This is a genomic window from Devosia sp. (assembly GCF_014860165.1).
GTDB lineage: Bacteria > Pseudomonadota > Alphaproteobacteria > Rhizobiales > Devosiaceae > Devosia.
The window spans coordinates 114,613-168,610 of record NZ_JACZKG010000071.1 but is presented as its reverse complement, the minus strand read 5'-3'; the positions used below and the strand labels follow the sequence as shown (position 1 = coordinate 168,610).

Here is a 53,998-nt window from a genome sequence, read left to right as displayed (position 1 = left end):
TCCAGGCACCAGGCTTCTACGAAAAGCTCGGCTATACCGAATTCGGCACGCTTGCCGACTATCCCCCGGGATTCACCCGACATTACCTCCACAAACAGTTGAGTTAACCATGGTCCAGCGCGTTTCCACCGGCTCGCCCTTCGAGGCGACCTTCGGCTATTCCCGTGCCGTCCGGCACGAGGACACCGTCTATGTCTCGGGCACGACCGGCTATGATTATGCCACCATGACCATGCCCGACGATGTCGGCCAGCAGGCGGCCAATGCGCTCAACACGATCGACAAGGCGCTCAGGGAAGCCGGCTCGTCGATCCAGGACACGGTCCGCGTGGTCTATTATGTCGGCGACCGCAATGACGTGAACGCCGTGGTGGCCGCGGTCGGCCCGGTCTTTGGGGATATCCGTCCCGCCGCATCCATGCTGATCGTGCAGATGATCGAGCCGGGCATGAAGATCGAGATCGAGGTCACCGCCCGTATCGGCGCCGCCAATTCCTGATCATTGGGCGGCACGGGAGCCGCGCCGGCGCTCGCCGGGCGGCAGTGTTGCCGTGAGCGGGGGCGAGGGCGCGGCAGGTCCGGCGACGCAGACACTGTCGCGCCCGCCTTTCTTGGCCTCGTAGAGTGCCGCATCGGCGCGGCGCAGCAGGTCCGACAGGCTGTCGCCGGCAGTCAGCCGGGCGACGCCGAAGCTGGCACTGATCGGCCTGTCGGGCCGCACGCCGGCAATGGAAAGGCTCGAAAAGGCGGTGCGCACCCCCTCGGCATAGAGCCGGGCGCTGGCCAGGTCGGCGCCGGGGATGAAGGCGACGAATTCTTCGCCGCCGATCCGACCGATCACCGCGCGTGGATCGGCCAATGTCCGCAGCACATCGGCAAAGGCCGTGATGACCCGGTCGCCGGCCTCGTGGCCATGGCTGTCATTGATGGCCTTGAAGTGATCGAGATCGGCCACCACCAGGGAGGCCGGCACGCCGGCCCGCAGCGCCGTGGCCAACAGGCGGTCGGCCCGGTCCTCGAAGCCACGCCGGTTGAGCAGGCTCGACAGGGTATCGGTTTCCGAGCGCGCGGTTATCTCGGCCATGGCGTCGCGCACGATGATCAGCAGCATCAGCAGGCCATTGGCGATCAGCAGCATGGCCCCGACGCTCTGCGAGATGGCGGCATAGGTCGAGCCGATATAGTCCCTGGCGCTGGCGCCCGAGCCAAGCCATGCCGCCAAAGCCGGCTTGGACAGGAATTGCAGCCCGCTGGCGGCAAACAGCACCAGCAGCGCCACATCGAGCGCCTTGCGGTGGCGATAGCGCAGGATCATGGCCACGCCCACCACCTGCAGGATGAAATAGGGCGCCTGGTAGAGTATGCCGCGCAGCAGGGAGCTGCGTGGCATGTCGACGATCAGGACATTGACCACGAGCGAAGCCACGACGATGACGCCAAGCGTGCGCCAGGGCGGCTGCAGCCGATAGTGCCGCGTCAGGCCCACCACGCAGAGGCTGAGCGCGAAGAGGAACACGGCAAAGATCGCCACCTGCACCGGCCGTGGATCGGCCTGGCCGGGCAGCAGGAATTCGAGGATCGGATTGACGATGCCCAGGCCATAGGCCAGCGCCAGCCAGCGGGCGCCAATGGCCGAACGGGCATAGGCGGCCACGATGCCGAAGGCGGTGGCGAAGATGGCGGCGACAAACAGATTGATCGCCAGAACGAATGCTGCAGCGCTCATGGCACGATCCGAAGCGTAACTGCATGCAGGGTATCCCGCGCGCCGAAATGGACGGTTAACGGCAACCGGATTTCGGGGCGGGGCGCCTGGGCGCGATGTCGCAGGTCAGCCCCTCGGCTCCAGCCCGAACGCCTCGGCAATCAGGGCATAGCTGCGCCGCCGCAATTCATAGCTATGCACTGTGGTGGTGATCATCACCTCGTCGGCGGCGCAGCTCTCGGCCTTTTCGGCAATGGCGTCGCGCACCGTCTGGGGCGAGCCTGTTATCCACAGCGTCGACTGGTGATCGATGACGGACTGCTGCTGGGGCGTCAGCACGCGGGCATGCGCCTCCTCGGGCGCCATCAGCTTGCGCTGCTCGCCTGATGTGAACAGGGCCCAACTCACCGCCTGCGAGCGGCTCAGGTATTGCGCTTCCTCATCCGTTGGCGCGCAGATGGCCGAGACGCAGAGCATGGTCCTGGGCTTGGGGAAGGCTTCGGTGGCCTTGAAGCCATAGCGATAGGCTTCGAAAGCAGGGGCAGGGGGCGTGTGGCTGAAATGGGCGGCAAAGGCATAGCCGATGCCCAGCTGTCCCGCCGCCGAGGCGCTGGCGCCGGACGAGCCGAGCAGCCACATCGGCGGCAGGCGGATACCGCCGGGGGAGACCGGCACGCGCGAAAATGGGTGATCGGGCGGAAAGCCGTCTTCGTCGAAGGCCATGAGTTCGGCCAGATAGGCGGAAAATTCCTCGCCGCCGCCGCTGCGCAGGGCGCGCATGGCATAGCCGTCGCCGCCCGGCGCCCGACCGATACCGAGGTCAATGCGGCCGGGAAACAGGCCCTCGAGCGTGCGATAGGCCTCAGCGATGCGCAGCGGGGCATGATTGAGCAGCATGACCCCGCCGGAGCCGACCCGGATGTTGCTGGTATGGGCCGCGGCGCTGCCGATGAGGATTTCGGGCACCGAGGAGGCGATAGAGGGCATGCCGTGATGCTCGGCATACCAGAGCCTGGTATAGCCCAGCCGGTCGGCCTCCTGCGCCAGGAGGATCGTTTCGGCCATGGCCTGCGGCGTATTGGTGCCTTCGGCAATGGGGGCAAGATCCTGCAGCGAGAGGGCGAAGGGAGGGGTCACGGGCAATATCCTTTGTCGTCAATCCCCGCCTTCTATCGGCAAATTGCGATGAAAGCGAGATGGGTAATCGCGCCATTAGGGACTCGTTCATCGCAATTTTAGTCAAATCTTGCGCATTGGCCCGTGGAGCCGCTCAATCGAAGATTGATGGCCCGGAGCAGTCCTATGCGCAGCATTATCTATCGTCTCGCCCTGCTTGCTGGCCTCCTGCTGCTGGCGGCACCCGCCCAGGCGCAGTTCAACCTGCTGCCGGAAGTTCGTGCCGGCATCGGCGCGCGCGGTATCGATGGCGGCGGCAACCTGCTCGATCCGGTCAGGATCGGCGACGCAAACGTCGAATTGCTGTTTGCCCTGCCCGATCTCAATGCCTGGTCGGTCATCGGCGAGCTTCGTCCGCATCTGGGCGCAACGATGAATTTTCGCGGCCAGGACAGCTATGGTTATGCGGGTCTCAGCTGGACGTTCCAGGCGCCGGTCCTGCCGGTCTTTGTCGAAGCCAGCGCCGGTGGCGTGTTGCGCTCGGGCCTGTTCAACGCGCCGCAGAACGATCCCAGCCGCAATTTCGGCTGTGGCGTCGGGTTGCGCGTCGCCGGCAGCGTCGGCGTCATCCTGCCGCTGGGCACCTCCGTTATCGGCACGGTGGAGCACCTGCCTGATTTCGGCGCCTGTGGCGCGCCGCGGGCCAATACCAATGTGGGTGTCAGGCTGGGGTGGCGGTTTTAGATCATCACCTCTCGACCGCCGGCCGTCACCCTCGGGTCAAGCCCGAGGGTTCTTCACTTACCGCTCGTCCCGCAAGTGCAGAGCCCTCGGGTCAAGCCCGAGGGTGACGATCAAGTTCGTTGAGACGCCGGCAGGCCCTTAAGCCACCTGCCCCGCCGCCCAGCCACTGGCCCAGGCCCATTGGAAATTGTAGCCGCCCAGCCAGCCGGTGACATCGACCACTTCGCCGATGAAGTAGAGGCCCGGCACATCGCGGGCTGCCATGGTCTTGGCGTCGAGATCGCGAGTGTCGACGCCACCCAGCGTGACTTCGGCGGTGCGGTAGCCCTCCGAGCCGACGGGTTTGAGCGTCCAGGCCTTGAGCATGGCTTCCACCAGCGCTAGCTTCTTGTCCGAGAAGTCACCGATCATGCCAGGCATGTCGAGCTCGTCGCCCAGCAACTGGGCAAGCTTCTTGGGCAGGAGCCCCGCAAGCACGGTCTGCACCTGTACCTTGGGCGTCGCCTTGCGGGCGGCGCGCAGCGCTTCACCGGCATTCTGGTGCGGCAGCAGGTCGATCGCAATGGCGTCGCCCTCGCGCCAATAGGATGAAATCTGCAGGATGGCCGGGCCGGAGAGTCCGCGATGGGTGAAGAGCAGCGCTTCCTCGAAGGCGGTCTTGCTGTGGCTGACAATGGCCGGGGTGGCGATGCCGGACAGTTCCTTGAGCTTGTCCAGAGCCCCGGTTTCGAAGGTGAGCGGCACCAAAGCGGGCCGCGTCTCGGTGAGGCGCAGGCCGAACTGGGTGGCGAGCTGGTAGCCCAGGCCCGTGGCGCCCATCTTGGGAATGGACTTGCCGCCGGTGGCGACGACAAGGCTGTCGCATGTGATGGAGGAGGTGCTCAGCTGCAGCGAGAATCCGTCGCTGCCGCGATCCACCGCCTCGACACTGGTTTCGAGCACCAGTGTCACCCCCGCCTTGCGCATTTCGCCCAGCAGCATGGTGTTGATCTGCGTCGCCGGCCCGTCGCAGAAGAGCTGACCCAGAGTCTTTTCGTGGAAGGTGATGCCGTGGTCGCGCACCATGGCGATGAACATGTCCGGGGTGTAGCGGCTGAGGGCCGAGAGGGCGAAGCGCGGATTGTCGCTGAGGAAGCGGTCGCGGCCCTTGTCCGTGGTGGCGTTGATATTGGTGAAGTTGCAGCGCCCGCCGCCGGAAATGCGGATCTTCTCCCCCGCATACTTGGCGTGGTCGACCACCAGCACGCGGCGCCCGCGCTTGCCGGCCTCGATGGCGGCCATCATGCCGGCGGCACCGGCGCCGAGAATCACGACATCATAATGGGGCATGGCTGGTCCTGACCTCGGTAGCCCTCATGGTGAGCCTGTCGAACCACGAGGGCGTGGCAACATGGCTCTACTCGCTCAACCTCGTGGTTCGACGAGCTCACCATGAGGTTTCCGGGAGAAGGGCGTTGCCCGCTCTTAGTCGAAGTGCCACACCGTGCCAATGGTGACCTTGGAGGTGGTGGGTCCGCTGACCCCGGTCAGGCCCGGCGCGCCGTCCATGCGGCCCAGGATCAGGGCTTCGCCGCGCAGGGAGGCCTGGCCCCAGAGGGCATATTCGACGCCGCCACCAAAGGCATAGGCGCCCTTGCCTTCTACCAGCCCCAGCCCGCCAGCGGCATAGGCATGCACGCCCTCCATCGGCACGACGCCGACACGGGCCAGCGCCAGCGCGTCGAGGCCCGCATCGCCAGAGGTGTCGTAATTGACGCCGAGCTGGGCTTCGACACCGACGCGGAACATGTCATTGAGCGCATGGCTATAGCCGGCAAAGCCGCCCATTTCGAAGCGGCTCAGATGCCAGCCCCAGCCATAGTCGTCGAAGAAGTTGAACTGCGGGTCGGTGAGGCCGCCGATATTGATGCCGGCATAAAGGCCGGTGAATTCGGTCACCGGGCCGCTGTTGAACGTGGTCGCGGCCGGCGGGCCATCGAGCTGCCAGATAGCGCCCGAGGTGACGCGCATGGCCGAGACGGCCGGGATATTGTTGCCATTGGGCACAGGGCCGAGCTGGCCGATGCCGGCAGCTTCAAGGCGCAGCGCCATGTTCGGCGTTACCATGACCTCGGCGCCGATACCGGCCTCGAAGGCCCAGCTTTGGCCCATGCGTCCGACGCCGCCCAGCAGGTAGACCAGCGTATTGTCCCCTGCGGCGAAGCCGAGGCGGGCCAGCGCCATCAGCCGCAGATAGGCCGAACCGAAATCGGTGGCGACGGTGCCCTGCAATTCGCCGCCGATGATCACGCCGGGCGCCACAGGTTGGTTCCAGCCAACGACGCCACCAAGTTCGGCGCGGATATCGGCACCGACTGTGTTGAAGTTGTTCTTGCGGGCCGAGATGGGGCCGATCAGCACGCCGGCATACAGGCCATCAAAGGCGCTGGGCGCGGTGAATTCGGCCAGCAGGTCCGGGCTGAAATAGAGCGCATTGTCCTGCGCCATCGAGGCGCCGGACAGCGCCATCGCCAAAGCCAGACCCGCAGCAATCCCAGAACGCATCGATAATTCCCCAACCCGCGCGGCCATTTCATGGCCACAGACGCTAACGCCGCAACAACATACTGCGTTAACATCCTCTTAACAGGCTCTCTGTTGCAATGGCGCATCAATGCGGCCCCGAGAGCACCGATGGCAAGGCAATTGACTATTTCCTATTTGGGCGTATGACTTCGCCTGCTTTTCAACCAAGCAGTCATCCGATGCGCAGCTTTTTCGACATTGCGGGTCTCGCAACCACTCTGGCTCCGGCCGGTGGCATCGCTGCGTCGATGACTAAAACCACCAAAACCGCCTGACGCTTTTCCCCGGGTCGTCTCCCGACGGGGAGAGGCTCAAAGCACTGACCGCGATGGCAAGTCCATCGCGCGGGGGCGGAAACTGGTAAGGGACTGGAGTTCCAAAATGGGTTATCGCGTCGCTGTCGTCGGTGCCACGGGCAATGTGGGCCGTGAAGTTCTCAATATTCTGGCGGAACGCAAGTTTCCCGCCGACGAGGTGATCGCGCTCGCCTCCTCGCGCTCGATCGGCCGCGAAATCTCCTATGGCGACAAGATCCTCAAGGCGAAGAATCTCGACGATTTCGACTTCAAGGGCGTCGATTTCGCCATCATGTCGGCCGGTGGCGCCATTTCCAAGGACTGGGCGCCGCGCATCGCTGCCAGCGGCTGCATCGTCATCGATAATTCGAGCTTCTGGCGCTACGATTCCAACGTGCCGCTGATCGTGCCGGAAGTGAATGCGCATGTGCTCGATGCGTGGCTGGCCAATCCCAACCGGCTCAACATCATCGCCAATCCCAATTGCTCGACAGCCCAGCTCGTCGTGGCGCTCAAGCCCCTGCACGACTTCGCCAAGATCAAGCGCATTGTCGTTTCGACCTACCAGTCGGTCAGCGGCGCCGGCAAGGAGGGCGTCGACGAGCTGTGGAACCAGACCAAGGGCATTTTCGTCAATGACAGCCCGGGGCCGGGCAACAAGTTCCCCAAGCAGATCGCCTTCAACGTCATTCCCCATATCGACGTCTTCATGGAAGACGGCTCGACCAAGGAAGAGTGGAAGGTGATGGCCGAGACCAAGAAGATCCTCGATCCCAAGATCAAGGTGACCTGCACCGCCGTGCGCGTGCCGGTCTTTGTGGGTCACTCCGAGGCCGTCAATATCGAGTTCGAGAACCCGATCTCGCCCGACGAGGCGCGCGACATCCTGCGCGAAGCGCCGGGTATCACGGTCATCGACAAGCGCGAGCCGGGCGGCTACGCGACGCCGGTCGAAAGCGTGGGCGAGTACGACACCTTCGTCAGCCGCATCCGAGAGGACGCCACCATCGAGAATGGCCTCAATATCTGGGTGGTCAGCGACAACCTGCGCAAGGGCGCCGCGCTCAACACCATCCAGATCGCCGAAGAGCTGATCGCCCGCGGCCTGGTGTCGCGCAAGGCGGCCTGAGGCTTTCTGACCTCTCCCCTTGGGGGAGAGGTCGACCCGTCTTCGAGTCGGGTGAGGGGGGCTTTCACAATCTCAGTGCAGGGGGGAAGGCCCCCTCACCCGTCGGCTTCGCCGCCGACCTCTCCCCCAGAGGGAGAGGTGAAGAACCGGAACTTTCCATGCCTCTCCGCGACATAGCCCTGGCCCTTGGTGTCGTCCTCATCTGGGGGATCAATTTCGTCGCCATCAAGTGGGGCGTCGATGAAATCTCGCCCTTCCTGCTGACCGGGCTGCGCTATCTCGGCTGCGCCCTGCCGGCGGTGTTTTTCATCCGCAAGCCCAATGTAGGCTGGCCAATCCTGATCGCCTATGGGTTCACCGTGGGCGTCCTGCAGTTCGGTTTTCTGTTCACGGCGGTCCGCCTGGGCATGCCGGCGGGGCTGGCGAGCCTGGTCATGCAGATGCAGGTGTTCTTCACCATGGCGCTGGCCGTGGCGCTGCTGGGCGACCGGCCGTCGCCACTGCAATTGGGCGGGGCGGCCATTGCGCTTGTGGGCCTCGGGACGATCGGAGCCGAGCATATCGGCGGGGCCGTGCTGGTGCCGCTGCTGCTGACCCTGGTTGCGGCCTGCTTCTGGGCCATTTCCAATATCGTCACCAAGCGGGCCGGCAAGATCGACATGCTCGCCTTCGTGGTGTGGGGGAGCCTGGTGCCGCCGTTGCCCATGCTGGCGCTGTCTTTGCTGCTCGACGGCCCGCAGGCACTGGGTGATCTGATCAGCATCAGTCCGCAGGCGCTGTTTTCGGTGCTGTTCATCGCCTATGGCTCGACGCTGGTGGGCTATGGCGCCTGGGCGGTGCTGCTGGGGCGGCATCCGGCGAGCCTGATCGCGCCGTTTTCGCTGCTGGTGCCGGTGGTGGGCTTTGCCGCCGCCTTCATCTTCCTGGGCGAACAGGTTTCGGCCCTCGAGGTCGCCGGCAGCCTGCTGATCTTTGTCGGCCTCTTGCTCAACGTGTTCGGGCCGCGGCTCGTCGCCCGGCTGCGCGTCGCCTGATGCCGCTGCGCCACGTTCTTCTGGCCCTGCTCGTCGTTGCCATCTGGGGCTTCAATTTCGTCATCATCAAGCTCAGCGTCGAGGCGCTGCCGCCGATCCTGGCGGCCGGCCTGCGTTTCGTCGCGGCGGCCCTGCCGGCGGTGTTCTTCATCCGGCCGCCCAAGGCGCCGTGGTGGCTGGTGGTGGGTTTCGGACTCAGCTTCGGCTTCGCGCTCTATGGCTTCCTCAATCTCTCGATCGCCTGGGGCATGTCGGCAGGGCTGAGTTCGCTGGTGTTGCAGACGCAGGCCTTCTTCACCATGGCTCTGGCCTTTGTGCTGCTGGGCGAACGCCCGAGCCGCTTCCAGATCATCGGCGCCATGATCGCCTTTGCCGGCATCGGCGTCATCGCCTTCGAGCGCATGGCGGCCACGGCGCTGCTGCCGCTGGGCATGACGCTGCTGGCAGCGCTGAGCTGGGGGCTGGCCAATGTGCTGACCAAGAAGGCGGGACGCATCAATGCGCTGGCCTTCACGGTCTGGGGTTCGCTGGCCGCGCCGCTGCCGCTGATCGGGCTGTCGCTGCTGGTGGAGGGCCCTGAAGTGGTGCTGGGGGCGCTCCAGGACTTCGGCTGGCAGGAAGCGGGGCTGATCGCCTTCCTCGCCTATCCGGCGACATTGCTGGGCGGTGGCATCTGGAGCTGGCTGCTCGGGCGCCATCCGGCCTCGACAGTGGCGCCGTTCACCTTGCTGGTGCCGATCACGGGGCTGTTGTCGGGCTATCTGGTGCTGGGCGAAACCATCACGCCGACAGAGATCGGCGGCGCGGTGCTGGTGATTTCGGGGCTGGTGGTCACGGTCTGGCGCGGACGGCCGGTCGAGCCGACCATCCACTAGCGGCCGGCTATTGGGCCGGGGTGGCCGGCAGGGTCGCCGGCTGCAGCGTATTGAGTTCGGTCGCGCTCAGGCCGCCGCTGGCATCGGCGTCGGCGGCGTCGAATTCGGCCTGCTGCAGATCGGTCCAGACCAGCTGCAATTCAGCAAAGCTCAGCTCGCCATTGGCGTCGGTATCGACATCGGCAAAGCTGGTCGGGGCCTGGGCGAAGGCGGCGCCAGCCGACAGGCCGAGAACGGCAAGGCTCAAAGCAAGTTTATGCATCAGATACTCCGGTTATCAGTGGCCGCGTGGCGCGGCCGGAGACAAGAAAAGCCACCCCAGGAGGCATGGGGTGGCTTCTTTGACGCCCGGGGGAGGGCGTTGGTGCTTAGCTGGCCGGAACGGCTGCCGTCGCGGTCAGGGTAGCAAACTCTTCCGCCGACAGCTCGCCATTGGCGTCGAGGTCGGCTGCCGTAAAGGCCTCTTCGGTCAGGTCAGGCAGGGCAACCTGCGCTTCGGCCAGCGACACGCCGCCGCTCGCATCGGCATCGATGGTGGCGAAGTCGGGGGCAGCAGCCTGGGCGAATGCAGCGGTCGAAAGGCCGAGCACGACGAGGGACGACAGGATAATCTTCTTCATGGGAGGGTAGCTCCAATGTTGGGGAGAAAAACGGCGACCGGTTAGCCGGCCTCCGACGAGCCACTCTCCTGCGGCCCGTGGGACAGACAATGGTTTGGCAATGTGTCTGGTGCAGGCCCGAAACTCGGCGCGGATCGGGAGTTTATTGGGCGAAATCCGGGCAGTATCTCAGGTAGGATAGATCAATGTATCTGGCAAGATTTACACGATGTTATCTGTCATTGACTGTAGATCAATTTGGCATCAAGTCTTGTCAGACCTGCGACATTCAGGACAGCAGCAAGTTTGTTGCTGCCAATTTTCTCTCGGTTCGCAGATAACGCGCGCGTGATCGCCTCCGCGAGCACTTCACGGCGGCGTTATCGCAAGTGGATCGGCAGAAAAGATCAGAAATCGGGGCGGACGAAATCGCCGCTTTCGCTGTCCATCACCCAGAGTTCGCCGCTGGAAATGTCGAACCAGGCGCCATGCACGGCCAGTTTGCCCGCCGCTTCGAGCTCGGCGACATAGGGAAAGGTGCGCAGGTTGCGGATGGAGTTGCGAATCGAGATGCGCTCCATGGCCCGCTGCCGCTCGCTGTCGGTCAGCAGCGTGTTCTGTCCGAGCTGGCCGGGCAGGTCGCCCAGCATGCTCATCCATTTGCCGATGAAGTCGCCGGCATCGAGTGGCGAAAACTGCGCATCCAGCGCCGCCTTGATGCCGCCGCAGCGGCCATGGCCCATGATGACGATATTGGTGATGCCCAGCGCCTTGACGGCGAATTCGATGCCCGCCGAGGTGCCGTGCTGGCCGCCATCGGGCTGGTAGGTCGGCACCAGGTTGGCGACGTTGCGGAGCACGAACAATTCGCCCGGGCCCGCATCGAAAATCATTTCGGGGGCGGCGCGGCTGTCGCAGCAGGCAATGATCATGGTGGAGGGGTTCTGGCCCTCGCTGGCAAGGTCCCGAATCCGGTCCTTTTCGCGAGCATAGCGGCCGGCCATGAAATTGGCGTGGCCCTTCAGCAGATGGTCAGGAAACCGATGCATGGGCATTCGATTAGCGGTAAGCTGGGCCAAGATCAACTGCGGCCGCATACGAGCCGCGCATTGGGGCCATGCATGCTTATCTACCGCTTCCTGACCGGCGAGGACGATGCCAGCTTCTGCCACAAGGTGACCAAGGCCCTCAGCGAGGGCTGGCAGCTCTATGGCTCGCCCACCTATGCCTATGACGCTGTGGCCAAGAAGATGAAGGCCGGGCAGGCGGTGACCCGCGTGGCCAAGGACCAGCCCTACGATCCGGACAGGAAGCTGGTGGACTTCTGAGGGGGCACGCCAGCGAAACGCGCGTCGAACTCGATCGTCACCCTCGGGCTTGACCCGAGGGGCCTTCACTCGTTGAGCGCCCGGCAAGTACAGAGCCCTCGGGTCAAGCCCGAGGGTGACGGCCGGTGGCTAGGGTCTAAAACTCCCCCGACACCAGCCGCAATTGCAGCGCCTGCAGCATCATGATGGTCTTGGCGTCCATGATGGTGCCTGAAGCCACCATGGCCAGCGCTTCGTCCAGCCCCAGTTCGAACACCTCGATGTCCTCGCCCTCGTCCACAAGGCCGCCGCCGGTGGCGTGCTGCTGGCCCGGGGTATAGCGCGCCAGGTAGCAGGCGCATTTCTCGGTCAGCGAGCCGCCGCTCATATAGGCGTTGAACAGGAATTCCAGCGCCTGTGGCTCATAGCCGGTTTCCTCGATGGCCTCGCGCCGCGCCGCCACCTCGGGTGCCTCGCCATCGTCGAGCAGCCCGGCCGGCGCCTCGATCAGCCAGGCCGGATCGCCATTGAGATGTGGCGGCAGGCGGAATTGCCGCGTCAGGATCACCATGCGCTCGGTCGGGGCGAACATCAGCACGGCGGCGGCGCTGCCATGGTCATAGACCTCGCGCTGCACAGTCTGCCACCGGCCGTCCTGGCAAAGGTGATCGACCTCATATCGATCCAGCCGCCCCCAGCCACGGGCCAGCGGGGTGATGGACTTGATGGTCACTCGTTCGCTCATGGCGGCTCCTTGGTCGAGCCTGCTATCTGCCCCAAAGCCGTCCAGCCGGCCACAGGCATTTTCGAATGCCAGCTAGGCGTCGCCGCTCAGATGGATGGCGCGCAGGGCCTCCATCTGCGCCTCGATCGCTCCGGGCCCGGCGCGGTCCCGCGCTTCACCGGTTGCCGCCAATGCGGGATCGACGGGCATATAAGCCCGGCTCCAGCGGCTGATCTGGGCGATGATGGGCAAGAGGTCGATGCCCTTTTGCGTCAGCGAATAGATCGCCTTGAGCTTGTGGCCGGGATCCTCGGCCCGGGTGAGTATCCCGGCCGACACCAGCATGGCGAGGCGGTCGGCCAGGATGTTGCTGGAAATTCCTTCATCGGAGGCGAGGAACTCGCGGAAATGGCGTTTGCCGGCAAACATGATGTCGCGGATGACCAGCAGGGTCCATTTGTCCCCGAACACTTCAAGACCGAGATTGATGGGGCAGCCGGAGCGGAATGAAGTTTGCGTCATGGCTTGACTCTAACGCTTATGCTTGCAAAAAGCAATCACTTGTATTTTGCAACCGTAAGGAGGAGGCGATGACCACATTCGTGATTGTGCATGGGGCCTGGGCCGGCGCTTGGGGCTGGGACAAGGTGGCCGAGCGGCTGCGGGAGGCGGGGCATCGCGTGCATGTGCCGACGCTCAGCGGGTTGGGCGAACGCGCGCATCTGGCGTCATTCCCCATTACGCTCACCACCCATATCGAAGACATCGTCAACGAGATGGTCTGGCATGACCTGACCGATGTGGTGCTGGTCGCTCATTCCTATGGCGGGTTTGTCGGCACCGGTGTGGTGGAGCGGGCGGCCGAGCGCATCGCCGCCATCGTCTATCTCGATGCTTTCATTCCCGACGACGGCCAGTCCTTCGAGGACATTATGGGCGGGCCGCTCGAGGGTCCGGTGGTTGCCGTGCCCGAGATCGGTGACAACGAGTATGCCAGCGAGGCCGAGCGCGATCGCGTCGCCGCGCTGGCCACTCCGCAGCCGACCGGAACCTTCACCGAACGGCTCAGGCATGGCGGCGCCTACCTCAAGGTCGCCCGCAAGACCTATATCCTGGCCAGCGGCTGGGAGGGATTCCAGGGTGTCGCGGCGCCGCTGCGCGATGATCCGGCCTGGCAGGTGCTTGAACTGCCCTGCGGCCACGACGTGCCGCTACTCATGCCCGCGGAACTGGCGGCGCTGCTGGAGCAGGCCTGACCAGCGCCATGGCGACGGCATGACTTCCCGCAGGCGTGGTCGATATGCCGTCGCCTCTCGCACACCGTGTGCGCTATACGAACAAAGTGCGGAATGCGCCAAAAGTCGCATGCCTCTGCTTTGATTTTGTAACCTTTGGGCGCTAGAAGTCTCGAACCATTCCAAACTGCCAGCGGCATAGCTGCGCCCAGCGAGGCTTCATGACGGTTCGATCCCGCCCCCTTTCTCCGCATCTGCAGATCTACCGCTGGACCATCACCATGGCCATGTCGATCGCCCATCGCGCCACCGGCATCGCCAATTATGCCGGCACGCTGCTGCTGGTGATCTGGCTGGGCGCCGCTGCCTGGGGCCAGGAGCCGCTCAACGCGGTCAACGACATCTATGGCAGCTGGTTCGGCCAGCTGGTGCTGTTCGGCTTCTCCTGGTCGCTGATCCATCACATGCTGGGTGGCCTGCGCCATTTCGTCTGGGATTTCATCATCGGCATGGAGCCGGGGCAGCGCGAGGCGCTGGCCTGGGCCAATCTTGCTGGTTCCATCGTCCTGACCCTGCTGGTCTGGACCGTTTTCGTCTGGATGGCATGATGCGCGAAACCGTTGTTACCCGCGAGATGATCGCCAATCCCAAGACCAAGTACGGCCGGGCCAAGGCGTCGACCCGGCATTTCTTCACCCAGCGGGTGACCGGGGCGATCAACATCGTCTTCCTCGGCTTCCTGCTGTTCGTCGTGCTGCGGCTGGCCGGGCAGGACCGGACGGACATGGTGGCGGTGCTGGGCAATGGCTTGGTCGGCCTCCCACTGGCGGCTTTGCTGGTGGTGGTCACCGTGCATATGCGCAACGGCATGCGCGATACGCTGGAAGACTATTTCCATGGCGACCTCTATCGCCTGCTCATGCTGCTCAACACGCTGTTCTGCATCCTCATCGCGGTGGCTGGCGTCGCCGCGCTTCTCAAGCTCGTCTTCTGGGGTTAGCGCCTGATGGCTACTTATGAACTCATCGACCACGAATTCGACGTGGTGGTGGTTGGCGCCGGTGGCGCGGGCCTGCGCGCCACGCTGGGCATGGCCGAACAGGGCTTCAACACCGCCTGCATCACCAAGGTCTTCCCCACCCGCAGCCATACCGTGGCGGCGCAGGGCGGCATCGCGGCGTCGCTGCAGAATATGGGACCCGACAGCTGGCAGTGGCACATGTATGACACCGTCAAGGGGTCGGACTGGCTGGGCGACAATGACGCCATGGAATACCTCGCCCGCGAGGCGCCGGCCGCCATCTATGAGCTCGAGCATTATGGCGTGCCGTTTTCGCGTACGACCGAGGGCAAGATCTACCAGCGGCCGTTCGGCGGCCACATGACCGAATTCGGCGAAGGCCCGCCGGTGCAGCGCACCTGCGCCGCCGCCGACCGCACCGGCCACGCCATTCTCCACACGCTGTACGGCCAGTCGCTGCGCCACAATGCCCAATTCTATATCGAATATTTCGCCCTCGACCTGATCATGGGCGATGACGGAAGCTGCCAGGGCATCATCGCCTGGAAGCTCGACGACGGTACCTTGCATCGCTTCCGCGCCAAGCTGGTGGTGCTGGCCACCGGCGGCTATGGCCGCTCCTATTTTTCGGCCACCTCGGCCCATACCTGCACCGGCGACGGCAATGGCATGGTGGCCCGGGCCGGCCTGCCGCTGCAGGACATGGAATTTGTGCAATTCCACCCCACCGGCATTTATGGCGCGGGCGTGCTGATCACCGAAGGCGCGCGCGGCGAGGGCGGGTATCTCACCAATTCGGAGGGCGAGCGCTTCATGGAGCGCTACGCCCCCAATGCCAAGGACCTCGCCTCCCGCGACGTGGTCTCCCGCTGCATGACGCTTGAAATCCGCGAAGGGCGCGGCGTCGGTCCCAAGAAGGACCATATCCATCTGCACTTGGACCACCTGGACCCAAAAGTGCTGCATGAGCGCCTGCCCGGCATTACCGAGAGCGCCAAGATCTTTGCCGGCGTCGACCTGACGCGTGAACCGATCCCGGTGCTGCCAACGGTGCACTATAATATGGGCGGCATTCCCGCCAATTATCATGGCGAGGTGCTGAACCCGACGCCTGACAATCCCGATCGCGTGGTGCCGGGCCTGATGGCCGTGGGCGAAGCCGCCTGCGCCTCGGTGCATGGCGCTAACCGGCTGGGCTCCAATTCGCTGACCGATCTTGTGGTGTTCGGCCGCGCTGCCGCCATCCGCGCCGGCAAGGTCATCGACAAGGCCGCGCCGATCCCGGGCATCAATGCGGCGCAGGATGCCAAGATCCTCGCCCGCCTCGATCGCCTGCGCAATGCGTCAGGTTCCAGGCCAACGGCCGAACTGCGCGACGCCATGCAGCACACGATGCAGGAAGATGCCGCGGTGTTCCGCACCTCGGAATCGCTGCAGTCGGGCGTGCGCCGCATGACCGATATCTATGGCCAGCTGAAAGACGTGCGGGTCACCGACCGCAGCCTGATCTGGAATTCGGACCTGGTCGAAACGCTCGAGCTCGAAAACCTCATGGCCAATGCCATGGTGACCGTGGTCTCGGCCGAAGCCCGCCACGAAAGCCGCGGCGCCCATGCGCGCGAGGATTTCCCGTCCAGAGACGACGAAACCTGGCGCAAGCATACGCTGAGCTGGATCGATACCGATACCGGGGCGGTGAAGCTCGGCTATCGGCCCGTGCATCTCGACCCGCTGACGCCCGAAAGCGAGGGCGGCATCAACCTCAAGAAAATCGCGCCGAAGGCGCGCGTGTATTGAGGCACCATGCGTATCAGTCTGAAATCATCGCTGACGGCAGTTCTGCTTCTCGTCGGGCTCGGGCTCAGTTCACCGACGCTGGGCGCATCGAACATTTCCCAGGAAATAGTCAACGTAGCAATCGAAGGCTGCGTGACCAATCCCGCGATGGTTTGGGCAACGCCGGGATCGGCCAGTCAACTCTGCCCCTGCTTCATCGACAATGTTCTCGATGCTCCTTTGACCGACGCCCAGCGCATCCGGTTGTTGGAGCTGGTTTCAGGCCAGGAGACCATGCGGCCTTACTACAGGCCTCTCGGCCCCGAAGCCCTGGGCGAAGCATTCAAGGCATTTGGCATCGTTCAGAAGGGGTGCACTCTTTGAACAAGCGTGCTGAGAGGCAGTCGAATGACTGACATCGGCTACTCGGGCACGCCCCTGGCGCAGAAGCTGGGGCTCAAGGATGGACAGCGCGCGCTGTTCATCGATCTACCGCTATCGCTGGCCGAACTTGCCGATTCTCGGGCCTTCGTCGAATCCACCCGCATCACCGTCGACCAGCTCGGCGACGCGGCCCCCGGCTATGACTTCATCCACCTCTTCACTACCGCCCGATCAGTGCTCGAAGCCCTTGCCCAGCCGCTGATGAACCTCATCGCCCGCGACGGCATGATCTGGGTCAGCTGGCCCAAGAAGGCCGCCAAGGTCGCCACCGACATCACCGAAGACGTGATACGCACCGTGGTGCTGCCGCTCGGGCTGGTGGATGTCAAAGTCTGCGCCGTCGATGCAACCTGGTCGGGCCTCAAGCTTGTGATCCGGAAGGAACTGAGATGAAATTTGTCGCTGGATTGGCCGCGCTAGCCCTGATGACCGTGCCCGCCTTTGCCGCGCCGACAGCAGAGCAAAAGGCCGAATTCCACGCCGTCTGCATGGGCATCGCCCAGGACGAGACGCTGTGCTCATGCAAGGCCGATGCGGCGATGACGCTGATCGACGAGCGTTTCATGGCCATGGTGATCGCGGCGATGCAGGGCGGCTCGGTGCCGCAGGACCAGTACTCGGCCTACAATACCTACGTCGCCAAGAGCAACCAGATCTGCAAGCCGAACTATTGATGCTGCACTGCCCTTCCCACACTCGCGATGTCATCCCGGCGAAGGCCGGGATCCATGCGCCGCGCCTCACCCGGGCGCTGTGGTTGCGGGGCCTTCCGGACATGGATTCCGGCCTTCGCCGGAATGACATCGCGAATAGACCAAGTTCAGTGCCGGTTGAGCGGCACCTAGGAAAGGACCAAAAATGGTCGAACTGATGCTCCCCAAGGCCGATCGGCCCACCAAGGGCAAGACCTGGCCCAAGCCTGCCGGCGCCAAGCGCCTGCGCGAGTATCACATCTATCGCTATGATCCGGACCGGAGCGCCAATCCGCGCATCGATACCTATTTCGTCGATCTGGACGATTGCGGCCCGATGATCCTGGATGGCCTCCTCTGGATCAAGAACAAGGTCGATGCGACGCTGACTTTGCGCCGCTCCTGCCGCGAGGGCATTTGCGGCTCGTGCTCGATGAATATCAACGGGCTCAATACCCTGGCCTGCACCAAGGGCATGGATGACTCGACCGGCCCGATCAAGATCTACCCGCTGCCGCATATGCCCGTGGTCAAGGATCTGGTGCCCGATCTCACCACCTTCTATGCCCAGCACCGCGCCATCGAGCCCTGGCTCAAGACGACGTCGCCGACCCCGGCCAAGGAATGGACGCAGTCCGTCCCGCAGCGCGCCAAGCTGGACGGGCTCTATGAATGCATTCTGTGCGCCTGCTGCTCGACTTCATGCCCGAGCTATTGGTGGAATGGCGAGAAGTATCTGGGGCCCGCAGCCCTGCTGCAGGCCTATCGCTGGCTGATCGACAGCCGCGACGAGACCACGCAGGAACGCCTCGACGACCTCGAGGACCCGTTCAAGCTCTATCGCTGCCACACCATCATGAACTGCGCCAAGGTCTGCCCCAAGGGGCTGAACCCGGCCAAGGCCATTGCCGAAATCAAGAAGATGATGGTCGAGCGCCAGGCGGCTTGAGGGGGTACATTTGGTCCTCCCACCCACCGCGTGACGATCGAGTTTGGGGGGACTTGCCCTACATTCCCGCCAAAACAGAAACGGCGGGGTTTTCACCCCGCCGCCTGAACTCGCAGTGCCTGCCGGTTACTCGGCTTCGCTGATCAGGATGATCTGCCCGGCTTCATAGGCGGCCTTGCAGTCGGCCTCGTCATGCATCTCGTCGCTTTCCAACAGCACCGATGCGGCGCCCGGGCCTTCGAAGCGCGGGTCGTCGCAGCGCTCGTCATTGGCATAGTCCGAGGTGTTGTCGCCAAAGTCGACATGGCTGCTGTCATAGGGCGCGCCGGCAAGATAGGCGGGCGAATAGACCTTGCGGATGGTCACCCTGCCTTCGGCTTCCAGCGTCTGGCAGTCGGTAGCATCGCCATAGAGGTCGTCGGTCAACAGCTTCTTGTCGGTGCCTTCGCCCATGAAGCGCAGGTCGTCGCATTCGCCGTCATTGGCCCATTTGCTCCAGTCGCTGCCATAGTCGAAGGCGGCGACCGGGGTGGTGCTGGCGCCGCCATTGAAGGTGGCGGTGCCCGCTTCCACCGCAGCGCGGCAGTCGGTGGCGTCATGGGCAATATCGGCATCGAGCAGTTCATTGGCGACGCCCGTGCCCGAAAAACGCGGATCGTCGCACTCGCCATCCTTGGCCCACTGGCTGGTGTCGTCGCCATAGTCGATAACGGCCACATCCGTGCCGCCGCCGACAAAGGTTACGGTGCCCGCGTCATAGGCGGCCTGGCAGTCGGCGGCATCCTTGAGGATGTCGACATCGAGCGTCTCGGCGGCCGAGCCGGTGCCGGTAAAACGCGGGTCATCGCATTCGCCGTCATTGGCCCATTCGCTGGAATTATCGCCAAAGTCGATGTCCGGCGTCGTCATCGCCGTCATGTCATCGCCGACAAAGGTCACGGTGCCGGCGTCGTAAGCGGTCTTGCAGTCGGCGGCATCCTTGCGGATATCGGCATCGAGCGTCTCGGCGGCCGAGCCGGTGCCGGTGAAGCGCGGGTCGTCGCATTCACCGTCATTGGCCCATTCGCTGGAATTGTCACCGAAATCGATGGCGGCCGTGGTGGTGGTCCCGGCATCCTTGAGCGTCACGGTACCGGCCTGGTACGCGGCCTTGCAATCGGTTGCATCCTTGCGCAGGTCGGCATCGACCGTCTCGTCGGCAGAACCGGTGCCCTCAAAGCGGGGGTCGTCGCATTCGCCGTCCTTGGCCCATTCACTGCTGTCGTCGCCAAAGTCGATGGCGTCGATGGGCGTGGCAATGGCCACGTCGGCGGGATCAGTGCCGCCCTTGAGCGTGACGGTGCCGGCCTCGAAGGCGGTGCGGCAGTCGGTGGCATCCTTGCGAATATCGTCGTCGACCAGTTCGGACGCCGAGCCGGCTCCCTCGAAGCGCGGATCGTCGCATTCGCCGTCATTGGACCACTGGCTGGAATCATCGCCGAAGTCGATGTCCGCACTGCTGCTGGTGGTGACGGCGGGGCCGTTCTTCTTGTTGTCGAGCTTCTGCGCCATGGCTGGCGCGGCCAGTCCGGCCGCCAGTACCAGAGCCAGCGCGGCCCCTCCCACAAGCTTTTGGAATGCGTTCATCGGTTGTCCCTTCCCAGATGTCTGCCGCAAGTCGTCGCTGGACATTACAGCGGCTTTGCGGCGCCCAAAAGCCATTTAGAGAGAATCATTTGAACGCATTCCGAGCCCGGCGTTCAGCCTGGGTAAAGAGTACGGAACCCAGCAGCACCAAGCCCGTGCCGATGCCGTGGTAGAGCGTAAAGGGCTCGGCCAGCACGATGACGGCGATGACAATAGTCACCACCGGCCCGAAGGCGGCGGTTGAGGCGGTGGCGCGGGCGCCGATACGGGCCATGCCGGCATTCATCAGGAAGCTGGGCAGCACCGTGCCGAACACGCCCAGCGCCAGCCCGCAGGCCCATATTTCCGGCGTCAGCACCAGATAGCTGCCGGGTCCGACAAGAACGAGATTCTGGACGATCGCGCAGACCGCGGCTGTCGACATGCCGACACAGGTGAAGAGCCCGGCGCCAATAAGCAGCATCTGCCGCTTGGCCAGGTGCTGGTAGAGCGCGAAGGTGACGGCCGAGCCCAGCACCAGCAGGGTGCCGATGACGATGCCATCGGGGTCGGTGGCGAGGTTCCAGCCAAAGATCACCAGCAGGCCGGCATAGCTCACCAGCATGGCCGGCACCACGCCCCAGACCATGCGGTCGCCGAAAAAGGCGATGCCCAGCAGCAGCACGAAGAAGGGATAGGTGAACAGCACCAGCCGCTCATATTGTGCGGTGACGAAGTTGAGGCCCAGGAAATCGAGATAGCTCGACAGGTAATAGCCCAGAATGCCGATGGCCATGCTTGCCAGCACCACCCTCGGGCGCAGCGCGGCAACTGGCTTGTCCCCGCGCCTGATAATGGTGAGCAGAATGACCAGATAGACCGGCAGCGCCACCAGCATGCGCAGGCTCAGCAGCATCTCGGAGGAAACGCCCATGCCATAGGCGAGCTTGATGAAAATGCCCTTGGTGGAAAAGAGGATCGCCCCAGCCACGGCATAGGCGTAGCCGATAGGGTCGTTGCTGGATGGTGCGATGGCTGAGGCGGAGGACATGGGATGACGTTGCTACCGAACGCCATGGCCGCACAAGGCGGCCAACGCCTCATCCGTTCGGTTCAATATCCACGTTGTGGGGGTGGGTTAAGCCAATTACCCGCGCGGATGCGCCTTGCGATAGCTCTCCAGCAGCCGGTCGGTATCGACGGCGGTATAGATCTGGGTGGTCGAGAGGCTGGCATGGCCGAGCAGTTCCTGGATGGCGCGCAGATCGCCGCCCCGGCCCAGCAGGTGGGTGGCGAAGGAATGCCTTAGCGCATGCGGCGTCGCCGATGGCGGCAGGCCCAGCGCGCCGCGCAATTGCGCCACCCGCAACTGGATCAGCCGCGGCGACAGCACCCCGCCCTTGACCCCGCGGAACAGCGGCTCTTCCGGCCAGGACTTGAACGGGCAGAGCTCAAGATAGAGGTCGATCGCCTTGCGCACCGCCTCGATCAGCGGCACCAGCCGGATCCTGCCGCCCTTGCCGGTCACCCGCAAAACCTGGGATTCCAGATCGCCTGTGGTCAGCGCCAGGGCTTCCGAAATACGCAGGCCCGCGCCGTAGCACAGCGACAGCACCGCCATGTCGCGCGCCGCCACCCAGGGGAGTTCTTCCATTTCGCCAACAGTGGCAATGGTCTGCCGCGCCTCGATCACGGTCAGCGCTTTGGGCAGGGACCGGGGCAGCTTGGGGGTGCGGATGACATTGAGCGCTTCGGTCGCCACAACGCCTTCGCGCTCGAGAAAGCGGAAGAAGCTCTTGAGCGCCGACAGCACGCGCGCCAGCGAGCGCGAGGCCAGGCTTTCGCTGCGGCGCTGGGCCATGAAGGCTCTGACATCGGCGCCGCGCAATTCCTTCAGCGTCGCCAGCGTCACCGGCCCGCCGGTGTGACCGGCCAGGAAGCTCAGGAACTGGTCGACATCGCGGCCATAGGCCTCCAGCGTATTGGCGGCAAGCCGGCGCACCGAGCCCAGCTCGCGCTGCCAGGCGGCGAGCTGCTCACGCACGAATTCGTCGGTGGCAAAGGCGGAATCGACCATGAACACAGTGTCAACTGACGTGGTAAACCCATCCTTAACCTCGAAAGACCATGGTTTTATCCAAGGGAGGCAAGACCATGCGTCTATCACTGGTTCGGAATCGTCTTGCCGTCGGCGCGATAGCGCTCACTGCCGCCAGCAGCGCCGTGCAGTCCGCCGATTACTGGCAGCAGGACGGCATTGTCATGCCCGGCCCGTCCGTCGCCTATGCCAGCCCCGACGACAGCGTGCGGATCAATGCCAGCATCGGCGCCATGTATCTGCAGGGCGACGAGAAGGTGCTCAATGGCAACTACACCGTCAGCCACCTGATCTGGCAGACGGCGACGCCGGTATTGCGCGGCGGGATAGCGGTGGATTTCGGGGGTGGCCTCAGCGCCAGCCTGGAGGGTAGCACTGCGGCCTACGGCGACAGCTACATGGAAGACTATGACTGGCTTCGGGGCGACGACACGTTCGACAACTGGTCGCATCGCAGCCAGCATCCCGACACCCGGGTCGACCACTATTTCACCGGCGCCGCGGCGCTGGGCTACGAGCTGGTCAATGACCCGAGTGCAGTGATCCGCGCCCATGCCGGTTTCAAATATACCGATGTGCAGTGGACGGCCTATGGCGGCACCTACGTCTATTCGGGCGCCGGCTTCCGCGACACGCCCGGCACCATCCCCGACGGCGCGGCGGCCATAACCTACCGCCAGCAATTGCCCGAACTGTTCCTGGGCGTCGACGGCGAGGAATATTACGGCAATTTCCGCGTTGGCGGATTGCTGCGTGGCGGCGTCACCTTCCTGTCGGTGGCGACGGACGATCACTGGCTGCGCAATCTGCGATTCGTCGATACGCTCTATATGGCGCCCACCTTCACGGCGGGCGTGGATGTCGGCTATGCGCTGGGGGAGAATGCCGAGCTGACCCTGGCGGCCCGCTACGACCACATCTTCGAGCAGCGCGGCGACACCAGGACCTACAACATCGCCACCGGCGCGCAGACCGCAACCTTCGTCAATGCGGCGGCCGCGGCCCTGCGCAGCGCCGAAGTCACCGCCGGCCTCAAGGGCAAGTTCTGATCGCCACCTAGCGGCCGTGCGGGCCGAAATCGGCGCGCTGGCTCGGCGGCAGGCCCAGATCGTCATGGAGCCGGCTTGGCAGTTCCTGGGGCCGCTTCTGGCGCTCGAGGGCCTGCTGCAGCAGCGCGAAGAGGCTGGCGCGTTCCACCAGGTCCAGCAGCGAACGGTTGGCGGGCGAATGGTCGATCACGTGGGTCATGGGATCCTCCTGTGCTTGGAAAGACACCCTGCGCCCAGCCGCTGACAGAGCCTGTCAGCAGTCAGCCGCTTTGGCAGAATCACTTGCGCTCCCTATGTTCCGGGTGCGAACAGAACGGGCACAAATGGAAGACCGTCCAGACATCGTCGCCGTCATGGTGGGGGTGGCCGTCGAGGGCCCCTACAGCTATCGCATTCCTCCGGGCATGGAGGTTGTGCGGGGCTCGATCGTTGCCGTGCCGCTGGGGCCGCGGCTGACGCTGGGCGTGGTCTGGGGGCCGCCCAAGGATATGGTGGCGCATAACCGGCTGCGCGACATCGCCCAGGCCTATGACATTCCCCCGCTCAGCGAGGAATTGCTCAAGCTCGTCGATTGGGTCGCGCGCTATACGCTGGCGGCGCCGGGCCAGGTGCTGCGCGCGGTATTGCGCTCTACCGAGGCGCTCGATACGCCCAAACCTGTCATCGCCTTCCGCCGCACCGGCCACGAACCGGAAAAGCTGACGCCGGCCCGGCTGCGCGTGCTCGATACGCTGATGGACGGCATGGCCTGGCCTAAGGCGGCGCTGATCGGGGCCACCGGTGTTTCGCCCTCGGTCATCGAGGGGCTGGAGCGGGCCGGGGCGGTGGAGCGGCTCGAAATGCCGCCCCCACCCGTGGTGCTGCCGCCCGATCCCGATGGTGCCATCGCCACCCTGTCACCCGACCAGCAAAAGGCGCTGGACGAGATCACCGCGCTCGATCCGCACAAGTTTGGGGTCGCGTTGCTCGATGGCGTGACTGGCGGCGGCAAGACCGAAGTGTTCTTCGAGGCGGTGGCCGACACCCTGCGCGCCGGCCGGCAGGCGTTGATCCTGCTGCCCGAGATCGCGCTGACCAACACCTTCATTGCCCGCTTCACCAAGCGCTTTGGTACGCGGCCCGCCGAATGGCATTCCGACATGACCCCGGCGCAGCGCGCCCGGGTCTGGCGCGGCGTGCTCGATGGCACGGTGCGGGCGGTGGTCGGGGCCCGCTCGGCCTTGTTCCTGCCGTTCCGCGAACTGGGCATGCTGGTGCTCGATGAGGAGCATGACGGCGCCTATAAGCAGTCGGACGGGGTCAACTACCACGCCCGTGACATGGCTATCGTGCGGGCGCATCTGGCCGATGCCCGGGTCATCCTCTCCTCGGCGACACCGTCGGTGGAGACCCGCAACAATGCCAATACCGGCCGCTATGCCCATGTGCTGCTGACCTCGCGCTTCGCCGAGGCGGCCATGCCCAATATCACGGCCATCGACATGCGCGTGGATGGTCCGGAAAAGGGCCAGTGGATTGCGCCCCTCCTGGCGCGCGAGGTATTCGCGGCGCTCGACCGGGGCGAGCAGGCCTTGCTGTTCCTTAACCGGCGCGGCTATGCGCCGCTGACGCTCTGCCGCTCCTGCGGCCATCAATACAAATGCCCTGATTGCTCGGCGTGGATGGTCGAGCATCGCTTTCGCGGCGTGCTGATGTGCCATCATTGCGGGCACGAGGTGCGTACGCCCAAGGTGTGCAGCGAATGCGGCGATACCGAAAGCCTCGTCGCGGTCGGCCCTGGCATCGAGCGGGTGGCCGAGGAGGCCGCTGCTCGTTTCCCCGATGCAAGGCGCGTGATCCTGTCATCGGATATGGGCAGCAATGCCCAGCTCAAGGAGCGCTTCGCCGAAATCGAGCGCGGGGAGTTCGATCTCATCATCGGCACCCAGCTGGTTTCCAAGGGGCATCATTTCGAGAAACTCTCCGTGGTGGGCGTGCTCGATGCCGATCTGGGCCTGGCGCATGGCGATCCGCGCGCAGCCGAAAGGACCTTCCAGATCCTGACCCAGGTGGCCGGCCGCGCTGGCCGGGCGTCCAAGACCGGCAAGGCGTTCCTCCAGACCTATCACCCCGACCATCCGGTCATGCGGGCCATGGTTACGGGCGATCGCGAAGCCTTCTATGCGCATGAACTCTTGGCGCGCGAGGCCGGTGGCCTGCCGCCCTTCGGGAGACTCGCCGCCCTCATCGTCTCGGCCAACGAGCATGACGTGGCCATGGGCTTTGCCAAGAAGCTGCTCTCGGCTGCGCCGATGGCCGATGGGGTGAAGCTCTTCGGCCCCGCCGATGCCCCGGTCGCCATGGTGCGCGGCCGCCACCGCGTGCGGCTGCTGGCGCAATCGGGCAAGGATTTCGATCTCTCGGGCTATGTGCGATTCTGGCTGGGCTCGGCCGAGAAGGTCACGGGCAACCTGCGGGTGCAGGTGGATATCGACCCGATGAGCTTCATGTAGGCCCTGCGACACTTTCGCCGCATTTGAATCCAACCCCCAAGCCTTGCAAGCCGCGCAAGGGCTGTGCTAGAGCGAGCGCGACTTTGAAGGGGTCTCCGGACGGCCTCTTTTCCAGACAAGAACAAGCGTCGGCAACCGCCCGGGTTTCCCAGAGAAATAGGGCGGTCAAGCGGGCGGGCAACCTAGAGGGTGTAGCGGCATTGGCAGCGCAGAATTCAGTGCTTACCCAGATCGCCCGGCCATATGCGTCGGCGCTGTTCGATCTTGCCTCGAGCGAGAACCAGCTGGCATCGGTGGAAACGTCGCTGTCCGACGTTTCCCGCCTCATCGGGGAAAGCGCTGACTTCTCGCGCTTCCTGCGTTCGCCAGTGATTACTGCCGACAACAAGGCGCAGGCGCTCGATGCGCTGCTCGCCAAGGGCAAGACCAATGCGCTGGTCGCCAACTTCCTCAAGCTGATCGCCAAGAACGGTCGCCTGTTCGCGCTCGACGCCATCATCGCGACCTTCCGCGAACTGGCTGCCAAGGCGCGCGGAGAGGTAACGGCGGATGTAACCTCGGCTGCGCCGCTCAGTGCCGACCAGGCCAAGGCGCTGGCCGAAACGCTCAAGGGCAAGATCGGCAAGACCGTCACGCTCAACCAATTCGTCGATCCGTCCTTGATTGGCGGCCTTCAGGTGAAGGTCGGCAGCCAGATGATCGACTCATCCCTCAAGACAAAACTCGCTGCGATGAAGATCGCCATGAAAGAGGTCGGATAATGGACATCAAAGCCGCGGAAATCTCTGCGATCCTCAAGGACCAGATCAAGAATTTCGGCCAGGAAGCCCAGGTTTCCGAAGTCGGTCAGGTGCTGAGCGTCGGCGACGGCATTGCGCGCGTCTATGGCCTGGACAAGGTGCAGGCGGGTGAGCTCGTCGAGTTCCCCGGCGGCATCAAGGGTATGGCCCTTAACCTCGAATCCGACAATGTCGGCGTCGTGATCTTCGGCAATGACCGTTCCATCAAGGAAGGCGATGTCGTCAAGCGCACCGGCTCGATCGTGGATACCCCGGTCGGCAAGGGCCTCCTCGGCCGCGTGGTCGATGGCCTGGGCAATCCGATCGACGGCAAGGGCCCGATCGAGCATACCGAACGCCGCCGCGTCGACGTCAAGGCGCCCGGCATCCTGCCGCGCAAGTCGGTGCATGAGCCGATGTCGACCGGCCTCAAGGCCATCGACGCGCTGATCCCGATCGGCCGTGGCCAGCGCGAGCTGATCATTGGCGACCGCCAGACCGGCAAGTCGGCCATCATCCTGGACACCTTCCTCAACCAGAAGCCGGCCCACGACGCCAATGCGTCGGAAACCGACAAGCTCTACTGCATCTATGTCGCCATCGGCCAGAAGCGCTCGACGGTTGCCCAGTTCGTGCGCCAGCTCGAAGAAGCCGGCGCGCTGCAGTATTCGGTGGTGATCGCCGCAACCGCTTCCGATCCGGCGCCGCTGCAATACATTGCGCCCTTCACCGGCTGCGCCATCGGCGAGTTCTTCCGCGACAATGGCATGCATGCCGTGATCGCCTATGACGATCTGACCAAGCAGGCCGTTGCCTACCGCCAGATGTCGCTGCTGCTGCGTCGTCCGCCGGGCCGCGAAGCCTATCCGGGCGACGTGTTCTACCTCCATTCCCGCCTGCTCGAGCGCGCTGCCAAGCTGAACGAAGACCATGGTCTGGGTTCGCTGACCGCACTGCCCGTGATCGAGACCCAGGCCAACGACGTGTCGGCCTATATCCCGACCAACGTGATCTCGATCACCGATGGCCAGATCTTCCTCGAGACGAACTTGTTCTTCCAGGGCATCCGCCCGGCCGTGAACGTCGGTCTGTCGGTGAGCCGCGTGGGCTCCTCGGCCCAGGTCAAGGCGATGAAGCAGGTTGCCGGCTCGCTCAAGGGCGAACTCAGCCAGTATCGCGAAATGGCCGCCTTCGCACAGTTCGGTTCGGACCTCGATGCCTCGACCCAGCGCCTGCTGAACCGTGGTGCGCGCCTGACCGAGCTGCTCAAGCAGCCCCAGTTCAGCCCGCTCAAGATGGAAGAGCAGGTTGTGGTGATCTTTGCCGGCGCCAATGGCTATCTCGACTCGATCCCGGTCAACAAGGTTGGCGACTTCGAGAAGACGGTGTTGTCGGCGATGCGCGGCAAGCATGCCGAGCTGCTCTCGACCATCGCCACCGAGAAGGCCCTGAGCGACGACTCGCGGGCCAAGCTCAAGGCGGCTCTCGACGATATCAAGAAGACCTACGCGGCCTAAGGGCTTGAAGGAGACGACGTCATGCCGTCGCTAAAGGACCTCAAGAACCGCATCGACTCGGTCAAGTCGACCCAGAAGATCACCAAGGCCATGCAGATGGTCGCGGCGGCCAAGCTCCGTCGCGCCCAGGAAGCTGCGGAGGCCGCGCGCCCCTATGCCGAGCGCATGGGCAAGGTCTTGGCGGCGCTTGGCGCTGTCTATGACGGCCAGGAAAATGCCCCGGTGCTGCTGGGCGGCACGGGCAAGGACCAGACCCATCTGCTGGTGGTTGCCACCGGCGAGCGCGGTCTGGCCGGCGGCTTCAACTCGTCGATCGCCCGCCTGGCGCGCGAGCATGCCGCCAAGCTGCTCAGCCAGGGCAAGACGGTCAAGATCCTGACCGTTGGCCGCAAGGGCAACGACATCCTCAAGCGCCAGTACCCCGACAATATCGTCGACACCTTCAATTTCCGCGAAATCAAGCAGGTCGGGTTCGTCCAGGCCCAGCAGGTGGCGGACAAGGTGCTGGCCATGTTCAATGCCGGCGAATTCGACGTGGCGACGCTCTATTTCGCCAAGTTCGGCAGCGTGATCAGCCAGGTGCCGACGGCCCAGCAGCTGATCCCGGCCAAGCTCGACAAGCCGGCAGGCGAAGGCGCCGCCGAAGCATCGGCCGTGCCCTACGAATACGAACCGAGCGAAGAAGCCATCGTCGAGGACCTGCTGCCGCGCAATATATCGGTGCAGATCCTCAAGGCCCTGCTCGAAAACTCCGCCTCGTTCTACGGTGCGCAGATGTCCGCCATGGACAATGCGACCCGCAACGCGGGCGAAATGATCGGCAAGCTGCAGCTGAGCTATAACCGCCAGCGCCAGGCCCAGATCACCAAAGAACTCATCGAAATCATTTCGGGCGCGGAAGCGCTCTAAGCCTCTCAGCGAAGGACGAAACAAATGGCAGAGAAAAAGGCCGGTCGCGTATCGCAGGTCATCGGCGCCGTCGTGGACGTCACGTTCGACGGCCACCTGCCCGCGATCCTGAACGCACTCGAAACTACCAACAATGGCCAGCGCCTGGTGCTGGAAGTGGCGCAGCATCTGGGTGAAAACACGGTGCGCACCATCGCCATGGACACCACCGAAGGCCTGGTGCGTGGCGCCGAGGTTTCGGACACCGGTGCTGCCATTTCGGTGCCGGTCGGTATCGAGACCCTGGGCCGCATCATGAACGTCATCGGCGAGCCGATCGACGAAGCCGGCCCGATCGGCGAGACCGCCAAGCGCGAAATCCACCAGGAAGCCCCGGCATTCGTGGACCAGTCGCCTGAGTCGCAGGTGCTGGTCACCGGCATCAAGGTGGTGGACCTGATCGCCCCCTATGCACGCGGCGGCAAGATCGGCCTGTTCGGCGGCGCCGGCGTGGGCAAGACCGTGCTGATCCAGGAACTGATCAACAACGTCGCCAAGGCGCATGGTGGTTATTCGGTGTTTGCCGGCGTGGGTGAACGCACCCGCGAAGGCAACGACCTCTATCACGAAATGATCGAATCGGGCGTGAACAAGGACCCGGCGGAGCATGGCGGCTCGGCCGCTGGCTCCAAGTGCGCCCTGGTGTTCGGCCAGATGAACGAGCCCCCTGGCGCCCGTGCCCGCGTTGCTCTCACCGGCCTCACCGTCGCCGAGAACTTCCGCGACCAGGGCCAGGACGTGCTGTTCTTCGTGGACAACATCTTCCGCTTCACCCAGGCCGGCGCCGAAATGTCGGCTCTGCTGGGTCGCATCCCGTCCGCCGTGGGTTACCAGCCGACGCTGGCCACCGACATGGGCCAGATGCAGGAACGCATCACCACGACCAACAAGGGTTCGATCACCTCGGTGCAGGCCGTGTACGTGCCCGCCGACGACTTGACCGACCCGGCTCCGGCTACCTCGTTCGCTCACCTTGACGCGACGACGGTGCTGAACCGCGCCATCTCGGAAAAGGGCATCTACCCCGCCGTGGATCCGCTGGCCTCCAACTCGCGCATCCTCGATGCCAGCGTTGTTGGCCAGGAGCACTACGACACCGCCCGCAAGGTCCAGGAAGTGCTGCAGAAGTACAAGGCGCTGCAGGACATCATCGCCATCCTGGGCATGGACGAGCTTTCCGAAGAGGACAAGCTCACCGTGGCCCGCGCCCGCAAGATCGAGCGCTTCATGAGCCAGCCCTTCGACGTGGCCGAAGTGTTCACCGGCTCGCCGGGCGTGTTCGTGCAGCTCGAAGACACCATCAAGGGCTTCAAGGGCCTGGTGAATGGCGAGTACGATCACCTGCCGGAAGCGGCCTTCTACATGGTCGGCACCATCGAAGACGCCGTCAAGAAGGCCCAGAAGCTGGCTGCCCAGGCTGCCTGATTTCTGCAATCCGGGCTCGTCGCGCGCGGCGAGCCCCCTGCCCAGGCCCGGAAATTCGGGTTTGCTCCGCTAAGGGACCAAAAACATGGCTGAAGGCCTCAAGATCGAGATCGTGTCGCCCGAGCGGCTGGTGCTGTCGGAAGTCGTGCATTCGGTCACCGTGCCTGGCTCCGAGGGCTATTTCACCGTGATGAACGACCACGCCCCGTTCATGACGACGCTGCGTCCCGGCTTCATCACCGTCAATGGCAGCGACGGCCGCGACGAGATATTCTTCGTCAAGGGCGGCTTTGCCGACGTGTCGGCCGAGGGCCTGACGATCCTGGCCGAGCAGTCTGCGCCGTTCGCCGAATTCGACCACGCCGATCTCGCCGCCCAGATCAAGGCCGCCGAAGCCGAACTGGCCGCTGCCGCGACGCCGGAAGAGAAATCCTATACGCAGGAGATCGTCAGTGCGTTGCTGAACCTGGCCATCGAAGCCGGCCAGATCAACGGCGGCCACATCCACTAGGAACGGCGATATCGCAGAACAGTCGAAGCGCCCGTGGATGATTTCCGCGGGCGCTTTTCTTGCATCGGCCGGCATTGCGCTTTCACCTTGTTTAGTCGGCCCAGGTCGGAACCCCGCTTTCGCCACTTGGCATCACGGTGCCGCGGCGCACCTAGCGCAATCGATTGCACAAGGTTTAGGCAATGCCTTGATTCGTCTATGAAAGTTGCATGGCATCAACACTCGCTTAATCAAAGTCCCGCAGTCTCCACCCGGGGAAGAGGTTCTTGCCGCGTCCAGAAGGACGTGCGGATGCTGGAGAGAGTTCAATGGGTTCGCTGCTGGGCAATATCCGCCTGACCTTTGCCATTGCCGCCATGGCGGTGTGTTCGATCGCCATCGCCATTGGTGCCGTGCTGCTGGGCCTGTTCGTCAGCCTCTCCAATACCGCGAGCAACGATGCCGCGCACGAGGTGGCGAGTGCCACCCGCATCACCGCAGAGATCCTCCAGGTCAACCTGCCCAGCCTTGAGATCGGATCGGACGAGGCGGGCAATGTTGCATCGCTCACCATGCGCTCGATGCCGCGTTTCCGCACTCATGACGTGATCGACACCATTGCCCGGGTGGCCGGTGAGAATGCCGCCATCTACGTCTATGATGCCGAGGTCGGTCCCGATCTCAATGTCGGCACGTCGAGCCTGCTCAAACCCGATGGCGAGCGCCTGCTCGATGCACCGATCATGGCCGGCACGCCCTTATTCGATACCATGATGGCCAACCAGTCGGCGGAGGCCGAGGAGACCATCAACGGCACCGGGTATTTCACCCGCTACCTGCCCATCGCCATGGCTGACGGCACCGTTATCGGTGCGCTGCTGGTGGCGGTGGCCCGCGGCCCGATCGAGGCGGTGGTGGGGCAGAACCTGACCATGCTCGTCGCTGTGGGCGGCGCGGCCCTGCTGTTGATTGGCGTCATGGCGCTGCTGCTGTCGCGCCTGCTGACCCGGCCCATTCCGCGCCTATCCGAGGTGATGAGCGCCGTGGCCGAGGGGGATCTTGCTATCGCTGTGCCCTATACCGAGCGCCGCAACGAGATCGGCGCCATGGCCAGGGCGGTGGAAGTCTTCCGTGCCAATGCCGAGCGCGTCGCCGAACTGGGCGAAGAGACCAACAAGCACCTGGTCGCCGCGGCCGACCACACCGGCCAGCTCAACGCCATTTCGATGTCGCAGATGGTGGTGGAGTTCAGCACGACCGGCGAGGTGCTGGATGCCAACGAGAATTTCCTGAACCTGCTTGGCTATGGCCGAAACGACGTGCTCGGCCAGGCCAATGCGCTGTTCCTGTTCGATGCCGATCCGGCTTCGCCGGCCTATCGCCAGTTCTGGCTGGATCTGGCCGGGGGCCAGTTCAAGAGCGGGGAATATCGCCGCCGCACCCGCGACGGTCGTGAGGTGTGGATCCAGAGCACCTTCAACCCCATACTGGGGCTCGATGGCGTGCCCTACAAGGTGGTGCAGTTCGCCACTGACGTGACGGCGCGCAGACAGGCGGTTGCCGCCGTCGGGGCCGGGCTCCAGCAACTGGCAGCCGGCGATCTGACCGGCACGGTCGATACCCCCTTCGAGGCCCAGTTCGAGGACCTGCGCCACGCGCTCAACGGCACGGTTACCCGCTTTGCCGAACTGATCGGCCAGTTGCGCACCGCGTCGCGCTCGATCCGTTCGGCAACTGGTGAGATTCTTTCGGGGGCCAACGACCTCTCGGAACGCACCAGCCGCCAGGCGGCGACCATCGAAGAGACTTCGGCCGCCATGGAGCAACTGGCCGGCACGGTGGCGAGCAATGCCCATATGGCGCGCGATGCGGCCAGCAAGGCGCTTGCGGTTTCCCGTACGGCCACCGAGAGCGGTACCGTGATGACCGAGGCGAATGAAGCCATGGAGCGCATCACCGCATCCTCGGCCAAGATCTCCAATATTATCGGACTGATCGACGATATCGCCTTCCAGACCAACCTGCTGGCGCTCAACGCTTCGGTCGAAGCAGCCCGGGCCGGCGATGCCGGCAAGGGGTTCGCCGTGGTGGCGGTCGAAGTACGGCGCCTGGCTCAGTCGGCCGCCAGCGCCTCCGCCGACGTCAAGGCGTTGGTGGAGCAATCGGCCAGCGAAGTTCGTGGCGGCAGCAAGCTGGTCTCCGATGCCGCGTCGCGGTTGGCCGAAATGCTCGAGGCGGTGCGCCAGAACAGCGCCCTGGTCGAGGGCATTGCCCGCGCCAGCAGCGAGCAGGCCTCATCGATCGACGAGGTTTCCATCGCCGTGCGTACGCTTGACGAAATGACCCAGCACAATGCCGCGCTGGTCGAAGAGACCAATGCCGCCATCGAGCAGACCGAGGCAGAAGCCCGAACCCTCGACCGCATCGTCGACATCTTCGTGCTCCATGACACCCAATCGATTGGCGCAACGACGCAAAGGCCGAAGAGTCGGGCTGCGTGAGCCGGACATAAAGTTCGGCTCATAGGGTTATTCACCGACTCTTTACCACCTAGGCACATGGTTGTAACCAAAGCCGCGCTTCCCCTCGCGCGGCAGAGGAGAACAATTCCATGTCGATCCATACCATGCTGCGACCGGCCTTTGTGGCGTTCGGCTTTGCCGCGGCCCTGTCGCTGGCCGCCGCGCCCCTCGCCCAGGACGAGTTTACTGCCCCGCTGACCGAACTGGCCAAGGGCGAAATCGCGGCCTTTGCCAGCGATCCGGCACTGGTGGCCGCCATCGTGGCGCAGAATGCCGTCACCAGCGCCTATGACCAGGCCAAGATCGATGCGCTCGACGCGCAGTGGCGCGCCGAGGTGGGCACCGCCAGCAAGCCGCTGATCGATGCCACGCTGGGCAATGCCGCCTCGCAATATCTGGCGGGCGTGCAGGAGGCCTCGGCCGGCAAGTATACCGAAATCTTCGCCATGGATGCCAAGGGCCTCAATGTCGGCCAGAGCACGCTGACCTCCGATTATTGGCAGGGCGATGAAGACAAGTTCACCGCCAGCTTTGGCGGGGGCGCCGGTGCCGTCCATATCGGGGAGGTCGAGCAGGACGAGAGCACCCAGGTCTTCCAGAGCCAGGTCTCCGTGCCGATCACCGATCCGGCCACCGGCAATGTCGTCGGCGCCATCACGGTGGGCGTCGACGTCTCCATGCTCTGAACGATCCGCGGCCGCCGGGCGGCCGCACCCTTACGGCGAAGAGACCACCAAAATGCCCAAGCTCACCCTTACGCGCAAGATTGTCGGCCTCGTGCTGCTGGCACTGATCGTCGGCGCTTCCGCCATCAGCTATGTCGGCATCAGCCAGAATGCGGCCCTGCTGCGCAGTGAACTTGAGCGGGCCAATACCACCGTCTCAACGGCCAGTACCGAACAGCTGGCGGGCGGTATCCGCTTCGGCAAGGCTGATGCCGTGCTGACCGCCTATGACGGACTCAAGGCCTCGCTGGGCGACCAGTTTGCGGCTGGTGCGAGTTTCGATCTGCAGGGTAATCTCATCGCCGGCACGGCCGATGCCGGTGACAATTCGGCCGCGCTGGCCGAGGTGGCGGCGCGCTCGCTGGCCAGCGGCGCGGTCGAGCAAAGTTCGAGCGGCGCCATTGCCTATGTCGCCGTCCCCGCCCGCTTCGGCCCGGACAAGGCCGTGGTCGGCACCGCCGCCTTCGCATGGGACATGACCGATAGCCTCGCCCGACAGAGCCAGACCATCGTCACCGCGGCCCTGGCAGGGGTCGGGGTGATCGCCGTCCTGATCGTGGCACTGTCCTTCTTCATCCGCCGCTCGGTGACCGGACCGCTGCTGGGCCTGGTGCGCACCGCCAGCCAGATTGCCGAAGACCCCAATGCCGTCGAGACCATTGCCGGGACCGGACGGTCGGACGAGTTGGGCGAGATGGCCCGTGCCATTGCCGTGTTCCGCGACAATGGCGTCAAGGTCGGTGCCATGAGCGCCGACGAGGCCGAGCAGCGCGCCCGGGCGCAGCGTGAACGCGCGGCGATGATGGGATCGCTGCGGGCCGCCTTCGGCCAGGTGGTCGATGCCGCCGTGGCCGGCGACTTCAGCCATCGGGTCGACGCCAATTTCCCCGATGACGAACTCAACCAGCTTGCCAGCAGTGTCAACAACCTGGTCGCCACCGTCGATAGCGGACTGGCTGAGACCGGTCGCGTGCTGGCGGCGCTGGCTGATACCAACCTGTCTGTGCGGATGACGGGCGACTATCGCGGCGCCTTCGGCGCGCTGCGCGACAGCACCAACCAGGTGGGCGAGCAACTGACGCGCATAGTCGGCCAGCTCCGCCAGACCTCGCGTTCGCTCAAGTCGGCGACCGGGGAAATTCTCACCGGTGCCAATGACCTGAGCGAGCGGACCACCAAGCAGGCCGCGACCATCGAAGAAACCTCGGCAGCCGTCGAGCAGCTCGCCGGCACGGTGGGGCAGAATGCCGTTCACGCCGCCGAGGCCAGCAGCAAGGCCGATGCGGTATCCCGCTCGGCCGAAGAGGGCGGCAAGGTGATGGGGCAGGCGACAGACGCCATGGCGCGGATCACCGAATCCTCGGGCAAGATCTCCAGCATCATTGGGCTGATCGACGACATCGCCTTCCAGACCAACCTTCTGGCCCTCAATGCCTCGGTCGAAGCGGCGCGGGCGGGCGACGCCGGCAAGGGCTTTGCCGTGGTGGCCGTGGAAGTGCGACGGCTGGCCCAGTCGGCCGCCGGTGCGTCGGCCGAGATCAAGCAGCTCATCGATCGTTCCGTCGGGGAGGTGGCCGAGGGCTCGCGTCTGGTCGAGCAGGCGGCGCAGCGGCTGCTGGGCGTTCGCGATGGCGTGCGCGAAAACACCGCGCTGCTCGAGGGGATTGCCCAGGCCAGCCGCGAACAGGCATCGGCCATTGAAGAGGTCAATATCGCCGTCCGCACCATGGACGAGATGACCCAGCATAATGCGGCGCTGGTGGAACAGACCAATGCCGCCATCGAGCAGACCGAGGCGCAGGCCAGCGAGCTCGACCGCATCATCGATGTGTTCACGCTTGAGGAGGGCGGGGCCGCCTCGCGATCCCGCCGCGCCGCCTAGGCCAAAGCCGCGCCGACCAATGCCCTGGCGTGGAGGTCGGTGGTGTCATAGACCGGCAGCGGGCTGACCGAATCGTCGATCAGCATGGTGATTTCGGTGCAGCCCAGGATGACCGCCTCGGCGCCGCGGGCGGCGAGGCGCTCGATGGCGGTGATGTAGATTTGCCGCGATTGCTCGCGGACGATGCCCCGGCACAGTTCCTCATAGATGATGCCGTTGAGGTTGGTGCGATCGACCTCGGGGATGAGCGATGTCAGCCCGCGTCCGGCCAGTCGGTCGCGATAGAAGCCCATTTCCATGGTGAAGCGCGTCCCCAGCAGGCCCACCGTCTCAAAGCCATCGGCCAGCAGCGCGTCGCTCGTCGGGTCGGCGATATGGACGAAGGGCACGCTGAGGTCGCGGGTGATGGCATCGGCGACGATATGCATGGTGTTGGTGGCGAGGCCAATGACCTCCGCGCCCGCCGTCTGCAGTGCCAGGGCGATGGTGGCCAGCTGCTGCCCGGCGCCATCCCAGTCGCCGGCCGATTGCATGGCGGCGATGGGGGCGAAATCCACCGAATGGACGATCAGCGGCGCCGAATGGAGGCCCCCCAGGCGCGACGCCGTCTCCTGGTTGATGACGCGGTAATAATGCGCCGTCGACTCCCAGCTCATGCCGCCGATCAGGCCGATGGTTTTCATCTGGGGCTACACATGGGTGAAGCGCTGGGGGATGTCGGCAAAGGCCTCGACGACCTTGTCATAGGCTTGTCTCTTGAACGGTACGATGAGGCCGGGGGTGCGGGACAGCCGCTCCCAGCGCCAGGCGTCGAATTCGGCAGGATGCTTGCCACCGCCAGGCGTCGCGACGTCAATCTCGCTGTCCTTGCCGGTAAAGGCGAAGGCGAACCAGCGCTGGCGCTGGCCGCGATACTTGCCCTTGAGCGCGATGCCCAGCGCCTCGTCGGGCAGGTCGTAGTAGATCCATTCCGGTGCCTCGGCCAGCAGGCTCACCGTGGTGATATTGGTTTCCTCGTAGAGTTCGCGCAGGGCCGCCCGCAGCGGGTCCTCGCCCTTGTCTATGCCGCCCTGGGGCATCTGCCAGGGCGCCTCGACCTCGGTGCGGTCCTCGGTCATGTCATCGGGCTTGCGACGGCCGATGAAGACGTTGCCCTCCTGATTGAATACGGCGACGCCGACGCAGTCGCGATAGGGCAGGGATTGGCGGTCAGGGCGGGCGGACATGGCAAACTCTATTTCATCAGGGCGCTGGCGGGCACCAGCAGGATGCCCCTCGTTTCCAGTTCGCGGGACCATTCGGCAATGACCGCGACCGATATGGGCAGCGCGCTGACAATACCGATTGCCTGACCATTCTCCAGCGCCTTGGCCTCAAGGCTGGCAAGCGCTGCGAGAATGGATTGGCGCGCGGGATTGGCGTCGATGGTGAGGTCCGCGCGCGAGAACGGCACCTTGTTGCCGGCCGCGAGCTGCTTGGCCAGCGAGCGATTGGACGAGCCGTCGTCGAGATAGCCCAGGCCGCGCGTACCCAGCTCCTCCATGATGGGGGAGAAATCGGCAGCCGAGGCGGTGAAGCGGGCGCCCATATTGTTGATGACCCCGGTATAGCCGCCGAAGCGGGCCATCAGCCAGAACAGCTTGTCGAGGTTGGCGCGCAGCGGCTCGCCGGTCAGCAGGGTTTGCGGGCCGGGATCGTTCTGCGGAAAATCGAAGGGTTCGAGCGGAATTTCGAGCAGCACTTCATGACCGGCAGCCCGCGCCGCCGCCACCGTGGTGGTCAGCGTCTTGCCATAGGGCGCAAAGGCCAGCGTCGCCTCGTCGGGCAAGTCGTCGATGGCGTCGAGCGAGCCTTGTTCGTTGATCCCCAGGCCCGTGACGACAATGGCGATCTTGGGCAGGTTGATGGGGGTCGCGGGGTCGAGCGGGCGCGAATAGGTGGAGAACGGCGTCTGCCCGGTGGCCGAGACGCGCGGGATGGGACCGTCCGAGGTCTCCTCGCTGAGATCGGGCAGGGCGCCGAAGATATCGGGCAGGCCGGCAATGGAATTGGCGCCCATCGTCCCTGATGGCACTGAGGTCACCGAACTGCCGGCGGGGAATTGCTGGGGATCGGCGGTGATGGTGACCGGACCGGTGCTGACCTCGTTGGCCAATTGGTTGCTGTTTTGCGTGGAGGTGATGGCGACCTCTTCGCTGGGGCGGCCGCCATTGGGATCGTCGGTCAGCACCAGGCGCAGTACGAAGGCGCCGGCAATCAGCGCCAGCACCGCGAACAGGATTCGGGCGATCGGCAGCTGCGGCCGCGGGCCACCGGGCCTGCGCTTGCGTCCGGTCAGCGGCGTGGTGAGGTCATTGGCCATCGTTGATGAGTTCCGCACGATGCAAAGACAGTGGGGCGAGGCAGCGAATCAGCGGCCTCGCCCCACAGGGTTTGATAGCACAGCGGCGCGCCCGCCGTTATTCGGCCTTGGCTGGGAAGGCCGGGTTGATCTCGGCGCCGTTGACCAGGCGGATCGCATATTGCAGCTGCGTATCCTCCGCCTTTTCGGCCGGCACATAGACGGACGAACCGACGCTGGTTTCTTCCTGGCCCTCGATGGTGATATGGCCGGCCAGGCCCGCTTCGCCGATGATCTCGTCGCGCCCCTGGAATTCCTCGGGCACGACCTGCTTGATCTCGATGTCGGGGCTGATGCCCAGCGCCTGGATCGAGCGGTTGTTGGGGGTATAGTAGCGGGCGGTGGTCAGGCGCATGGCGCCGTCCGGCCCCAGCGAGATGATCGACTGCACGCTGCCCTTGCCGAAGGAGCGCGTTCCCACGACGGTGGCGCGCTTGTGGTCCTGCAGTGCGCCGGCGACGATCTCGGAGGCGGAAGCCGAGCCGCCGTTGATCAGCACCACCAGCGGCACGTCGGCGATCATGGCGTCGAGAGCGTCCGGCTGGGCATCGTAGCGGGCGCTTTCCTCGGGCACACGGCCACGGGTCAGCACCACGGCGCCCTGCTTGAGGAAGGCGTCGGCGACATAAACCGACTGGTCCACGAGGCCGCCCGGATTGTTGCGCAGGTCGAGGATGATGCCCTTGGGGGCCACGCCGTCGCGGGCCTCGAAAATGTCCTGCAGGGCCTTCTCGATGCCGACAAAGGCCTGTTCGGAGAAGCGGCTGAGGCGCAGCACGGCGACGTCGCCCTTGCCCTCCTCCTCGCCGCCTTCCATGGTCCAGCGCACGGCGCGCATGGCGATGACGGCGCGGGTCAGCTCGAAGTCCAGCGGCTGCTCGACGCCTTCGCGGAACACGGTCACCTTGATCGAGGTGCCGATGGGCCCGCGCATCTTGGCCACGGCCTCATCCAGGGTCAGGCCCTGCACCTGCACGCCATCGAGTTCGATGATGAAGTCATTGGCCATGATACCGGCCCTGGCGGCCGGGGTGTCGTCGATGGGCGAGACCACCTTGATGACGCCCTCTTCCATGGTGACTTCGATGCCGAGGCCCCCGAACTCGCCAGACGTATCCTCGCGCATGTCGTCATAATCGGCCGGCGGCAGATAGCCCGAATGGGGGTCGAGCGAGGTCAGCATGCCCTGGATGGCGGCACGGATCAGCTCCTGTTCATCGGGCGGATCGACATATTCGGCGCGGATGCGGTCGAAGATTTCGCCGAAGAGGTTGAGGTCGGCATAGATTTCGAGCGGATCGCGCGGCGCAGCGGCATTTTCCTCGGCGGTGGGCTCGGGCTCCTCGCCGCCGGGCGCGGGCGCTGGCTCGGCCGGCGGCGCGGGCTCCTCCACGGGAGCGGGCGCCGGCTCCTCCTGGGCGATCAGGAGGCCAGCGGGCAGCGACAGCGCCAGGACTATGGCGGCAACGCGAAGGGGAGTCAGGCGCATGAGGGTTCTATCCACTCTGTGTCGGGTTTGCCCACCATCCGGTCGGATCGACGGGCTCGTTGTTTTGTCGAAGTTCAATATAGAGGGTCGGTTGGGTCGCGCCAGCATTGGTGGTTACCGAGCGCCCAATTGTGCGTGATCCCATGGTGCCCAGGGGCATGCCCATCTGCACGAACTGGCCGATGTCCACGGTCACGCTTTCGAGGCCGGCAAGCAGCACGGTGTAGTTCTGCCCGGTATTGAGAATGACGATTTGGCCGTAATTGAGGTAGGGGCCCTTGTAGAGTACCCAGCCATCGGCGGGCGCCACCACCTGCGCCTCGGCGCGGGTCACCACCGATATGCCCTGGCTGATGCCGCCAAAGCCATCGCCGGCGCCATAATCGACGACGTTGACGCCATTGGCGGGCATGGTCAGGTAACCTCGGGCGGCGCCGAAGGGGATGGCTGGCTCGGTGCGGGCGCTATTGGCCAGCGCGACCTGGATCTGCTCGGGACTGAGCACTGGCGCGTCGGGATCGATAGAGGCGTTGGCGGCGTCCTCGGCGGCCGAGACCGAGCTCGCCCGCTCCGAGAGGCTACCGATCAGCTCCTGCAAGGTGCTGGCGCGGGCTGCCAGGGCCACGGCCTCGGCTTCCTCGGCGGCCAGTTCCTCGCCGCGCACAGCGATGCCCTGCTTGCGTGCCACGATCAGCGTGGCAATGCGCAGCCGTTCTTCCTCGAGCACGGCATAGTTGGCCTTGAGCGTGGCTTCCTCGGCCAGGGCCTGCGCCTTGATCTCGGTCAGCGTCTTGAGGTCGGCTGTTACCGCATCGGCCTTGGCGCGCAGCTGCGGCACGATGGCGGAGATGAGGATGGCGCTGCGGGCCGAGCCGAGCGCGTCATCGGGGTCGACGATCAGTGCCGGGGGCGGGTTGAGGGTGATGCGCTCGAGCGCTGCCAGCACGTTGGCGATCTCGGCATTGGAGCCATCGAGCCGGCCGCGCACATCCAGTTCGCGCACGATCAGGTCGCCCAGGCGTTCCTCGACATCGGCCACTTCGATCTCGGCCAGCTTGACGCGCTGCGCCGCGGCGATCAACGCCGCATTCTGGCGCGTGCGATCCCCCTCCATCTCGGCGATCTCGGCCTTGAGCGCGTCGATGCGCTCCTGGCTGAGCGAAATGGAGGCTTCGACGGCCTCGAGGTCGGCCGCGGTGGGCGCGGCAGGTTGAGTGGCACCCTCGGGGGCCGATGGCTCGGTGATCGTGCCCCGGAGGGGTACCTCGGTCGTCGTCTCGGTCTCTGGCGGTACGGCTGGCGCCTCGGCGGGCGGAGTCGCGGGCGCCGCTGGGGCTTCGGTGGCGGGAGCCGGCGTCGGCGAAGTGGTCTCGGTCTGGGCGAGCAGCGGCAGGGTCACGGTGCCTGCCAGCAATGCGCCGGCCAGCAACAATCCCAGTCTCTTGCCTGGCCCGAGCGCCATGACCTCTCCCGTGGGGGCGCGTGGCGCCCGAATCAATCGGGGCACCATAGCAAACACCCGGAAAACCGCAGGTTAACGTTGCTTAACCATAGCGAGATTGACCTAGTCGCCACGATGATAGGGATGCCCGCTCAGGATGGTGGTGGTGCGGTAGAGCTGCTCTGCCAGCATGATGCGCACCAGCTGGTGCGGCCAGACCATGGGCGAAAAGCTGAGCACCAGGTCTGCGGCCTTGACGAAATCGGGGTCGATGCCATCGGCGCCGCCGATGACGAAGCTCACGGCCGGGCGGCCATCGTCGCGCCAGCGCTGTATCTGCTGGGCGAAAGCCTCCGAGCCGATCGCCTTGCCGCGCTCGTCGAGCGCCACCACGATGCCATCAGGCAGCGCAGCGCGCAGGGCCTTGGCCTCGTCGGCCTTGCGGCTGGCCGAGGATGAGGCGCGCGATTCGCTGAGTTCAACGACGTCAAATCCAACAAGGGCCAGCGGCTTGCCGCCGCCGGTGGCACGATCGAGATAGCGGGCGACCAATTCCCGCTCCGGCCCGGCCTTCATTCGGCCGACAGCCGCGATCGTGATGCGCATCGAGAATGCCTAGTGGGCGTCGGCGGCGAAATCGGCCTGCCACATCTTCTCGATATTGTAGAATTCGCGCACTTCAGGGCGGAAGATGTGGACGATGACATCGCCGGCATCGACCAGGACCCAATCGCAATGCGGCAGGCCCTCGACCCGCGGCTTGCCGTAACCGGCATCGCGCAGGGCGGTGATCATCTGGTCGGCCACGGCGCCGACATGGCGCTGCGAACGGCCGGAGGCGACGACCATATGGTCAGCCAGCGACGACTTGCCTGTTATGTCCACGGCGACGACTTCCTCGGCCTTGGCATCGTCAAGGCAGTCGAGGATCACATCGATCATGGGGCGTTCCGGGGCCGCGACGGGCGCTTCGGATTGGGTGACGGTGTTCTCGGGCAGCGCGGCCATCAGCAATGGCCTTCCGCCCATGCCAGTGCATGGGTCATGCGTGGGGTCAGCATCCTTGGTTGTTGATCGGAATGTTGCAGGCGTTTGATAAACGGCAAGCAGTCAGTTCCTGTTCCGGTGACTATTAATCACACGCCTCAATATGCGCTTTACGTGACGGTTTCGCAAGATTGGGGCTTCACTTTGACTTAACGTGTTGCCGCCTTGCCCTGATGGCGGAAGACGAGAGGGGCGATTGCCTGCCATGCAGATAGACCCAGGCGGGGGCCGGCAGCATGGCGAGGCGCGGCGCAGCCTCCTCGTCGATGCGCCAGCGCGCCAGGTAGCTGGCCGCCATCGATACCGGCGCCCGGCGACCCGAACCGGGGCGCACATAGACGGCGATGGGCACCATGGCGGCAATATTGCGCCAGCGCTCCCAGCGCTGGAAATCCACCAGATTGTCGGCGCCCATGATCCAGACAAAGCGGCGGTCAGGCATGGCCTCGGTCAGGAAGCGCACCGTCTGCCAGGAATAGGTGAAGCCATGCGCCGCCTCAAAGCCGGTGACGCGGACTCGCGGATGGTCGAGCAGGCGTCGCGCAGCCAACACCCGGTCGGCCAGCGGCGCAAGGTCATTGTGGTTCTTGAGCGGATTGCCCGGGGTCACCAGGACCCAGAGCGCGTCGAGCTCGAGCCGGCGCAGCGTCTCCTCGACCACCAGGCGATGCCCGTCATGGATGGGGTTGAAGCTGCCGCCGAACAGGCCGATGCGCATGCCGCTGCCAGAAGGCGGCAGCTCGGTAATGCCAGGAATGCGGAAGGGGTGGCGCAGGGTCAAAGAACACCGAGACGGTCAGTTATCGCCTCCCTCCCCCTTGAGGGGAGGGATCGAGGGAGGGGATCGCTCAGTCGGTCACCGATGGACCCCCACCCCCAGCCCCTTCCCTCAAGGGGGAGGGGGGCACCAACCCCGGATGCCAAAGGCAACACAAGATCCATCACGGCCGGGTCTGGCCGTTGCCGCGGATGCGGTATTTGAAGCTGGTGAGCTGTTCGACGCCGACCGGTCCGCGCGCATGCATCTTGCCGGTGGCGATGCCGATCTCGCCGCCAAAGCCGAACTCGCCGCCATCGGCGAACTGGGTTGAGGCATTGTGCAAGAGGATCGCGCTGTCGATCTGGTTGAAGAATTTTTCGACGGCGGCCGGGTCCTCGGCAATGATCGCCTCGGTGTGGTGGCTCGAATATTTCTCGATATGGGCGATGGCTGCCTCGAGGCTGTCGACCACCTTCACCGAGATGATGGCGTCCTCATACTCGGTGCGCCAATCCTCTTCGGTGGCCGCCTTGGCCATCGGGATCGCGGCCATGACGGTGGCGTCGCCGCGGATTTCGCAGCCCTTGGCCGCCAGCGCCTCGATGATCGGCCTGAGGTGGGTCGCCACCACATCCTTGTGCACCAGCAGCGTCTCGGCGGCGCCGCAGATCCCGGTGCGGCGCATCTTGGCGTTGAGCGTGACGTTGACGGCCTTTTCGAGGTCAGCCGACTTGTCGACATAGACATGCACCAGCCCCTCGAGATGGGCAAAGACCGGCACGCGCGCTTCGTCCTGCACGCGGGCGACCAGGGTCTTGCCGCCACGGGGGACGATGACGTCGATATTACCATCGAGGCCCCTGAGCATCTCGCCGACGGCCGCCCGGTCGGTGGTGGGGACAAGTTGCAGGCATTCCACAGGCAATCCTGCGGCATGCAGGCCATCGAGCATGCAGTCGACGATGGCCTTGCTCGAATGAAAACTGTCGCTGCCGCCGCGCAGGATCACCGCGTTGCCCGACTTGATGCAGAGCGCGCCGGCATCGGCGGTGACGTTGGGACGCGACTCGAAGATCACCCCGATAACGCCCAGCGGGGTGCGCACGCGCTCGATATGGAGGCCATTGGGCCGGTCCCATTCGGCGATGGTGGCGCCGACCGGATCAGGCAGGTCGGCAATGGTCTTAACGGCTTCGACGATGCCGTCGATGCGGGCATCGGTCAGAGCCAGGCGGTCGAGAAAGGCCTTGGAAATGCCCTTGGTTTCGGCAGTTGCCATGTCCTGGGCATTGGCGGAGAGGATGGCCTTGCGATGCGCATTGATGGCGCCGGCGGCAACCGTCAGCGCCCGGCGCTTCTGCTCCGGCGTCGCAATGGCCAGCGCCCTGGCGCCAAGCCGGGCGTTGCGGCCGATCTCGGCCATGATCTCGCTGACGGACTTCCCGGCCTCAAGCGCGCTCATTGCTGTCCTCCTTGGTGCCGACCAGCACCATGTTGTCGCGATGCACCAAAGCGGCGCGGTTGCCGGTGCCCAGCAACTCGAGCACGGCATCGCTGCGCTTGCCCATCACCAGCCGCGCCTCGTCGCTGTCGAGGCCGACCAGGGCTCGGGCAATCTCGACGCCGTCGGGGTTAGTGACGGCAATGGCGTCGCCCCGCTCGAAGGTGCCGGTGACCTTGGTCACCCCGATCGGCAACAGGGACTTGCCAGTGAGCAAAGCCCGCGCCGCGCCGGCATCGACTTGCAGCGTGCCCGCTACCGCCAGCGTCCCCATGATCCAGCGCTTGCGCGCCTGGGCGCGGCTCTGCGCCGGCAGGAACAGGGTATGGCGGCCGCCCTCGGTCAGCGCCTTGAGCGGATGGCTATCGGTGCCCTTGGCGATGATCATGGCCGTGCCGGCCTGGGTGGCGATCTTGCCGGCTTCGACCTTGGTGGTCATGCCGCCGCGCGACAGATGGCTGGCCGCGCCGCCCGCCATGGCCTCGATGGCTGGCGTGATCGAGCGCACCACCGGCAGATGCTCGGCATTGGGGTCTTTGGCCGGAGGGGCGGTATAGAGCCCGTCGACATCGGAGAGCAGCACCAGGCAATCGGCCTCGATCATGGTGGCGACGCGGGCCGACAGGCGGTCATTGTCGCCATAGCGGATTTCCGCCGTGGCGACGCTGTCATTCTCGTTGATGATCGGGATAGCGCCCAGGCCCAGCAGCGTCGCGATGGTGGTGCGGGCATTGAGGTAATAGCGCCGCTCCTCGGTGATATTGGGCGTGATCAGGATCTGGCCGGTGACGATTCCATGCCGCCCCAGCGCCTCGGCCCAGGCCTGGCTGAGGGCAATCTGCCCGGCGCTGGCTGCGGCCTGGCTCTGCTCCAGCGTCAGAGCCACGGCGCTGAGGCCGAGCAGGCCCCGGCCGAGTGCAATGGCGCCCGAGGAAACGATGACGACGTCGCAGCCGCCGGCCTTGAGCGTTGCGATGTCGGCGGCGAGGTCCGCCAGCCAGGCAGCGCGCAGCTTGCCCTTGCCGTCGACGAGCAGAGCCGAGCCGATCTTGATGGTCAGGCGCTTGAAGGGCGCGAGGGCGTTCATGGCGTAGCGGACTCGATCTCTGCACACCTCTCCCTTTGGGGGAGACGTCGGCGCGCAGCGCCGGGTGAGGGGGCCTTTGCTGGGTGAAGTGCCTGGAAAGGCCCCCTCACCCGACCCGAAGACGGGTCGACCTCTCCCCCAAAGGGAGAGGTGAAGAGGGCATGCGCCAATCCCATCACGGCGCCCAATTGGGTTCTGCCTTGCGCCGCGCGGCTTCCAGCTTGGCGGCCTTGGTGGCGTCGAGCGTCTCGATGACGCCGTAGAGCACCATGTCCGTGCCCTTGCCGGTGACGCCCGAGACCAGCAGCACATCCTGCTTGCTGACTTTCTTCAGCACCTTGAGCTTTTCCTTGAGATCGTCGGGCTCGATGGCGTCGATCTTGTTGAGCACCACGATTTCCGGCTTCTCGGCCAGCCGTTCGTCATAGGCAGCCAGTTCATTGCGGATAGTCTTGTAGGCCTGCTTGACGTCGTCCTGGGTGCCGTCGATCAGGTGGATCAGCACGCCGCAGCGCTCGACATGGCCCAGGAACCGGTCGCCGATGCCGGCGCCTTCGCTGGCGCCTTCGATCAGGCCCGGAATGTCAGCCAGGACGAAATCGCGCTCGCCGATCGAGACCACGCCCAGGTTGGGATGGAGCGTGGTGAAGGGATAGTCGGCGATCTTGGGCTTGGCCGCCGAAACGGCGGCGAGGAAGGTGGATTTGCCGGCATTGGGCAGGCCCACGAGGCCCGCATCGGCGATCAGCTTGAGCCGCAGCCAGACCCACTTTTCCGTGCCGACCTGGCCGGGATTGGCGTGGCGGGGAGCCTGGTTCGAGCTGGTCTTGAAGTGGGCATTGCCGAAGCCGCCATTGCCGCCAGAAAGCAGCACGACGCGCTGGCCCACCTCGGTCATGTCGGCGATCAGGGTTTCGTTGTCGTCCTCGAATACCTGGGTGCCCACGGGCACGCGCAGCACCACGTCCTCGCCATCGGCGCCGGTGCGCTGCTTGCCCATGCCATGTGTGCCGGTCTTGGCCTTGAAATGCTGCTGGTAGCGGTAGTCGATCAGCGTATTGAGGCCATCGACGCATTCGAGCACGATGTCGCCGCCACGGCCGCCATTGCCGCCATTGGGGCCGCCGAACTCGACGAACTTTTCGCGGAGGAACGATACCGCGCCACCGCCGCCGTCGCCGGATCGAATATAGACCTTGGCCTGGTCGAGGAACTTCATTTGTCTCTGGCCTTCCAGACGCTGCGCGTCATGATTGTGTCGATATGCTCCACCTCGGCGCCACGCGCAAGGCAGAGCAGGGTTGAGCGCCCGGTTTGGATAAATCCGAGCCTGGTCTGAATGGCCAGCGAGGCCGCGTTGAAGTGGAACACGCCGGAATAGACAGCCGGCGCATCCGATACCGAAAACAGCCAATCGAGGCTGGCTATCACCGCTTCGGTCATGATGCCCCGGTTCCAGAAGGGCTGGCCCAGCCAATAGCCGATGATCGGTCCCTCGGCTCCCTGGTGGAAACCCACCTGGCCGACCAGGCCCTGATCGGGCAGGTCGATGGCAAAATTGGTCGCTTCGGCCGGCAGGTCGGCCCGCCTGGTGTTGAGCCACGCCTTCGCATCACTCAAATGGTAGGGAAAGGGCACGCGCGCAAGGTTGCCCGAGACCGCAAAATCGTTGAGGTAGCGGGCAATCGGTTCGGCGTCGCCCATTTGCGGCTGGCGCAGGACGAAGCGGGGCGTGTGCAGCGTCACATTCATGCGGCGCTCCACGCCATGATCAGCAGCGGCTTGCCACGATGGCGCTCGACCACGCTGTGTGTCCGTTCCTCGATGGTGAAACCCGCTTTTTCCAACACACGGATCGAGCCAGGGTTGCTTTCGAGCACCCGGGCGCTGATCTGCGGAATCTGGCCGCTGGCCCGCGCTGCATCGAGCAGTCCGATGACCGCCTCGGGAGCAAAGCCCTGGCCCCAATGGGGCTGGCCCAGCCAGTAACCCAACTCGGGGCGTTTGCCCGGCTCGAATTTCAGACTGACGACGCCGATCAGGCGGCCCGCGCTGGCAATCGCGTAGGCGAGAGGGGATTGCGGATCCCCGACACGTTGCAGAAAACTGCGGCCATGCTCTTCCAGATAGGGGAAGGGCATGACGGCGGTCGGCTCGATCACCTGCCAATTGTTTGCCAGCGTCACCAGATCGGCAAGGTCGGTCATGACAGGGGCGCGGAGCACCAGGCGCGCGGTCGCAATGGTGGCGGGCAGTGCTTCTCTGGGCGTCATGACTGTGCTCCCCGTGCCTGCCAGGCCGACCGCGACAATGTCGTCACCACATGGTCGACATTGTGCTGCAGCGTCTGGCTGAAGCGCATTTCCCGTCCGGTCGGCGTGAAGCCGAGCTTGCGCTGCACCGCCAGCGAGGCGGCATTGTCGTGATGGGCGCTGGACAGGACCAACTCCCTGTCGCAACCGGCGAAATGCCAATCGAGCAGCGCGGTGGCGGCTTCGGTCACATAGCCCTTGTTCCAGTGCGGCCGGGCGATCCAGAAGCCGAGTTCATTGAGCAGCGATACGCAGCCGATAACGCCCTTGCCGGGCAGCTCGATGATCAGCAGCGCCTGTTCCGGTGTGGCCGGACGGGCCTGACGCAGCCAGTCGACGGCCATGGCCAGGGAATAGGGATAGGGCACCGGCGTCAGGAACCGCGCCACCTCATATTCGCCGATCCCCAGGGCATAGCAGGGCGCATCGTCGAGATCAGGCTCGCGCAGGATCAACCGTTCGGTCCGGATGGGGATCATCTCTCGAACTCCAGCCGCATCTGCATCACCTGCCGCCCGGCCAGCGTGCCGGCCTTGTCGACATCCTCGCCGGTCTCGATGAAGCCCACCTTGCGCAAAACATTGCGCGAGGCGGCATTGGTCAGCAGAGCCCGTGATCGCAGCGCTCGATAGCCCGCTATCCGCGCTGCCGCGACCACGGCCTGGGCCGCCTCGGTGGCATAGCCGTGGCCCCAATAGGGCTGGCCCAGCCAGTAGCCGAGTTCGGGCAACTGATCGGGCAGCAGGTGGAGGCCCATCGTGCCGATATAGGTGCCCTGCAGCAGGATCGACCAGGCGAACTCCTCGGGCCCGCGCGCAATATTCTCGACGAAGTCGCGCGCATGACTTTCGTCATAGGGATGAGGCAGGCGCGACAGCACCTCGTGGATGGACCTGCTGTTGGCCAGCATGGCCATTTCTGGAACATGGGCCAGGGTGGGAGTGGTCAGCACCAGGCGGTCCGTCGTGATCGTTGCGGGCAGGCGATCCCTAGTGCTGTTCATTTGACGTCTATCCACGTGGCGAAAATGCGAAAAGGGGAACCGGCGCACCGGTTCCCCTTGATCAATCTCGCATTGTGGGAACACGAGCCGGGGAACTGGTCACCGGCTGGTTCGAGGGACCTGCCGGGTTATTCGGCGGCCTCTGCCGGGGTCACGTTGACGAAAACCTGCGAATTCGCACGGGTTCGGAACGTCACGGCGCCGTCGACGAGTGCATAGATAGTGTGGTCCTTGCCCAGGCCGACGCCGGTGCCGGGGTGCCACTTGGTGCCGCGCTGGCGGATGATGATGTTGCCGGCGACGACAGCTTCGCCACCGAACTTCTTGACGCCAAGACGACGGCCAGCGGTATCACGACCGTTGCGGGATGAACCGCCTGCTTTTTTGTGTGCCATCTCTAGGGCTCCTTATTCCTTGTCGGCCTTGGGAGCTGCCTTCTTGGCAGCCGGGGCCTTCTTCGCCGGCTTTTCAGCGGCGGTGTCTTCGGTGGCAGCGGCGACCTTGGGGGCAGCAGCCTTCTTTGCCGGTGCCTTGGCCGGAGCCTCGGCGGTTTCCGCAGCGGCGACCTTGGGGGCAGCCTTGGCCGACTTCTTGGCCGGAGCGGCTTCGCTCACAATCTCGGTCGGCTTGGCAACACCGGCCGCCTTGATCGTCGGCTTGGCGCCGCCGGTCAGGATCTCGGTGATGCGCACGGTCGACAGCAGCTGGCGATGGCCGTTGCGGCGACGGTAATTGTGGCGACGGTTCTTCTTGAGAATGATGACCGTCTTCTGCTTGCGGGTCTCGAGCAGTTCGGCAGCGACGAGCGCGCCTTCGACGAGCGGAGCACCGACTTCGCCATCAACCATCAGCACCTGGTCGAAGGTGACGATGGTGCCGGCTTCGGCATCGAGCTTTTCAATCTTGAGAACGTCGTTGGCGGCAACCTTGTACTGCTTGCCACCGGTCTTGATCACGGCGAAAGTCATAGCTTAACCGGGAGCGTCAAACGCCCGGTCCCATTGTGTCGCGCTCTGTGGCGCCGCAGGTGTAAGCCCGGATCCTGCGGTCTTCTTGCATGCTGCCGGCGATTAGACCGGCGGGCAGCCTCGAACAGCGTTTTCAAACAAAGAAAAGCGCGCCAGCAGGGCCAGCGCACGTTTCAGGTCGCGCTTATCGGGGCAAATGCCACAAGAGTCAAGGGTTGGCGCGGGGTCAGCCGCCGTTTGGATACCATTGGCGCAGGCGTATTTCAGTGTCCGGTCCGACCGCTGTCTCCAACACCGAGAGGTCGCTTTCCCCATAGTGATAGGGATAGGCGATGCGCGGCTTGAAAGTGTTGATGGCCTCGGCCGCCTGATCCGGCGTCATCGTATAGGGCAGGTTCATCGGCAGGAAGGCGACCTCGATATCGGTCAGGGCCAGCATGTCGTCGGTCGGCTCGGTGTCGCCAGCCACATAGACCTGCTTGTCGCCCAGCGTCAGCACATAGCCGTTGCCGACGCCGACAGGGTGGTAGCGCATCCGGTCCTCGGTGATGTTGTGGGCAGCGATGGCGCGCACGGCGATGCCGTTGAGGCTGTCCTCGCCGCCATTGGCGATAGCCTTGGCACTGGCCTTCAGGCCCTCGGGCAATTTGTCGAACACTTCCTGGCTGGTGAGGATGGGTGCCGAGCCGGCAATGGCCTCGAGCGTAGGCGCGTCGAAATGGTCGCCATGGCCATGTGTCACCAGGATGGCCGTCGGTGGCGGCAATCCCACATAGCGGGCGGCGCCGCCCACAGGATCGACATAGATCACCGCATCGCCGAATCCCAGCAGCAGGCTGGCATGATCAACCGGATGGATGATGATATCGCCGTCGGCAGTCGGCACGCTGTCTCCGTCGAGCGCCGCCTCCTGCGCCCAGGCACTGCCAAGAAATCCGCTGCCGACCGACAGCAGCGGCAGTGTTGCCATGCCGGCAACCACGTCGCGACGCTTTATCAATTGAGAATCTCCCTTTTGCTTTGTTCAGCGTTCAAACGAACGCCGGCCCCGGGCAGAAGTTCGGCAACCACGAAATTGTGACGGTTAGCGCCGGGCCGTTCCCGCCCGCGCCGCGCGGGCCAGTTCGGTCTCACGTGCGAGCACCTGGGGCTTGTGCTCCCGTATCCAGTGATTGAGCGTCCAGGCGGCGGCGGATGGAGCCACCAGCAGCAGCAGGCCCGGCGCCGCGCTTCCGGGCCGCCTCAGCAAAACCGGATAGACCCGGCCGGGAAAGTACACGGCTACGCAATCGGGCGCCGTCGCCGCAATGAGCTGGCGGACGGCCACGGTCCGTCCGAGCACGGCGGCCAGAATGTCGGGGTCCCGCAAGGTGCCGTAGAGGAAGAGAGGGGCAGGAGTCATGGCCGTGCCAACGCAATGAAAGCATATTGGCCGAGGGTGTTGCAGCCCATCGAATGCTATGTCATAAGCCCGGCCGTGTCGACCAGCCGGCTCCCGCGAGGGTGCCCCAATCGATCTCGCGGAGAGATGGCAGAGTGGTTGAATGCACCGCACTCGAAATGCGGCATAGGGGCAACTCTATCGGGGGTTCGAATCCCTCTCTCTCCGCCATTCATCCCAAAAGCCTTGGAATTCCTGAAAGCCTTGTGCGACAAGGCCTTGCGCCGCCCGACTGATACAGGAAGGTGATACAGGAATGACTCTAAAACCCTCCGGCCCATGGCCGCTGCCCAAGAGCGGTATTCTCTACACCCGACTTTGGGTCCCGATCGATCTCCAGCCCATCCTGAAGCGCAAGGAAGTCCGCAAGTCGTTGGGCACCCGCGATCCTCGGATCGCCCTGCGCCTGCACAAGCAGGCAGTGGCAGCGATCGAGGCGGAGTGGGAGCAGCTGCGGCTGGCCTCCTCGGAGATGGCGCCGGCCTCGCCGAACCGGGTGCAGCGACGGCTGACCCACAAGGAGGCGCAAGCGTTGGGCGGCGAGCACTACCGCCGCTATGTCGCCGAGCATGGCGAGGATCCCGGCGCTGTCGAGGACTGGGAGCGCAAGCTGCTTGCGGTGCAGCGTTCGCTGCCCAAGGCGGAATGGCGCGACGGCAAGCGCCCCGTCTTCATCGACGACTTCATGCTCCATCCTGAGCGGAACGCGGTCCATGCGTTCGCCAAGGATGCGCGCACGCTGCTCGAAGACATGAACATCGATGTCGATGCCCAGAGCTTCGCACTGCTCTGCCGGTGCCTCGCCGTTGCGGCCCGCGACGCCATGGAACACCTCAAGCGCAATGCTGCGGGCGACTACACCCCTGACCCCAAGCTTGCTCGTTTCCCTGAGATTCCGAGAAATCTTTCCGGTCCCGCGATCGGCTGCGAGGACCTGCTGGCGCTTTGGGCCAAGGGGAGCGGCAAGGCAATCAGCACCATCGACAGCTGGTCGGGCAAGTTCAGAATGCTGATGAAGTTCACCGGCAAGAACAATGTGGCCGAACTGACCACGAACGACGTGGCACGCTGGCGCGATCACCGTTTCGATCAAGGGGGCGACACGAGCACCATCTCGGCCGGCGATCTCGCCGGCGTGCGAGGCATTCTGGCTTGGGCGGCCTCGAGCACTAAGGTGCCAGGCATCACCGAGAACGTGGCCGAGGGTGTGAAGCAGGAGGTTGCTCCGAGGGTGAGCCTCGGTTCAAAGGGGTTCAGCCATATCGAGGCGCGGACGATCCTGTCGGCCACGCTGATTCCAGGCGGGGGAAGCCTGACCGAGGTCGGAGCCGCGGCCCGGCGATGGGTGCCTTGGCTATGCGCTTATAGTGGTGCCAGGGTTGGCGAGATCGGCCAGCTCCACTCCTCCAATGTCTACCAGGAGGAGACGCCTGACGGAGACCTGATCTGGTGCATGCGATTCACCCCTGAGGATGGCTCGATCAAAACCCATGAGGCACGGGTGGTGCCCATCCATTCGCATGTGCTGGAGCAGGGGTTCCTCGACTACGTGGATCGGCGCCGAGGCAAACCGCTCTTCTACGATCCCGAGCGCGCAAGGAACTCGGCGAAGGGGCACCGGCAGTCGGACAAGGTGGGCGAACGGTTGTCGAAGTGGGTGCGCAAGCTGGGCATCGTGCGAAAGGTGCAGCCCAATCATGCCTGGCGGCACCGTTTCGAGACGCTGAGGCGAAATCTCGATCTTCCCCAGGACGTGGTCGACAAGATCACGGGCCATAAGAACTCCACCCAGGCAGCGGACTACGGCGATTACCTGATCCCAGTGCTGTCCAAGTTGATCGAAAGCCTGCCGAGATATCTGGAGCCAGCAAAGGTACCTCAGAGACCCATCGCCTCGCACCTGAAGGAGGACTAGCTCCGAGGAGCGGCAGTGCCGCGCAAAACAGGCTTGCGTACCGCCGTCATGGATCCTGAGCGATGGCCCTCGAGGTCACCTCCACCCGTGGCCATAGGCGATCGCATCCAGCAGGGCACCGCGACTGGAGGACAGCATTCGTTCGTAGGGGTTGCGGGGCTTTGGCGACCGGTACCAAGGCTGGGTTCCCAGATATTCGAGCAGTTCCGGGTAGGACCCGCTGGCCTTCGGCCGGCGAGGCTTGGACAACGCCGAGCCTCGAATGCCGCTGTACAGTTCCAGCATGGCTTTCGAGCCATTGTTCACCGATACGGCTAGGTCCGGGCGGGCAAGAACGATCAGGCGCGTGGCCACCGAGCCGGCGAACCCTTCGATCTCGGAAATGCGCGCGATGAATCGCGATGCAACCTCGGGAAAGTCCTCGAAACTGCTGTCCATGACCGGCTGCAGCAGCTTGCGTACATGGAGTCGGACAGCTGGTGGTCGTCCATTGCTCGGATTGAACGCCTCCTTCGCCAGGCCGGCACCTTTCATGGATCCGAGCAGCCCGTAGGCAGAATGCTCGCCGCGCAGTTCTATGCCGAGCAGCACGCGGTACTCGAGATACGTCAGGCGGGCGAAGTCGGCTCTCTTGACGATCGCATTCCCCAGATTGATCGTGGTGAGCCAGCTCGGACCCTCGCCATCCACGGTCCAATGGACATTCTGGCTCTTCCAGAACCGGCTCGCGCGACCGATCGCTTCCACATAGGCCGCCCAATCCGCGCCATCGGGCAGGGGATCGAGCACTGAGGGGACAGGTCCGGTTTCCTCGAGATCGGCGATCGGTTCATGGAAGGCCCTGTCCGGGCGCCAATTCGCCTCGTAGTCGTCCACCACGTCGCTGGGAT

At 64.7% G+C, this 53,998-nt stretch carries 59 protein-coding genes and 1 tRNA gene (2 of these 60 running past the window's edge); 27 read left to right on the top strand and 33 right to left on the bottom strand.

Going from position 1 to position 53,998, the window contains the following annotated elements; translation table 11 throughout:
- Positions 1-107: the 3' portion of a GNAT family N-acetyltransferase gene (locus IH615_RS18155; RefSeq protein WP_291364103.1), read on the top strand. 319 nt of this gene lie to the left of the window's left edge; 107 of the gene's 426 nt are visible here — the last part of the coding sequence; its start codon lies off the left edge, out of view; it ends in the stop codon at positions 105-107.
- Positions 108-109: 2 nt separating this feature from the next.
- Positions 110-499, top strand: a complete 390-nt coding sequence (locus IH615_RS18150) for a RidA family protein (protein WP_291364102.1) — start codon at positions 110-112, stop codon at positions 497-499.
- Here the strand turns inward: IH615_RS18150 and IH615_RS18145 are convergent, their stop codons facing one another.
- Positions 500-1,726, bottom strand: a complete 1,227-nt coding sequence (locus IH615_RS18145) for a GGDEF domain-containing protein (RefSeq protein ID WP_291364100.1) — start codon at positions 1,724-1,726, stop codon at positions 500-502.
- Positions 1,727-1,831: 105 nt separating this feature from the next.
- Positions 1,832-2,842, bottom strand: a complete 1,011-nt coding sequence (locus IH615_RS18140) for an LLM class flavin-dependent oxidoreductase (protein ID WP_291364098.1) — start codon at positions 2,840-2,842, stop codon at positions 1,832-1,834.
- A 165-nt stretch (positions 2,843-3,007) separates the two neighbouring features.
- Here IH615_RS18140 and IH615_RS18135 point away from each other — a divergent pair, with 165 nt between their 5' ends.
- The gene (locus IH615_RS18135) at positions 3,008-3,565 is read left to right on the top strand and encodes a hypothetical protein (RefSeq protein ID WP_291364097.1); all 558 of its coding nucleotides are present in this window, start codon (positions 3,008-3,010) and stop codon (positions 3,563-3,565) included.
- 138 nt (positions 3,566-3,703) lie between these two features.
- Here the strand turns inward: IH615_RS18135 and IH615_RS18130 are convergent, their stop codons facing one another.
- Positions 3,704-4,894 (bottom strand): NAD(P)/FAD-dependent oxidoreductase, encoded by a 1,191-nt coding sequence (locus tag IH615_RS18130; RefSeq protein ID WP_291364096.1) that lies wholly within the window; start codon positions 4,892-4,894, stop codon positions 3,704-3,706.
- Positions 4,895-5,029: 135 nt separating this feature from the next.
- Positions 5,030-6,109 (bottom strand): hypothetical protein, encoded by a 1,080-nt coding sequence (locus IH615_RS18125; protein ID WP_291364094.1) that lies wholly within the window; start codon positions 6,107-6,109, stop codon positions 5,030-5,032.
- A gap of 402 nt (positions 6,110-6,511) precedes the next feature.
- Here IH615_RS18125 and IH615_RS18120 point away from each other — a divergent pair, with 402 nt between their 5' ends.
- From IH615_RS18120 to IH615_RS18110, 3 genes are all read left to right on the top strand, one after another.
- On the top strand, positions 6,512-7,555 hold the full coding sequence (locus IH615_RS18120; protein ID WP_291364092.1) for an aspartate-semialdehyde dehydrogenase: 1,044 nt from the start codon (positions 6,512-6,514) through the stop codon (positions 7,553-7,555).
- Between the two features lie 158 nt (positions 7,556-7,713).
- On the top strand, positions 7,714-8,589 hold the full coding sequence (locus tag IH615_RS18115; protein WP_291364090.1) for an EamA family transporter: 876 nt from the start codon (positions 7,714-7,716) through the stop codon (positions 8,587-8,589).
- The gene (locus IH615_RS18110) at positions 8,589-9,464 is read left to right on the top strand and encodes an EamA family transporter (RefSeq protein ID WP_291364088.1); all 876 of its coding nucleotides are present in this window, start codon (positions 8,589-8,591) and stop codon (positions 9,462-9,464) included. The genes IH615_RS18115 and IH615_RS18110 overlap by 1 nt, the downstream gene beginning before the upstream one ends.
- A gap of 7 nt (positions 9,465-9,471) precedes the next feature.
- On the opposite strand, the gene IH615_RS18105 is transcribed toward IH615_RS18110, so the two are convergent.
- The 3 genes from IH615_RS18105 to IH615_RS18095 form a co-directional block, all read right to left on the bottom strand.
- Positions 9,472-9,726 (bottom strand): hypothetical protein, encoded by a 255-nt coding sequence (locus IH615_RS18105; protein ID WP_291364086.1) that lies wholly within the window; start codon positions 9,724-9,726, stop codon positions 9,472-9,474.
- A gap of 106 nt (positions 9,727-9,832) precedes the next feature.
- Positions 9,833-10,084 (bottom strand): hypothetical protein, encoded by a 252-nt coding sequence (locus tag IH615_RS18100; RefSeq protein ID WP_291364084.1) that lies wholly within the window; start codon positions 10,082-10,084, stop codon positions 9,833-9,835.
- Between the two features lie 386 nt (positions 10,085-10,470).
- A complete protein-coding gene (locus tag IH615_RS18095) occupies positions 10,471-11,118 on the bottom strand; it encodes a carbonic anhydrase (RefSeq protein WP_291364136.1) in 648 nt (215 codons plus the stop codon).
- 66 nt (positions 11,119-11,184) lie between these two features.
- Between IH615_RS18095 and IH615_RS18090 the strand changes: the two genes are divergently transcribed.
- A complete protein-coding gene (locus tag IH615_RS18090; protein WP_291364082.1) occupies positions 11,185-11,391 on the top strand; it encodes a DUF1737 domain-containing protein in 207 nt (68 codons plus the stop codon).
- Between the two features lie 136 nt (positions 11,392-11,527).
- Here IH615_RS18090 and IH615_RS18085 read toward each other — a convergent pair whose 3' ends face one another.
- Positions 11,528-12,115 (bottom strand): NUDIX hydrolase, encoded by a 588-nt coding sequence (locus IH615_RS18085; protein ID WP_291364080.1) that lies wholly within the window; start codon positions 12,113-12,115, stop codon positions 11,528-11,530.
- A 72-nt stretch (positions 12,116-12,187) separates the two neighbouring features.
- On the bottom strand, positions 12,188-12,616 hold the full coding sequence (locus IH615_RS18080; protein WP_291364078.1) for a helix-turn-helix domain-containing protein: 429 nt from the start codon (positions 12,614-12,616) through the stop codon (positions 12,188-12,190).
- 68 nt (positions 12,617-12,684) lie between these two features.
- On the opposite strand from IH615_RS18080, the gene IH615_RS18075 reads away from it, so the two are divergent.
- From IH615_RS18075 to IH615_RS18040, 8 genes are all read left to right on the top strand, one after another.
- Entirely contained in the window at positions 12,685-13,350 is a 666-nt protein-coding gene (locus IH615_RS18075) for an alpha/beta fold hydrolase (RefSeq protein WP_291364076.1), read from the top strand.
- A gap of 200 nt (positions 13,351-13,550) precedes the next feature.
- Positions 13,551-13,937: a succinate dehydrogenase, cytochrome b556 subunit gene (gene sdhC, locus IH615_RS18070; protein ID WP_291364074.1), complete on the top strand. Its 387-nt coding sequence runs from the start codon at positions 13,551-13,553 to the stop codon at positions 13,935-13,937.
- The gene (sdhD, locus tag IH615_RS18065; RefSeq protein ID WP_291364072.1) at positions 13,937-14,329 is read left to right on the top strand and encodes a succinate dehydrogenase, hydrophobic membrane anchor protein; all 393 of its coding nucleotides are present in this window, start codon (positions 13,937-13,939) and stop codon (positions 14,327-14,329) included. Before sdhC ends, sdhD begins: the two co-directional genes overlap by 1 nt.
- Before the next feature lie 6 nt (positions 14,330-14,335).
- The gene (gene sdhA / locus IH615_RS18060) at positions 14,336-16,147 is read left to right on the top strand and encodes a succinate dehydrogenase flavoprotein subunit (protein WP_291364070.1); all 1,812 of its coding nucleotides are present in this window, start codon (positions 14,336-14,338) and stop codon (positions 16,145-16,147) included.
- Between the two features lie 6 nt (positions 16,148-16,153).
- Positions 16,154-16,510 carry a hypothetical protein gene (locus IH615_RS18055; RefSeq protein WP_291364068.1) on the top strand — a complete coding sequence of 119 codons (357 nt, stop codon included), beginning with the start codon at positions 16,154-16,156 and terminating at the stop codon, positions 16,508-16,510.
- Positions 16,511-16,534: 24 nt separating this feature from the next.
- A complete protein-coding gene (locus IH615_RS18050) occupies positions 16,535-16,963 on the top strand; it encodes a DUF3052 domain-containing protein (protein ID WP_291364066.1) in 429 nt (142 codons plus the stop codon).
- A complete protein-coding gene (locus tag IH615_RS18045; protein ID WP_291364064.1) occupies positions 16,960-17,244 on the top strand; it encodes a hypothetical protein in 285 nt (94 codons plus the stop codon). The genes IH615_RS18050 and IH615_RS18045 overlap by 4 nt, the downstream gene beginning before the upstream one ends.
- Before the next feature lie 184 nt (positions 17,245-17,428).
- Positions 17,429-18,211: a succinate dehydrogenase iron-sulfur subunit gene (locus IH615_RS18040; protein ID WP_291364062.1), complete on the top strand. Its 783-nt coding sequence runs from the start codon at positions 17,429-17,431 to the stop codon at positions 18,209-18,211.
- 126 nt (positions 18,212-18,337) lie between these two features.
- Here IH615_RS18040 and IH615_RS18035 read toward each other — a convergent pair whose 3' ends face one another.
- The 3 genes from IH615_RS18035 to IH615_RS18025 form a co-directional block, all read right to left on the bottom strand.
- Positions 18,338-19,837, bottom strand: coding sequence for a hypothetical protein (locus IH615_RS18035; RefSeq protein ID WP_291364060.1), 1,500 nt, complete (start codon positions 19,835-19,837; stop codon positions 18,338-18,340).
- 85 nt (positions 19,838-19,922) lie between these two features.
- A complete protein-coding gene (locus tag IH615_RS18030; RefSeq protein ID WP_291364058.1) occupies positions 19,923-20,867 on the bottom strand; it encodes a DMT family transporter in 945 nt (314 codons plus the stop codon).
- A 96-nt stretch (positions 20,868-20,963) separates the two neighbouring features.
- Positions 20,964-21,893, bottom strand: coding sequence for a tyrosine recombinase XerC (locus IH615_RS18025; RefSeq protein ID WP_291364056.1), 930 nt, complete (start codon positions 21,891-21,893; stop codon positions 20,964-20,966).
- A gap of 77 nt (positions 21,894-21,970) precedes the next feature.
- Here IH615_RS18025 and IH615_RS18020 point away from each other — a divergent pair, with 77 nt between their 5' ends.
- The gene (locus IH615_RS18020) at positions 21,971-22,963 is read left to right on the top strand and encodes an omptin family outer membrane protease (protein ID WP_291364054.1); all 993 of its coding nucleotides are present in this window, start codon (positions 21,971-21,973) and stop codon (positions 22,961-22,963) included.
- Positions 22,964-22,970: 7 nt separating this feature from the next.
- On the opposite strand, the gene IH615_RS18015 is transcribed toward IH615_RS18020, so the two are convergent.
- Positions 22,971-23,162, bottom strand: a complete 192-nt coding sequence (locus IH615_RS18015; protein WP_291364052.1) for a hypothetical protein — start codon at positions 23,160-23,162, stop codon at positions 22,971-22,973.
- Between the two features lie 124 nt (positions 23,163-23,286).
- Here IH615_RS18015 and IH615_RS18010 point away from each other — a divergent pair, with 124 nt between their 5' ends.
- The 9 genes from IH615_RS18010 (at position 23,287) to IH615_RS17970 (ending at position 35,743) form a co-directional block, all read left to right on the top strand.
- Positions 23,287-25,455, top strand: coding sequence for a primosomal protein N' (locus IH615_RS18010; RefSeq protein WP_291364050.1), 2,169 nt, complete (start codon positions 23,287-23,289; stop codon positions 25,453-25,455).
- Between the two features lie 200 nt (positions 25,456-25,655).
- Positions 25,656-26,216 carry a F0F1 ATP synthase subunit delta gene (locus IH615_RS18005; RefSeq protein WP_291364048.1) on the top strand — a complete coding sequence of 187 codons (561 nt, stop codon included), beginning with the start codon at positions 25,656-25,658 and terminating at the stop codon, positions 26,214-26,216.
- Positions 26,216-27,751 (top strand): F0F1 ATP synthase subunit alpha, encoded by a 1,536-nt coding sequence (atpA, locus tag IH615_RS18000; protein WP_291364046.1) that lies wholly within the window; start codon positions 26,216-26,218, stop codon positions 27,749-27,751. Before IH615_RS18005 ends, atpA begins: the two co-directional genes overlap by 1 nt.
- 21 nt (positions 27,752-27,772) lie before the next feature.
- Entirely contained in the window at positions 27,773-28,660 is an 888-nt protein-coding gene (locus IH615_RS17995) for a F0F1 ATP synthase subunit gamma (RefSeq protein ID WP_291364044.1), read from the top strand.
- Between the two features lie 24 nt (positions 28,661-28,684).
- Complete coding sequence (gene atpD, locus IH615_RS17990) at positions 28,685-30,124, top strand: F0F1 ATP synthase subunit beta (RefSeq protein ID WP_291364041.1); 1,440 nt, start codon at positions 28,685-28,687, stop codon at positions 30,122-30,124.
- An 85-nt stretch (positions 30,125-30,209) separates the two neighbouring features.
- Entirely contained in the window at positions 30,210-30,635 is a 426-nt protein-coding gene (locus IH615_RS17985) for a F0F1 ATP synthase subunit epsilon (protein WP_291364039.1), read from the top strand.
- 308 nt (positions 30,636-30,943) lie between these two features.
- Positions 30,944-33,115, top strand: a complete 2,172-nt coding sequence (locus IH615_RS17980; protein ID WP_291364037.1) for a methyl-accepting chemotaxis protein — start codon at positions 30,944-30,946, stop codon at positions 33,113-33,115.
- Between the two features lie 110 nt (positions 33,116-33,225).
- Entirely contained in the window at positions 33,226-33,822 is a 597-nt protein-coding gene (locus IH615_RS17975) for a hypothetical protein (RefSeq protein WP_291364035.1), read from the top strand.
- Positions 33,823-33,874: 52 nt separating this feature from the next.
- The gene (locus IH615_RS17970; RefSeq protein ID WP_291364033.1) at positions 33,875-35,743 is read left to right on the top strand and encodes a methyl-accepting chemotaxis protein; all 1,869 of its coding nucleotides are present in this window, start codon (positions 33,875-33,877) and stop codon (positions 35,741-35,743) included.
- Here IH615_RS17970 and IH615_RS17965 read toward each other — a convergent pair.
- From IH615_RS17965 to IH615_RS17875, 19 genes are all read right to left on the bottom strand, one after another.
- The gene (locus tag IH615_RS17965) at positions 35,740-36,426 is read right to left on the bottom strand and encodes an aspartate/glutamate racemase family protein (RefSeq protein WP_291364031.1); all 687 of its coding nucleotides are present in this window, start codon (positions 36,424-36,426) and stop codon (positions 35,740-35,742) included. The genes IH615_RS17970 and IH615_RS17965 overlap by 4 nt on opposite strands.
- A 6-nt stretch (positions 36,427-36,432) precedes the next feature.
- Positions 36,433-36,969: an RNA pyrophosphohydrolase gene (locus IH615_RS17960; RefSeq protein ID WP_291364029.1), complete on the bottom strand. Its 537-nt coding sequence runs from the start codon at positions 36,967-36,969 to the stop codon at positions 36,433-36,435.
- Between the two features lie 8 nt (positions 36,970-36,977).
- The gene (locus tag IH615_RS17955; protein WP_291364027.1) at positions 36,978-38,105 is read right to left on the bottom strand and encodes a divergent polysaccharide deacetylase family protein; all 1,128 of its coding nucleotides are present in this window, start codon (positions 38,103-38,105) and stop codon (positions 36,978-36,980) included.
- Positions 38,106-38,202: 97 nt separating this feature from the next.
- On the bottom strand, positions 38,203-39,633 hold the full coding sequence (locus IH615_RS17950) for a S41 family peptidase (protein WP_291364025.1): 1,431 nt from the start codon (positions 39,631-39,633) through the stop codon (positions 38,203-38,205).
- Positions 39,634-39,640: 7 nt separating this feature from the next.
- Positions 39,641-41,095 carry a peptidoglycan DD-metalloendopeptidase family protein gene (locus tag IH615_RS17945; RefSeq protein ID WP_291364023.1) on the bottom strand — a complete coding sequence of 485 codons (1,455 nt, stop codon included), beginning with the start codon at positions 41,093-41,095 and terminating at the stop codon, positions 39,641-39,643.
- Positions 41,096-41,197: 102 nt separating this feature from the next.
- Positions 41,198-41,680 (bottom strand): 23S rRNA (pseudouridine(1915)-N(3))-methyltransferase RlmH, encoded by a 483-nt coding sequence (gene rlmH / locus IH615_RS17940; RefSeq protein ID WP_291364021.1) that lies wholly within the window; start codon positions 41,678-41,680, stop codon positions 41,198-41,200.
- Between the two features lie 9 nt (positions 41,681-41,689).
- Positions 41,690-42,016, bottom strand: coding sequence for a ribosome silencing factor (rsfS, locus tag IH615_RS17935; protein WP_291364134.1), 327 nt, complete (start codon positions 42,014-42,016; stop codon positions 41,690-41,692).
- Positions 42,017-42,260: 244 nt separating this feature from the next.
- Complete coding sequence (locus IH615_RS17930; RefSeq protein WP_291364019.1) at positions 42,261-42,902, bottom strand: nicotinate-nucleotide adenylyltransferase; 642 nt, start codon at positions 42,900-42,902, stop codon at positions 42,261-42,263.
- Between the two features lie 160 nt (positions 42,903-43,062).
- Positions 43,063-44,343: a glutamate-5-semialdehyde dehydrogenase gene (locus IH615_RS17925; protein ID WP_291364017.1), complete on the bottom strand. Its 1,281-nt coding sequence runs from the start codon at positions 44,341-44,343 to the stop codon at positions 43,063-43,065.
- Entirely contained in the window at positions 44,330-45,469 is a 1,140-nt protein-coding gene (gene proB / locus IH615_RS17920; RefSeq protein WP_291364016.1) for a glutamate 5-kinase, read from the bottom strand. Before proB ends, IH615_RS17925 begins: the two co-directional genes overlap by 14 nt.
- Positions 45,470-45,644: 175 nt before the next feature.
- Complete coding sequence (gene obgE, locus IH615_RS17915) at positions 45,645-46,688, bottom strand: GTPase ObgE (protein ID WP_291364014.1); 1,044 nt, start codon at positions 46,686-46,688, stop codon at positions 45,645-45,647.
- Positions 46,685-47,221 (bottom strand): GNAT family N-acetyltransferase, encoded by a 537-nt coding sequence (locus tag IH615_RS17910; protein ID WP_291364012.1) that lies wholly within the window; start codon positions 47,219-47,221, stop codon positions 46,685-46,687. The genes obgE and IH615_RS17910 overlap by 4 nt, the downstream gene beginning before the upstream one ends.
- Complete coding sequence (locus IH615_RS17905) at positions 47,218-47,742, bottom strand: GNAT family N-acetyltransferase (RefSeq protein ID WP_291364010.1); 525 nt, start codon at positions 47,740-47,742, stop codon at positions 47,218-47,220. The genes IH615_RS17910 and IH615_RS17905 overlap by 4 nt, the downstream gene beginning before the upstream one ends.
- Positions 47,739-48,260 carry a GNAT family N-acetyltransferase gene (locus tag IH615_RS17900; RefSeq protein ID WP_291364008.1) on the bottom strand — a complete coding sequence of 174 codons (522 nt, stop codon included), beginning with the start codon at positions 48,258-48,260 and terminating at the stop codon, positions 47,739-47,741. Before IH615_RS17900 ends, IH615_RS17905 begins: the two co-directional genes overlap by 4 nt.
- Positions 48,257-48,784: a GNAT family N-acetyltransferase gene (locus IH615_RS17895; RefSeq protein ID WP_291364006.1), complete on the bottom strand. Its 528-nt coding sequence runs from the start codon at positions 48,782-48,784 to the stop codon at positions 48,257-48,259. Before IH615_RS17895 ends, IH615_RS17900 begins: the two co-directional genes overlap by 4 nt.
- Positions 48,785-48,912: 128 nt before the next feature.
- Positions 48,913-49,179, bottom strand: a complete 267-nt coding sequence (rpmA, locus tag IH615_RS17890; protein ID WP_291364004.1) for a 50S ribosomal protein L27 — start codon at positions 49,177-49,179, stop codon at positions 48,913-48,915.
- A 12-nt stretch (positions 49,180-49,191) separates the two neighbouring features.
- Positions 49,192-49,752: a 50S ribosomal protein L21 gene (gene rplU, locus IH615_RS17885; RefSeq protein WP_291364002.1), complete on the bottom strand. Its 561-nt coding sequence runs from the start codon at positions 49,750-49,752 to the stop codon at positions 49,192-49,194.
- 226 nt (positions 49,753-49,978) lie between these two features.
- Positions 49,979-50,752: an MBL fold metallo-hydrolase gene (locus IH615_RS17880; RefSeq protein ID WP_291364000.1), complete on the bottom strand. Its 774-nt coding sequence runs from the start codon at positions 50,750-50,752 to the stop codon at positions 49,979-49,981.
- An 84-nt stretch (positions 50,753-50,836) separates the two neighbouring features.
- On the bottom strand, positions 50,837-51,154 hold the full coding sequence (locus tag IH615_RS17875) for a gamma-glutamylcyclotransferase family protein (protein WP_291363998.1): 318 nt from the start codon (positions 51,152-51,154) through the stop codon (positions 50,837-50,839).
- 120 nt (positions 51,155-51,274) lie between these two features.
- Here IH615_RS17875 and IH615_RS17870 point away from each other — a divergent pair.
- Positions 51,275-51,364, top strand: a tRNA-Ser gene (locus IH615_RS17870).
- 85 nt (positions 51,365-51,449) lie between these two features.
- Positions 51,450-53,108 (top strand): DUF6538 domain-containing protein, encoded by a 1,659-nt coding sequence (locus tag IH615_RS17865; protein WP_291363996.1) that lies wholly within the window; start codon positions 51,450-51,452, stop codon positions 53,106-53,108.
- Between the two features lie 75 nt (positions 53,109-53,183).
- On the opposite strand, the gene IH615_RS17860 is transcribed toward IH615_RS17865, so the two are convergent.
- Positions 53,184-53,998, bottom strand: partial view of a phospholipase D family protein gene (locus IH615_RS17860; RefSeq protein ID WP_291363994.1) — the 3' portion only. The gene runs 412 nt beyond the window's last position; the window shows 815 of its 1,227 coding nt (coding positions 413-1,227); the start codon falls outside the window, past its right edge; its stop codon occupies positions 53,184-53,186.

What these genes read in the sequence shown, in the direction of transcription:
- sdhA (WP_291364070.1), top strand. Translation starts at nt 14,336, where the DNA reads ATGGCTACTTATGAACTCATCGACCACGAATTCGACGTGGTGGTGGTT.
- sdhD (WP_291364072.1), top strand. Translation starts at nt 13,937, where the DNA reads ATGCGCGAAACCGTTGTTACCCGCGAGATGATCGCCAATCCCAAGACC.
- IH615_RS18130 (WP_291364096.1), bottom strand. Translation starts at nt 4,894, where the DNA reads ATGCCCCATTATGATGTCGTGATTCTCGGCGCCGGTGCCGCCGGCATG.
- IH615_RS17970 (WP_291364033.1), top strand. Translation starts at nt 33,875, where the DNA reads ATGCCCAAGCTCACCCTTACGCGCAAGATTGTCGGCCTCGTGCTGCTG.
- IH615_RS18010 (WP_291364050.1), top strand. Translation starts at nt 23,287, where the DNA reads ATGGAAGACCGTCCAGACATCGTCGCCGTCATGGTGGGGGTGGCCGTC.
- rlmH (WP_291364021.1), bottom strand. Translation starts at nt 41,680, where the DNA reads ATGCGCATCACGATCGCGGCTGTCGGCCGAATGAAGGCCGGGCCGGAG.
- IH615_RS18100 (WP_291364084.1), bottom strand. Translation starts at nt 10,084, where the DNA reads ATGAAGAAGATTATCCTGTCGTCCCTCGTCGTGCTCGGCCTTTCGACC.
- rsfS (WP_291364134.1), bottom strand. Translation starts at nt 42,016, where the DNA reads ATGATCGATGTGATCCTCGACTGCCTTGACGATGCCAAGGCCGAGGAA.
- IH615_RS18095 (WP_291364136.1), bottom strand. Translation starts at nt 11,118, where the DNA reads ATGCCCATGCATCGGTTTCCTGACCATCTGCTGAAGGGCCACGCCAAT.
- IH615_RS18120 (WP_291364092.1), top strand. Translation starts at nt 6,512, where the DNA reads ATGGGTTATCGCGTCGCTGTCGTCGGTGCCACGGGCAATGTGGGCCGT.
- IH615_RS17950 (WP_291364025.1), bottom strand. Translation starts at nt 39,633, where the DNA reads ATGCGCCTGACTCCCCTTCGCGTTGCCGCCATAGTCCTGGCGCTGTCG.
- IH615_RS18090 (WP_291364082.1), top strand. Translation starts at nt 11,185, where the DNA reads ATGCTTATCTACCGCTTCCTGACCGGCGAGGACGATGCCAGCTTCTGC.
- IH615_RS18075 (WP_291364076.1), top strand. Translation starts at nt 12,685, where the DNA reads ATGACCACATTCGTGATTGTGCATGGGGCCTGGGCCGGCGCTTGGGGC.
- IH615_RS17960 (WP_291364029.1), bottom strand. Translation starts at nt 36,969, where the DNA reads ATGTCCGCCCGCCCTGACCGCCAATCCCTGCCCTATCGCGACTGCGTC.
- IH615_RS17945 (WP_291364023.1), bottom strand. Translation starts at nt 41,095, where the DNA reads ATGGCGCTCGGGCCAGGCAAGAGACTGGGATTGTTGCTGGCCGGCGCA.
- IH615_RS17905 (WP_291364010.1), bottom strand. Translation starts at nt 47,742, where the DNA reads ATGACGCCCAGAGAAGCACTGCCCGCCACCATTGCGACCGCGCGCCTG.
- IH615_RS18125 (WP_291364094.1), bottom strand. Translation starts at nt 6,109, where the DNA reads ATGCGTTCTGGGATTGCTGCGGGTCTGGCTTTGGCGATGGCGCTGTCC.
- IH615_RS18105 (WP_291364086.1), bottom strand. Translation starts at nt 9,726, where the DNA reads ATGCATAAACTTGCTTTGAGCCTTGCCGTTCTCGGCCTGTCGGCTGGC.
- IH615_RS17925 (WP_291364017.1), bottom strand. Translation starts at nt 44,343, where the DNA reads ATGAGCGCGCTTGAGGCCGGGAAGTCCGTCAGCGAGATCATGGCCGAG.
- obgE (WP_291364014.1), bottom strand. Translation starts at nt 46,688, where the DNA reads ATGAAGTTCCTCGACCAGGCCAAGGTCTATATTCGATCCGGCGACGGC.
- atpD (WP_291364041.1), top strand. Translation starts at nt 28,685, where the DNA reads ATGGCAGAGAAAAAGGCCGGTCGCGTATCGCAGGTCATCGGCGCCGTC.
- IH615_RS18020 (WP_291364054.1), top strand. Translation starts at nt 21,971, where the DNA reads ATGCGTCTATCACTGGTTCGGAATCGTCTTGCCGTCGGCGCGATAGCG.
- IH615_RS18115 (WP_291364090.1), top strand. Translation starts at nt 7,714, where the DNA reads ATGCCTCTCCGCGACATAGCCCTGGCCCTTGGTGTCGTCCTCATCTGG.
- IH615_RS18055 (WP_291364068.1), top strand. Translation starts at nt 16,154, where the DNA reads ATGCGTATCAGTCTGAAATCATCGCTGACGGCAGTTCTGCTTCTCGTC.
- IH615_RS18050 (WP_291364066.1), top strand. Translation starts at nt 16,535, where the DNA reads ATGACTGACATCGGCTACTCGGGCACGCCCCTGGCGCAGAAGCTGGGG.
- IH615_RS17865 (WP_291363996.1), top strand. Translation starts at nt 51,450, where the DNA reads ATGACTCTAAAACCCTCCGGCCCATGGCCGCTGCCCAAGAGCGGTATT.
- IH615_RS17985 (WP_291364039.1), top strand. Translation starts at nt 30,210, where the DNA reads ATGGCTGAAGGCCTCAAGATCGAGATCGTGTCGCCCGAGCGGCTGGTG.
- sdhC (WP_291364074.1), top strand. Translation starts at nt 13,551, where the DNA reads ATGACGGTTCGATCCCGCCCCCTTTCTCCGCATCTGCAGATCTACCGC.
- proB (WP_291364016.1), bottom strand. Translation starts at nt 45,469, where the DNA reads ATGAACGCCCTCGCGCCCTTCAAGCGCCTGACCATCAAGATCGGCTCG.
- IH615_RS18135 (WP_291364097.1), top strand. Translation starts at nt 3,008, where the DNA reads ATGCGCAGCATTATCTATCGTCTCGCCCTGCTTGCTGGCCTCCTGCTG.
- IH615_RS18025 (WP_291364056.1), bottom strand. Translation starts at nt 21,893, where the DNA reads ATGGTCGATTCCGCCTTTGCCACCGACGAATTCGTGCGTGAGCAGCTC.
- rplU (WP_291364002.1), bottom strand. Translation starts at nt 49,752, where the DNA reads ATGACTTTCGCCGTGATCAAGACCGGTGGCAAGCAGTACAAGGTTGCC.
- IH615_RS18030 (WP_291364058.1), bottom strand. Translation starts at nt 20,867, where the DNA reads ATGTCCTCCGCCTCAGCCATCGCACCATCCAGCAACGACCCTATCGGC.
- atpA (WP_291364046.1), top strand. Translation starts at nt 26,216, where the DNA reads ATGGACATCAAAGCCGCGGAAATCTCTGCGATCCTCAAGGACCAGATC.
- IH615_RS18035 (WP_291364060.1), bottom strand. Translation starts at nt 19,837, where the DNA reads ATGAACGCATTCCAAAAGCTTGTGGGAGGGGCCGCGCTGGCTCTGGTA.
- IH615_RS18080 (WP_291364078.1), bottom strand. Translation starts at nt 12,616, where the DNA reads ATGACGCAAACTTCATTCCGCTCCGGCTGCCCCATCAATCTCGGTCTT.
- IH615_RS17910 (WP_291364012.1), bottom strand. Translation starts at nt 47,221, where the DNA reads ATGAATGTGACGCTGCACACGCCCCGCTTCGTCCTGCGCCAGCCGCAA.
- IH615_RS17895 (WP_291364006.1), bottom strand. Translation starts at nt 48,784, where the DNA reads ATGAACAGCACTAGGGATCGCCTGCCCGCAACGATCACGACGGACCGC.
- IH615_RS17980 (WP_291364037.1), top strand. Translation starts at nt 30,944, where the DNA reads ATGGGTTCGCTGCTGGGCAATATCCGCCTGACCTTTGCCATTGCCGCC.
- IH615_RS18110 (WP_291364088.1), top strand. Translation starts at nt 8,589, where the DNA reads ATGCCGCTGCGCCACGTTCTTCTGGCCCTGCTCGTCGTTGCCATCTGG.
- IH615_RS17875 (WP_291363998.1), bottom strand. Translation starts at nt 51,154, where the DNA reads ATGACTCCTGCCCCTCTCTTCCTCTACGGCACCTTGCGGGACCCCGAC.
- IH615_RS18145 (WP_291364100.1), bottom strand. Translation starts at nt 1,726, where the DNA reads ATGAGCGCTGCAGCATTCGTTCTGGCGATCAATCTGTTTGTCGCCGCC.
- IH615_RS17965 (WP_291364031.1), bottom strand. Translation starts at nt 36,426, where the DNA reads ATGAAAACCATCGGCCTGATCGGCGGCATGAGCTGGGAGTCGACGGCG.
- IH615_RS18150 (WP_291364102.1), top strand. Translation starts at nt 110, where the DNA reads ATGGTCCAGCGCGTTTCCACCGGCTCGCCCTTCGAGGCGACCTTCGGC.
- IH615_RS18045 (WP_291364064.1), top strand. Translation starts at nt 16,960, where the DNA reads ATGAAATTTGTCGCTGGATTGGCCGCGCTAGCCCTGATGACCGTGCCC.
- IH615_RS18085 (WP_291364080.1), bottom strand. Translation starts at nt 12,115, where the DNA reads ATGAGCGAACGAGTGACCATCAAGTCCATCACCCCGCTGGCCCGTGGC.
- IH615_RS18015 (WP_291364052.1), bottom strand. Translation starts at nt 23,162, where the DNA reads ATGACCCACGTGATCGACCATTCGCCCGCCAACCGTTCGCTGCTGGAC.
- rpmA (WP_291364004.1), bottom strand. Translation starts at nt 49,179, where the DNA reads ATGGCACACAAAAAAGCAGGCGGTTCATCCCGCAACGGTCGTGATACC.
- IH615_RS17955 (WP_291364027.1), bottom strand. Translation starts at nt 38,105, where the DNA reads ATGGCCAATGACCTCACCACGCCGCTGACCGGACGCAAGCGCAGGCCC.
- IH615_RS17975 (WP_291364035.1), top strand. Translation starts at nt 33,226, where the DNA reads ATGTCGATCCATACCATGCTGCGACCGGCCTTTGTGGCGTTCGGCTTT.
- IH615_RS17900 (WP_291364008.1), bottom strand. Translation starts at nt 48,260, where the DNA reads ATGATCCCCATCCGGACCGAACGGTTGATCCTGCGCGAGCCTGATCTC.
- IH615_RS18040 (WP_291364062.1), top strand. Translation starts at nt 17,429, where the DNA reads ATGGTCGAACTGATGCTCCCCAAGGCCGATCGGCCCACCAAGGGCAAG.
- IH615_RS17995 (WP_291364044.1), top strand. Translation starts at nt 27,773, where the DNA reads ATGCCGTCGCTAAAGGACCTCAAGAACCGCATCGACTCGGTCAAGTCG.